The organism is Bacteroidota bacterium (assembly GCA_016706865.1).
Taxonomy (GTDB): Bacteria; Bacteroidota; Bacteroidia; order Chitinophagales; family BACL12; genus UBA7236.
The window spans coordinates 288357-346027 of record JADJIS010000003.1; the positions used below are offsets into that span (position 1 = coordinate 288357).

A 57671-nucleotide genomic window follows, 5' to 3' on the forward strand; every position below is an offset into this window, starting at 1 on the left:
TTCAATCCCTCTGTTAGTGAAGATGTTTATGTATTCCGGTGAATATTTTTTCTTAACTGTTTTATAGAGGGTTTGCAATTCATCATAAGTGATGTTGCCTAATTTTCCTTTTGGTTCATTCAAAGTAACTATTGCAACACGATTTTTTGAACCGATTTGCTGAACACCTATTACAGGTTGCTTTTCTGTTTCAGAAAATAATTTGTCTGCTGAAAGATTTATTGTGTTGTCAATAATGTAGTCATAGGAAAGGAGGAATGATTCTTCAATAAATCTTTTTCCTAATGACCAATTAAAATCACCAGTGCCTTTTGAAAGATCAATCTTAATAATTGAATCACCTAAATGATAGTATTTGAAAGAACCTCCTCCTTGCCATTTTTGATTCTTTGTGATTCCGCTATCATCGGAACCACTTAAAACTTTTTTTAGACGAGGGATTATCAAAGTGTCTGCATGTTTACCAATTTCAACACCTACCCATTTTCTTTTCATTTTATGAGCAGTTGCGAATGTTGTTCCTGAACCGCCAAAAACATCAAGAACAAAATCACCTTCATTTGAACCAAAAGTCAAAATTCTTTCGATAATTGCCTCCGGCTTCTGACCACCTTCAAACTCCGACCTTTCCTTGCTCATTGGGTTGATAACCTTAATATCGGTCCATAAATTTGAAATTGGTTGACCTTGGTAGTCGTCAAGAAAAACCCTTCTATTAGGTCTGCCTTTATTATTCCAGTGTAAACGGTCAGTCTTATCCATCTTAATGAGATTCTCCTTTGACATCATCCAACCATATTCAGGGGTGTAACCCTTATATTCATAGCGAAGCGTTTCTCTCATCCCCAATTTTGCATTTCTCTCAATAGGAGCTAGCATGTACTTTTTGCCTTTCAGTTCATTTGTAAATCTTTCTGCAATGTATTCCTGTGTGTTTTCATCATCAAGAGAATAGATTTGATTAAATTCTGTTCCGGGGGTGATGCTATACCATAAAATATAATCTGTCACATTATTTAAGCGATTGTTCGGGTTTGCACTACCGCCACGCCTTTTCCAAACTATATCATTGATAAAATTCTCCTGACCAAAAATTTCGTCTAAAAGGACTTTCAACCTAAAAACTTCCTTATTGTCAATCTGAACAAAGACAAAGCCATCACTCCTCATTAGTTGCTTTATCAGAATAAAGCGGTCACGGATGAGAGTTAGCCACTCAGAATGACCTAAGTTGTCATCATAATGTTCAAACGCTGAACCAGTGTTGTATGGAACATCAAGGTATGCACACTTAATTCGTTCAGCTTCAGGTTTGTTTGCAAAAATCTTTTTTAAAGCGTTTAACCCAAGAAGGTTGTCACCTTTGATTAAAATATTTTCAACAGTAGCATCTTCCTTTTTTGATTCTTCAATTTGTAAAACTTGTTCTGTGCCTGGTATTGTTCCTTGTTTATCTTTTGAAACTGCTTTAAATACTTTTTGAAGTATTAGAGGACGGGCTTCCTTAATTCTAATGTCATTGCTGTTTACCCAGAACGGTTCAAGCCCTCTGCCTTCATCATCAATAATTTCATAAAACAAAGCATCATCTTTGTTTACCCAATTCATTTTAGGGGCTGGGATGTCATTTTCAGAATGAATGGTGTCCCCTTCTTTTTGGAGTAAAACGGAAAACTGTTTGTTATACCAATCTAAGGATAGTGAGCCGGTGTATGTTTTTGCCATAATATATTTTCAGTTTGATTTCTTGAACCTGCACACACACTCCGGGTTGTTACAGGTATGTTCAAGGTTGTTGTTTCTAATGTCGTTTGCTGCTAAAATGATTTTGTTTTTTATTCCTTCAAGGTCATTTGCTGTGAGTTCGTTTTTGTAACCTTCGTTAGTGTCAAGGTTGTATATCTGTAAAAAGTCAGCATTTTCACCGGTCAAAGCACGATAACCTAAGGCGTAAAGCTGCAACTGGTCAATGGTTGCGTTGTATGCCTGTGAATCTTCGGTTGATTTGAAATCAACAATTGTTTTTTCAAAAGTGCCATCAAAATTTTTCTTTTTGATTAAATCCATTTTGCCACTTACTAAAATGCCATCTCCTAAGTCAAGTTGTATTTGCTTTTCTGCAAATTCAATTTGATTGAACTCCGGTGAGTTTTTATCATAGTAAATGTTTACTGCTGTGTCTGCCTTTGTTGTCATGTCAGCAGTTATCTTTTCAGTTGCATAAGGAAAATTTGTGTGCCTATTTAAAAGTGTTTCTAATTCTGCCTTTGTAATTTGGTTTCCGTCAAGATATTCTCGGTGCAATTCCATTAGTGTATTGTGAATAGCAGAACCGTAACCCATTCTTGCACCCAATGGAGTTTGAAAACCATAAAAAGTATAAAATTTAAAACTGTATGGACAATCAAAAAATGATTTGAGCAACGAGAATGTGAGTGAAATATTTGACAAGTCCAAAAACGGTTTTGGTGTGCCATGTTCTCTTTCTGAATAATTACGATTGGGTGAAATAATTACATAGTCAGAAGCTCTTACTTCATTTCCAAAAATTGATTCATTCCCTTGCTGCCTTCCATCGGGGGCGCGGCTCATTAGAAGGAATTTTTTTGCTCTGGTGATTGCTACATACATTAATCTTCTTTCATCTTCCGGTCTTGGAAAATATCTTTCAACACCTCTGATTAAAGTTCTTTCAATGAAATGCCAAACTTGTTTTCCTGATGGTTGTTTTGATGGCAAATAATTTTTATTCAGGCCGGGAATAAACACTACAGGAAACTCCAAACCTTTAGCTTGGTAGATAGTCATTATCTGAACTGCGTTTGGTGTTTTGTAAGTGTTGTTTTGCCAGCCTTCGGGATAGTAATCTCCGGCTGAGTAAATTAAGAAACTGAGAAACGTTGAAAGTTTTCTGTCGGGTGGATATGTGAAGTAAATAGTTTCAAAATCATTTATGATTTGACTGAACATTCCAAGGTTGTAAAAAATTATTTCTTCGTTGCTGAACCCTGTTACTTCTGCTGCTTCATCAGAAAAAAGGTCTTCACGGATTCCTGCTTTGTCAAGGAATGTTTGAAAGATTACCTGTATGTTGAATCTTTCGTAGTAAGTGTTTTTGTTGGGCTTGTTCTTATCAAGAAAAGCAATGGCATCGTTTAGTTTTTCCTCTGTTATATTATCGCTGAGTGAAAGCCAATGATGTTTCAATGTTTCTTTGTCAAGCTGTGCATTGAGATACATAAAGATTGCCTTTGATGCACCTACTTCATGCCGTTGGAATAAATTATTTACACCTGAAACAATGAAAGGAATTTGTGCTGCTTGCAGCGCTTCAATTATTGCATCTGCTTTTTTCCATTTACGGACAAGTATTACAAAGTCAGAGTAATCAAGTCCCCGGTGTTCTAATTCGGGTTTGTCCTGAAATAGTGTTCCTCTTAAATTGCGAATTGAATTTACAATGTTTTCATTTTCTTCTTCAACTGTAGTGAACTGGTTGTAAAGTATATCGCCTTTCTCATAGGTTTGAAAACCCTTTGCAACCATTTGTTTAGGAAGCCTTACTGTATTGTTGGTGATGACTTTTAAGGCGACATCAACAATTGCTTTTGAACTTCGGAAGTTATCGTTCAAGATAACTTCTTTTACATTTTCATAACGGTCTTTGAAGTGCTGTATGTAATCAATATCACTACCACGCCACTGAAAAATTGTTTGGTCATCATCACCAACAACACAAGTGTTTGCACCTAATTCATACAATTCTCTTACCAGTGCTTCTTGTATTGGGTTTACATCCTGATACTCGTCAACTATTAAGTAACCAATGTTGCTCAAAATTTTATTACGAAAGGCATTATCATTTTTGATGTAATGAAATGCCTTTGTCATTATCATTGTAAAGTCAAGGTAGCAGCTTTGTTGAAGTGTTTTTTCATACTGTTCTAATGCAGTGAAAAGGTTTGCCGGAACATCTTCACGATTATGAAAATCTGCTTCACGAAGTATGCCCATTAACTGTATGAAATGCCCGGTGTCTTTGAACCGCTCCATGTCAAGGGCTTTCATTCCAATTGTTGAAAATTTTCTTTCAACAAAAAGTTTCAACTTGATTTCATCAAGAACAGAAAATTTTTGAAACTCGTATTTGTAATCCTGTAAAACGTTCAAGCACCAAGCATGAATTGTTCCGATATACATTTCTGCAAGTCCTTTCAAATCGGGTAATTGCTCACGGCAAAGTTTTAAGATTCTAGCCTGTAATTCACCTGCTGCTTTTTCGGTGTATGTGAATGCAATTACTTTTGAAGGTGGTGTGCCTTGTTTCAGTATGTTGATGATTCTTTCTGAAATAACCTGTGTCTTGCCTGAACCCGCGCATGCAATTATCAAAAGATTCTTTGAAATTGTATTTATTGCATCTATTTGCTCAACAGTATACTTCATATATCCCAATAAATAGGTTTATACCTCAGACATTTGACATGGCAAGGGTGATTTTTTGCTTTAAGGGAATAAAACAGGGTATCTGCGCAAGTAAAAGATACTATTGCACTACATTGGTCAAAAATATCATTTTTGGGGTAATAATCAGCCTTTCAGCTCAATTTTTTTTGGTTTTATTGGTATTTCGGTTTGATCTAGTAGACGCTGCATGCAATAGGATTAATATAATTCCGGCAGCGGCTAAGGCTAAAATGATTACTATTGTAGACTTTGAAGTTCCGATTTTGGCTGGTAAACTGATTTTTTGAGCAGCAGAAAGCGTTGCCGTAAGGTCTATAGCTTTATAAGATTCTATCATATTTCCGAAGGTTTAAGGTTTCCTGAGATATGGAATACCCATACTCAAAGCAAAAAATGCAGTTTAATTATCAGGTAATTTCAATTGGTGGGTGAGGTAATTGAAGTTATACCTTTTAGTCTTAGGAGTAAAATTAGTAAATTAGATATTTTTGTATCTACGTACAAAAGGGCTTAGGTTTAAAGATTTTGTCCGAGGTCACCTTGTGACAAGGCTCTTCGCTCTTGCTTCAGGGCAGTGATTTTTGGAATTGTTATTATTGAATTCGGCTTTAGTTTCAAAGTTTAAGAGTCCAAAAACCTTCAGCAATATAGCCAGTTATCATATATTTTCTATAAGGCGTGAAGTATGGTAAAATACTATCTATCTCCTGATAGATCATTCGGATTGACTCAATTTTGTTTTCTCGAGTTTCACTTAACAATTCTTCTAATTCAGGGGTAGCAAAAATAGCATCAAAAAATTCATCTAAATTAGCATCCTCGTCCGCTACTGTTTCAACAACCTGATCACTTTCATTACTTTTGGGTAAAAACGATAATAAAATAAACTGCAAACGAGGAAAAGCCATAGTCGCAACATAGTGGCCAATTCCATCCTCGTTTGTTGCATTGAGGCTTGAATAGCTAAATAAAAACCTATGATTGTCTGATTTGTAAAATGCTTTAACACCTTTTATAATATGAATTTTATTATTCTCATTTTGTTTATTGTTTATTGCACCTTAATAATTCTGTTTAATTTGTTGTATGCTTTTCACAGCATTCCGCAATTATTCCCATTTTGTAAATGGTTTTGTAAACGTCATTTCCGGCACTTCAACAACTGATGCCATTAACAATCTTAAATATTTAATAGATTCGTAATCTGTTAAAAAGCTGGATTTTTCCTCCGGTTTTAAATTGAGTGAAAGGGTATTGTTAAATTCAGGGCTGTGTTTTAGCATGTTTTCGAGATAGCCTATGGTGATTAGGATGTTGTGGGCGTGTTTTTTGGGATACACTCTCATTAAAATAATATTTTTATTTATAAATTAATGATTTTTTTTAAGGATATGATAATATACAACAAGTATAATAAGAATTATTGCATATGGAAACATTTGGCTTAAAGTTGAAATTTGATTCGTGACAACTTTTTCAATTGTTTTGATAGTCACATATGCAAAAATAGAGGATACAAATAGTATTTTGGAAACGTTCATTGCTCTTGTTGAAGAGTCATGATCAATAAGCTTTGAATTGCCGTCCAGTAAAATAATTCGCCCATTGGTTTTATAATAGGTATAAAAACTAAATATTATAAAAATTGGTAAAATATTAAGAAAAATATGTTCAACATATTCTAATATCATTGTATCTTTTAAAGTGCTATTTTCAGTTCTTTCCAAAATTAATGTCTTTTGCACAGGTGCAATTCCAATTATTTCATTGGTATCTTTTGTTTCATTCAATTTGGTGTAAAAACTAATGTGAAAAATATCTAATAAAATGTTATATGTCGCAAAAATTGTTGCGAAAGTAAGTGTTGTGTAAAAAAAGAGTAAAATGACTTTGTCAACAATTCGCCTTTCAATTTTTGTAGTAATATACAACCAACTTTTATGTAATGCATATTTTATTCCATAATTATCTACATAAGATTTGAATGAATCAAAGATATTATCATTATTAGCTGTGCTTTCTAAATCTAATTGAAATATTTCCTTGATTTTGGCAAGTATTTCTACGCCAAAACTTTCATCTACGCCATGTCTCATTTTAGAAATAAATGGAACATGGAATTCATCGGCTTTATCCATATATTCATCTGTACCACTGACAATAATAAAATGTTTTCCTTTTTCTGCTGGAAGAGATTTTAAATATTTGAAATATTCTAACCCTATTTCATCACGATCGTCTTTAAGCGAAGCATCGATTATAAATAAATCTATGTTATCGTATGAATTCGTTACCTCTGCAAATTTTTTTATCTGTAACAATTCAACCATTTCATTGTAATTAAATTTATTATCTATGGGTTTGATTTCAGGATAAATTTGGACATGTTTAGGAATTTTATTCATTAGTATGCGGACTATTGCATTGTAATGAAGCTGATTATCTTCGGCTATTAAAATGTTTATCATATATTTAAATATAATGTTATTGAAAAAATGTTATTAGTAATTTTCTTTTCTAATTTATTCATTGTAAGTTTTCGTAATAATTTATTACACATTTCAATTCCTTCGCCAATTTGATGTTCATAATTTACAAAAGCAGGGTTTATTAGGTTGCTTAGGGTAATTGAATTAGTATCCTCGTTATATATTACATTTATAGATTTATTACCTTGTCTGGGGCAATATTTTTTGATATTTATTATTAATTCTGGAAGTATTACTTCTAATACACTTGGGTGTATTTTTAAAAATTTAAAGTTACATTGTTTCAGGTTTATTTCTTTAAAATCAATTATTTGTTTTCCAAGATATACTGTCTCCATGAGCAAAGCTATTAGTTTTATGAAATTTTGTTTATTAAGCTCGTGCAACTTGTCAGTGTTTTTAACTTTCATCGCTTTTAATTGTCCATTTATCGCATCGGAAACAATATTATAGAGTAGTATATCATCTTGAGTGTAATTTTTTGAACTTATTGCTTTAAAGATTTCTTTTTGTGCAAAAATGTAATCTGCTAAACCGTGTCTAAGTGTTTTTTGAAAAGACAGAATTTTTTTAGATGCAATTAAATCGTAGAAGGCATCATTATCGAATTGTTTTTGAAAGTAGTCAATAAGGTCATTTTTGACTAGCAGGATTAATCTTATTTTTTCATTGCTTACAAATTCAATAAAATTATTCATTGTTGGATTAGTATTAGTAGTTACCAACAATACGGATTGGCCTTGTATATTTGTTTCAGAGTTGTAATTTTTTTCTAATTTAAGTTGGCTAAAGCGCACTAAAATAAACATACTTGAAGTTTCTAATTCTTTTATACCGCTACTAGTTTCTAAATTATAAAAATCCTTTCTTATTAAATTCGAAAAATTAACGATTTTTTTAGTAGTTTTATTTGATGTATAGTAAACATTACTAAATGATTGAAAAATTCCATTTTCATTTCGAATGCCTGCGATAAATGATTGTTCTATGTTCGATTCATCTTTAATTCCAATTAAAAAATTATAAATCAAACCGTTTTTGTCCAGTTTTGAATTTTCAAAATCATCATTTGAATTTGTTGAATTTAAAGAAAAAATGTTTTCTGCATATGCTTCTTTGGATTCGGTATTGGAATATTTTATAAAAAAATTATAATTAATATTATTTTTTATATACTCGAGATCTATTATTCTTATCAATAGGTCTAAGATATCTTTGATCTCCCTATTTAAATCTTTTTCTGATTTTACCTGTGATTTATTTAAGCCTATATTAAGTTTTTTCTTTTCTAACTCTGCAATTAGAATTAACATTGAGCAAACAGAGTCTCTAACTTTACTTATATTATTTCTTAAATAATATTTTGTTCTTGTATTGTATCTTGAAAGATTAAGTAGTTTTCTAATATTTAAAATTGCAGGATCATTGCGAGTGTTTTTAAATAGAAGGTCTCGTAGACTATCAAAATTTAAAAAAAGTTTATTTTTATTTGTATCGAAACCAAAAATTTTGCATTTATATTTATACCAATTTACTAATTCAGTTAGGATTAACGTGTTTTCTGATTTTAATGATCCTGTGAAATGAAAATAAGGACTTGCAAACATATCTTTAAAAGATATTTCAGGAGTATCAGGGTTTATAATTTCTTTAGGTAAATATAGTTGAGAATTGATTAGCTGTTCCAATTTTAGTGATTTACTATAAGATTTGCTAATTAATTCTTTATAAGATAATAATAGGAATAGGTTGAATGTTGTTGCTTGTTTAACTTTTTGGTTTAATATTAATTTGCAATTGCTGTAATATTCTGCATTAATTTTATTCGCATTAAAATTTGAAATTAAATTTCGAGCTACTGTATAATAGTTTCGTCTGATATCTATTTTTACGGGGTTGGTAAATTGCGTTTTAATAAACATGAAAAATTTATCAGATAACAAATAATTAGAATTTAAATCTACCAGTCGCTTTACATAAAATTTTAATTGGCGGAGATCTGAAAATGAAATTGAGCTGTTTCGGTTAATTGAGTCTAAAATAGTATCTAATTTATGTACGCAGTATTGAAAAATTGAATTATAAATTTTGAAGTAATGTTTAAATGGATGCCTACATAGCAATTTAATAAAAATATCTACAATAATATTCATTTCAGATTCCACATCCCTATATTTAGAATTTATGTCTGAAGGTTTGACAATAAATAAAAATATTTGACTACCCGCTTTAGTTATTACAGTTTTTATAATCGAATCAATAAATTCAATTGATCCTTCTATGTTTGTTTGTTCTTTTCTATGAATCCAATATTCTTTGTTTGTTAATTCATTATTTAATTCATGGGTAAGAAATAGCTTTAGAAGATTATACTTTTCTTTTGTGAAGTAATTATTATATAAGTTAAATGTGTTGATATCTATTAATAGATCTTTATTCTTGAAATAAAGGAAAATAATATTTTCTACTTGGTTCTCGAATCCAATTTCAGGTAATGAAATTGGATTGAATTTATGCATTTTAGTGTAGGTATAATGTTTTAGAGAATCAAGGCTGATTGTATTTATTAAATATGTATAGAAATTAATTTTTTCTTTTATGGGATTACCAAGATGAGTTGCTGCGATTATTGGGACATTTAAACGGAAAAAACTCAAATAAAGATCCTCTGGAGCATGAGCAGACCCAGCAAATGTTAATGACTTGAGTATTTCAGTTTTACTAGAAGTCGATGTCCGATCAATTAATGATAGTACTAAATCAAAGCTTTTAATAATACTATCCTTATTTTTTGTGGTTTCAATACTGTTTTTATATAGATAAAGATAATCGTTTAAAAGTTTAAAATTTTTCCCTCCAGATATAACATCTTCATAGTAAATAATATAATTATTGGGTTCATTTATTAGATCTAAATGTAGTGTAAAAAAGTTATCAATAAATTCTTCGTTAGGAATATATTTTAATATATTAACTTGCTTAGTATGGAATATATCTAGATTAATTAAGTCTTCAAGAAAACGAGAATTGTGCTTATTATCAATTGTGATAAAGGTAATGCAGCTCGCTTCAGGGTTACTATAAATGAAGTTTTTAATTTTCAGGGAAAAAAAATCTAGTATTTTTATTTTATTTTTTTCATAAAATACATTTCCACGTATATAGGAGATATAACTTGTATTTCTTACCTTAATATGGCCATATAAGTGAATATTATATAAATTGGTATCATTTGAACTAAAAGCATCAAAAAAGTCAACATTTAATTCTGTCACTTTGAAATTTGGGAATTCAAATATAACATTTGGTGATTCATAATTATCACTTGTTGGTAATAGAGGTTTTTCGTAATCAGAAGAGTTTTTCAAGGGAAAGCACAATGGGCATTCTTCTGGTAGGAAAAGGTTGGAATATATGGTAACTAATGGATAAGCACTGTATGATGTTGATTGATTGCTAAATATTATTGAATCTGAATTAATAATTTTCCAGTTAAATGCATGATATATTTTTTGAAAGTTCTCATTAGTGTGTATTTTATTAAAGTGAATTTTTATTGGTTTAGCAGTGTATTGTAATTCAGATTCTAAAATTAAGAATATATTAATAAATCTAAAATCAATCGATATATTTTTATAATCATTTAATGTCTTAATTTTATCTAAGATAAATTTTCGTAATTTTATGTATGTTGAAAAAGTGCAAGCTATTGGTAAAATAATTACAATATTGTTTTTTAATTGCGGTAAATATTGCCATGCAAAAGAATTTTCTGATTTTTCTAGAATCGCGTAATTAAATTTGCCTAAATCATTTATTGTTTTATTTAATAAAATACTTGTATAACTTCGGAATCCTAATAAAGTTGTAGATTCTGGCAAGTTAAAACTTTCAATTTTTTTTATCAATAACTTACTTAAGTTACTGCAATTTTCTAAATTTTCAAAATATTTTTTTATATAATAATACTGATTACTATGTAAATTTGGTCCATTTTCAAAATGAGTATTCAATAGTTTAGAACCTCCTTTTGAAAATTCTAAATTTATGTCCTCCATGATTTTTGCGTGTATTCCGTGAAGCATTGTATGTTTTTGGATATAAACTTAGATAAAATTAAACCAGTTTTGAAAAAAAAGGATTAATAAATTATACAAAATTTTATACTGCTCGACAATAGCTCGACTAGAAAAACAAAAACCCTTGCTAAGCAAGGGTTTTGTAGATATTAAGCGGAGCGGACGGGACTCGAACCCGCGACCTCCTGCGTGACAGGCAGGCATTCTAACCAACTGAACTACCACTCCGTATTGGTTATTTTTAAGAGAGTGCAAATATAGGTGCTTTAAGTGGATATGAGAAGTATTGGGGAATAAAAATTGTGAAAACCGACTGAAAGTGGCTCTGTGTATGAATTTCAGGAATGGAAAAATATTTTTTAATATAAATTTCCGGAAAGTAAGCATTGATTTAGTGTGGGAAGATTGCGGTCAACATCCGGTCATTACCCTGCATATCCTGTAAGATCCGAATTTCTACAAAACCATACGATTTAACAATTTCTTCGATGGTTTCTGCTTTGTTATGCGGTATCTCAAAATAGAGTTTCCCGCCTGGCTTCAATTTTTTAGCCGCAAAATGAGAAATTTCCCGGTAAAACACCAATGGATCCGCATGTTCCGCAAAAAGTGCGGACATGGGTTCAAACATTAAAACGTTGTTTTCCATCGTTTTTTTGTCCTCAGGATCAATATAAGGGGGGTTGCTGACAATTATGTCGAATTGAGGTAATTGGGCTTCCCAAGGTTCCTGGTTGAGCATATCGGCTTCGAGGAGGGTTAGATGGGCATTGTACAAAGCAGCGTTGGTTCTTGTCACTTCCAAGGCTCCGGTTGATTTATCGAGAGCAAAAACTTCAGAATTTGGGATCTCCAGCTTTAAAGTGAGTGCAATACATCCACTTCCACAGCCAATATCCAGGATAGTTGGGTTGGAAGAGGTATTTTCCTTTAGGATCAATTCTACTAATTCCTCTGTTTCGGGTCTGTGTATTAATGTAGAAGGATCAACCTTTAATTTCCTTCCATAAAACCAGGCCAAACCTAAAACATACTGCACGGGTTCGTGGGTTAATAAACGCTTGGAAGCTGTTTCCCACCAGTGCAATTGTGCTATATCCAGGGTTGGATTTGAGCGGACTAAAGGTTTGCCAAAATGTTCTTCGGCGAGGTATTGTGCGATGTTATTGGCTTCCCGAGCACCGTAAATTGGCGTTAGTTGTTGTGATAATTGCTTGATCAAATCGTTTAGCATTGTTGTAAAGGTAAAAAGGAACGCGGATGCCAGATAGTGATGGAAAGGATTTAATCTGCCCTGATCTGTCGCGATAAAAATCAAGTCCAATAAAATTTGTACAAAACACAACCTAAGATGTAAAATGCATGTTTTGATTGGTTATCAATACAAATAATATTTTTTTTTACAATACGTTAAAGTTTAATATATTTGATTATAATTTAATATATAAAAATAAAAATTATGAAAATGGAAATCAAAGAAAATCCAATGTTACAAAATTTGCCACCGCAATTAAAAATTGCTCAGGAAGCAATTAACAATCCTGAAGTACAGGAAATGATTAAAAAATTAGCACAATTTAATCTTGGAGTGTTTATGCCGCATCAACATAATCAAACTACCGGTGATTTTGAACTGCTGGAAGATGGCATGATGCAAATGGAAAACGATCTTGAAGTTAGTTTTGTGCCGATCAACAATACCGATCCCAACACATTTCTACCGGTTGGATGGGTATGGAAGTTTGACGGGCTAAATGAATCTGCTGCGTGTACATTTGGTTGTCATAATGTAATATCTCCCACTACTGGTGCAGCAGTGCATATCAAGCAACATAAATAACAATTTACGCCATTTTATAAAAATTACCTATAAATGCCAACTACAGTTTTAATTGTAGTTGGCATTTTTATTTAATATTAATGGAACGCGGATTAAACGGTTTTGATCTGTTTAATCTGTTTAATCTGGAAACCTACATTTTTTGGGGAGCAGAGATCAATGAATTTTTATTTTTAGGCATTCAAAGGGTCTTTTATACTTTTAATAATCAAAATCCAGCTCCGAGTAATTAATTACAGTTACATCAGTTTTGCCACCTTTTGTTTGACCAAAAGGTGGCGCCAAAAGTCAAGGGCTACATCATGCGGCTGTGTGTCCCTAATGCTTGCCAACCGGAGCGAAAAACGAATAAAAAATAAGTTCTATGCTTAAAATATAAAGTTTTCAAAAAGGTGGCGCTGATTTTCGCTCAAATTCTGCTATCATTGGAGCACTTACAATGCTGTGGCGGTGCATAAGGGACATTAAAGCCACCTGCTGATGCCCGCTGTCAGCTCCGTAAACTTTTATGGAAGATCAATAATCCCTATTGTAGATGGAGTGTTTAGTTATGACCGAAATCAAACCAAATTAATTAACACGGACTTCTATTATGAAGTATCTAACTCCCCAACTTTTAATACTGACCCGTTTAATCCCTTAATCCGTTTACCTTTTTATCTTTGCGCATTGGAAAAGTACATGCAATATTGCTTAGGTTTAGCATCAAGAGGATCGGGATTTGTGGCACCGAATCCCATGGTGGGTGCTTTGGTGGTTGCTGAAGGCAGTATAATAGGGGAGGGTTGGCATCAGGAATTTGGCGCGGCGCATGCGGAAGTTAATGCGCTGAATAACGTTAAACCGGAAAATGTACATTTGCTTTCGGAAGCTACTTTGTTCGTTACACTCGAGCCATGTAACCATTTTGGAAAAACACCTCCATGCACCGAAAAAATTATTAATAGCGGAATTAAAAAAGTGGTGGTTGGCACCTTAGATCCTAATCCGCTCGTTTCCGGTAAAGGTATTGCGAGATTAAAAGAAAATGGCATAGAGGTAATAGTTGGTTTACTCGAAAAAGATTGTCGCGACCTCAACAAATTCTTTTTCTGTTTTCACGAAAAAAAACGTCCTTATATTACCCTAAAATGGGCGCAGAGCAGTGATGGATTTATTGCAGGGGAAAATAATACTCCTGTGCATTTTACGAACTCCTATTCCGATCATCTGGTGCAAAAAATGCGGGCGGTACATATGGCAATATTTGTTGGTGGGAGAACGGTATTATCAGATGATCCCAAACTGACAAACAGATCGGGAAGTGGTAAAAATCCATTGAGAATTTCTCTGGATACACAAAATGATTTCCCCCCAAATTTTTCTATTTTTAATTCTGAAGCGGAAAGTATTATTTTTAATTTTGAGAAAAATGAGATAAGAGGGAATGTTGAATTTATTAAAATTGAAAGGGGAGAAAATACTTTCGGGCAAATAATGAATTTTTTATTTGAAAAAAAGATAAACAGTATTCTTGTGGAAGGCGGATCAAACACTATTGATCAATTGATCAAATCAAATTTGTGGGATGAAATGAAAATATTTAATACACCAAAAATATTATCCGCAGGGATTATTGCTCCTGCCCCAGCCGGCAAGGAGATCAGCACAGAAAAAATATATGATAATACCTTAATTACACGACATAACGCATGATCTATCTTCTGCTCAGCATATTTACCAGCACTTGCATATTTATTATGTTCAAACTGATAGCAAAAAATCAGGTGAATATTTTGCAGGCAATTGTGGTTAATTATACGGTCTGTGTAATTATTGGATTATTTGTGCAGGGAAATGTTCCCCCACTAAATGAAATTATTTATAACCAATGGTTTACACACGCATTAATGATCGGAGGATTATTTATCAGTGTGTTTTATTTAACTGCACTTACGGTAAAATATTCGGGAGTTGCAGTTGCTTCCATAGCAAATAAATTATCCTTGATAATACCGGTTATTGCTGCTTATTTTTTATACCAGGATAACTTTACTTTATTAAAAATATTGGGAATAATAATTGCATTGCTGGCTGTTGTATTAGCGGCCTATAAAAAAGAGAGTGAACATCACAAACACAATTTTCAATATTATTTTTATCCTGCACTTGTTTTGCTGGGAGGTGGGGTTATTGATACTTTCACAAAATGGAATGAGGAATATTTTTTAAAGGATACAGAATTTGATCTTTTTTTGATCTTTGTTTTCGGAACTGCTGCTGCAATTGGATGGCTGGTTTTATCTTACAGGTATTTTTATCTCAAAGAAAAATTAAATGTAAAAAGTTTAGGACACGGAATAGCCCTTGGGATACCCAATTATGGTTCCATGGCTTTTTTATTGGCTGCCCTGAACGTAGAAGGTTGGCAAAGTTCGGTGGTGTTCCCAATAAATAACATAGCAGTAGTTGCAGCATCCTGTTTAATTGCGACCTTTGTATTCAAAGAAAAATTAACTAAAACAAATATAGTTGGTATTTTTTTGGCGATTGTGGCAATTGTTTTAATAATTGACAATTGATAATTGATAATTGACAATGGTCGACGGCATGATGATTATCCTTCGGGGGGAATTGAGAATTGAGAATGGAGAATGGAGAATGTGGTGAAAATTGATAATTAACAATTGATAATTGACAATTTGGGATTAACGAAAGTTGAAAATTTTATTTCCTGACTAATGACTCCTGACTATTGACTATTGACTAATGACTCTTGACTAATGACGATTGAAATGAACAAACTAAAAACTAAAGACTTTGTAGATTCAAAAAACTACCCAATGTATTTGGCGGCAATATTATTTGGGTTTGCAGCTATATTTATGGGGATCACATTTTTAATTACTGGTGAACTCAAGAGTTTATGGACAGTATTTGGGATAGAACTGTTGCTGTATATGCTGCTCAATGCTTTCAGCTGCCTTATAGTTACAAAAATCGGATTATATTTACGGAAAACAATTCTCTTTTATGTGCTTAATCTTTTGCTGGTAATTGTGTTGATCTATCTCTATTCCGGAAAAAGTTTAATGGATTACAGAGATGGATTTCCGGCATTTGAAGCACTGGTATTTTGTTTTTTTTCGTCACTGATATTAATATCTTTAATTCGGTCGGTGGTGAATTTTTTTAAAGAGGAAGAATAACTAAAGATAAAATTTTGTTATGCCAATAAAAATATTTGTTACAGGCGGCACCTTCGACAAAGAGTACGATGAAATAAAAGGTCAGCTGTATTTTAATGAAACACATTTACCTGAAATTCTTAGGTTGGGAAGATGTACATTAGAGATCGATATACAAACATTAATGATGATCGATAGTTTACATATGTCGCCCCAGGATAGAGAATGTGTTGTAAATGAATGTAAGGGTTGCGAAAATAAACAGATCATCATCACCCACGGAACCGATACCATTGTGGAAACTGCGCAGATGATCGCAGAAGCAGAAATTCCAAAAACAATTATACTCACCGGTGCAATGATACCCTACAAATTTGGCAGCTCCGACGGATTATTTAATATGGGTTGCGCACTCGCATTTGTGCAGACCTTAGCCAACGGCGTTTATATAACCATGAACGGCCGTTATTTTGTTTGGAACAACGTTCGCAAAAATCGCGAAGAAGGGTTTTTTGAGGAGATTAGTTAAAAAAGGGTTGGCAAGGTTTGCAGGGTTTAGTGTGGAGAAAAAATCGAGCGACCTGAGGGTCTCGCTCTTAGCGAGGCTCTCAGTAATGGTAATATCCCTAATTCCACCGGAACCGCAGCGTCTCACCATTTATTTAAACTTGAAATTTAATTACACAATCAGAAAATTCGTTTAATGATATTTTGATTTAACCGGGTGAAGACACTGCGGGGACAACAAGCGAGCTGAGGGTCTCGCTCTTAGCGAGGCTCTCAGTAGTGGTAAAATACCTAATTCCGCCGGAACCGCAGCGTCTCACCATTTATTTAAATTTTTTAATTTATTTCGCAATAAAACTCAGTTATTATTTTAAGCTTAGTTTTTAACCGTGTGAAGACACTGCGGGGGCAACAAACAAGCTGAGGGTCTCGCTCTTAGCGAGGCTCTCACTAGGGGTAAACTCAAAAAACCATCATATCCAAAATAATAGCACAAAAAAAGGCCGAAATTGCTTCCGACCTTTTAAATTTCATTAACCACAATTAATCAATCACACCTGTTAGGTACAACACCGCTGCAGTGGCAACTATAATTACTAATCCCCAAATGAGAATTTTATTTAATGCTTTATATTTTGCAAGACTTGTTACTACGTGACGGTGTTTGAATAAACGTTCTAATGCATTTTCGGTGCGCATGAAACTGGTTTCATTTTTAACGATATAATCATAAGCTCCGGAACGCATACATTCCACAGCAACATCAATTTTATCCTGACCTGATATCATGATCACATCTACATCGTCATATTTTCTTTTAATATGTTCGAGTGTTTGAATTCCGTTTCTTGCGCTTTTATTTACCGCATCAAGGTGGTAATCTAAAATTACGATGGATGGATTTTTATCCATATTATCGTTACATTCTTCCCCTGTACTGTATTTGTAAATATCAAATGTTGGGTATTTGGTTCTGAGATGATCCTCCATCATTTGAGCATGCATAGGTTCATCATCAACAATAAAAACAACTTCTTTTTTCATAATGTATTATAGATTTTTGGTCTGCAATATTAAGATATTTTTTGAACAACATCCTGTAACTCGGCAAAGGCTTCATTACAGCCTTCTTCCACAACAGCTATCAGCATTTCGATGTGCTGAGGATTTTTCGATTCACCGGCATATTCTTCAATGCGCACTATGTTTTCTTTCAGTGAATCTATACCCATATAGGCAAGTTGCGGTTTAAGAGAATGGGCCGTTGTTTTAAGATTATTCCAATCCTGATTTGCATGTTGCTCCTTCATAGTTTGAATACTTGCCGGGGCAAGCTGCAAAAACATATTGATATACCGTATCATTTTACCGGTATCATTTTTTGTAAAATTCTCCAAAAATGCTAAATTGATCCGCTTATAATTTTCCATGCTCTCTATTTTATTTTTGATTGATCATTTTCGAAATTTTTTCCAATAATTCATCTACGGAAAATGGTTTCCCAACAAATTCATTCATCCCGCTTTCAAAACATTTATCCACTTCTGCTTTTATCACACTGGCAGTCATGGCAATAATGGGAATTGCATTTATTTTATTATCGTGACTGCTTCTGATAAGTTTAGTTGCCTCATGTCCATCCATTTCGGGCATCTGAATATCCATTAAAACAATGTCATATGCATTTGTGTTCAACATGTCCACTGCTTCTTTACCAGTTTTTGCAATATCAACCCTTACGTTTTCAATAGCACTTTCCAAAGTATCCACAGCAACCATCTGATTAAATTCATTATCCTCTGCCAATAAGATCCGCAAACCTTTTAAATTATTTTTAATTGTTGGTTCTTCTTTAGTTTCTATTTCCGATACAGGAATATTTTTTTCTATCTGATATTTAATTTTAAAACTGAATACAGAACCTTTTCCCGGTTCACTTTCCACATGAATTGTTCCGCCCTGCAATTCCACCAATTTTTTACAAATAGCAAGTCCTAATCCCGAACCGCCAAATTTACGTGTTGTGCTGCTGGTTTCCTGGGTAAACATATCGAAAATATAATCCAGTTTGTCTTTGGCAATACCTATACCTGTATCTTCCACACTAAACATTAATTCAATATTATTGGATTGTTCACTTACCCTGGTAACCCGAATTGTAACACCTCCTTTTTCGGTAAATTTAATTGCATTACCCACCAAATTCAATAGTATCTGACTTAACCTGTATGGATCGCCCGAAATGGTATTTGGAATAGATTCTTCAACGACATAATTTAGTGCTAAATGTTTTTCATCCGCATTTACTTTTATGGTATCTATTACTGATAAAATTTCGTTGCGTAGATCGAAAGGGATGCGTTCAAAATTTATTTTACCGGCTTCTATTTTCGAAAGATCAAGTATGTCGTTTATGATCACCAATAAATTATCGGAAGCATGTTTAATTGCATTCAAATATTTTAATTGATCGCTGCGCGGATCTTTTTCCAATAATAATCTGGTAACTCCCAATATTGCGTTCATTGGTGTTCTGATCTCGTGGCTCATGTTTGCAAGAAATTGTTCCTTCACCCTTTCCGAATATTCCGCACGTTCTTTTTGTGCTTCCAATTCTTTTGTTTTCTCCCGAACACGTTCTCTTAACAAACGCTGATCAACGGCTGCATCGCGAATTCTTTTGCGAATGATATAATAAATAAATGCTGCAATTCCGATCACAGAAATACTGTATATCCACCATGTTTGCCATGATGGAGGTTCTACAATAAGCTGCGTATTAATTAAGGGTATTTTTAGTTGTTGCATATTTTAATATCTTTTGTCGGAGGTCTTCCGGTTCGAATGGTTTGGAAATAAAATCATCCATTCCACTTTCGTAACATTTATCCACCTCGCTTTTAATTACGCTGGCAGTCATTGCCACTATAGGTGTTTTGCTTTTAGGAATATTGGAAAGTTTGCGAATAGTTTTTGCCGCTTCATATCCATCCATAACCGGCATCTGAACATCCATTAGAATGATATCATAATGATCGGCGTTGAGTTTGTCGAGTGCTATTTGTCCATTTTCAGCAACCTCCACCTTTGCATCCTTAAACATACTTTCTATGCTGTCGATAGCCACCATTTGGTTGAACATATTATCCTCCACCAACAAAATTCTAAAATTATTTAATTCTGTTCCGGAAATAATAGTTAATTCTTCTTCCTTTTCCATTTGTGATGCATCAGCAATTTCGAAAGGAATGGTAACTGTAAAAACCGATCCCTTACCCGGTTCGCTGCTTACATTAATTTCACCATTGTAAAGTGCGGTGAGATTTTTACTGATACTCAATCCCAAACCTGTACCGCCAAATTTGCGTGTAGTAGCTTTATCAGCCTGTGAAAAATTTTCAAAAATACTATCCAGTTTATCTGCAGGAATTCCAACTCCGGTATCTTCAATGGCAAAGGCGATTGTTGCAATATTATTTTGAGAGGAAATTAATTTGCATTTTAAAAATACATGTCCTTCATCCGTAAATTTAATTGCATTACCTGTTAAATTAATTAATATCTGATTTAAACGCACCGGATCACCTATTATATATTCCGGAACATCATCAGCAATAGTAATATCAAAACCTATATTTTTTTCCTCCGATTTAAATTTCATGATCTCCTTAAAATTAAATAACTGACTTCTGATATTAAATGTAATTTGTTCCAGTTCCATTTTTCCGGCCTGAATTTTTGAAAGATCGAGGATATCATTGATTATATATAATAAATTATCGGAGGACTGTTTAATTGCATTCAGATATTTTAATTGAGTTGCCAAGGGATCTTTATCCAACAACAAACGCGTCATACCTAAAATTGCATTCATGGGAGTTCGAATTTCATGACTCATATTCGCAAGGAATTCTTCTTTCGCTTTCTCAGAACGTTCAGCTCTTTCTGCTGATTCCACTGCTTTTACTTTTTGTTGTTCGAGTTCCGTGGTGCGAAGAGTAACTGTTTCTTCCAATTGATTTGCTCTTTTGCGCAATTGCCGGTTGCGTAAATAATTAAGTAGAAATAATAATGAAAGAATTAAAATTCCACATGTGATCTGAAATAATAAGGTGGCCCAAAAAGGTTTTTTTTATGAGAAATGAATAGGAGATAGGTTCGCTCCAAACTCCATCCGCATTTTGTGCTTTTACTAAAAATGTGTAAGAACCCGGTTTTAAATTGGAATAGGTCATGAACGCGGTATTTCCAATATTTGTCCAGGTTTCTTCTGCACCTTCCAACATAACGGAATATTTGATTTTTTCATGCACAGAAAAAAATATTGCACTGAAGTCGAAGGTTAAAGTATTTTGATCGTAGGGCAGATGTAAATTCACGGGAAGATTATACCAACCTGAGGTGGTATCTGAATATGGTCCCCAATCTGCAGTTTCGTAAAATAGACGGATATTTCGAAGTTCCACTAGCGGTTGGGTTTTACCTATTATATCCTCCTGCGGATTATAACGAAATAAACCACTCACAGTGCCAAACCAAACGCGATTGTTTACATCACAATAAATAGCTTTTTTATTATTCTTAATTCCGGTGAATCCGTCAAAAGCATCAAAATGTTTTGTTGTTATAGTGGTGTCCGCATTAAATATTAATTGATCAACACCATCATTTAATCCAACCCATAAATTTCCGTTATTATCAAAGGTGATGGAAAAAACATTATTGGAGGTCAAAACATCATTATCGGTAAAAAAAGAGAAATCCTCTCCATTAAAACTACATATACCGGCATCGGGACTTCCAAACCAAAGCAATCCGTTTTTGTCTTCGGTAATACAGGAAATGTTATTATTGATCAATCCATTGTCGAAATAGGTGTAATTCTCGAAGGTATTTCCATCGTATTTAATTACACCCTGATCTTCAGTCCCGATCCAGATATTACCATTGGAATCCATTACCAATTCTGTAATTAAATTGGTGGAAAGTGAATCATTTATAGAGTAGTGTATTATTCCTGTTTTGGATTTAATATAAACTCCATTATTATTGGTGCCTATCCAGATATTTTTATTTCGGTCGACTGTAATGGCAGTTATCTGACTTTGATCGGGAATTTCCTGTATTCGAAAATGGCTGAATTTTCCATCATATTGAATAAAATTATTATTCTCATCTGCTGCTATTAGAAAGTTCGAGTTGTTGGAATAAATACAATTAATTTGTGAAGTGGATTTAAATCCGGGAATATTTATTATCTCATCATTAAAATTATTTCCTACAACAGTTGTTTTAATTTTCTTTAATCCTTCAGACGTGCCAAGTATTATTGTATCATCAATATGTTTTACATCAGTTATATAAATATTTTGAAGCGATGGTAAATTATTAAAGTTTGAAAATGCTCCGTCGTAAAACATGTATAGTCCGTTAAAATCCGTGCCTATCCAAATATTTCCTTCGCGATCCTGCATTAAACAGGATGCGGAAACTTCATTGTTTTCTCCATTTAAAATAAATTGTGTTTTGTGATCAAGAGCATCTTCTTTTTCCACAAATTCTTTTTGATGGTATAGATACCACTGTATGTAGCGATCCATTTATTGCCATTTCTATCAACAATAGATTGATAGGCTTTAGGTCCTCCGGCTCTGAAAAAATTTTGAATTCCGCTTGAGTATCGGGTATCTGTATTTTCTACAATGCTATCACCTTGAAGTTTATATAATTGAGGAAAACTATATAATAAAATTGTTCCTGAACTATCGCTGAAAATTTTATCAATATTTTTTATTGATGATTTATTGTATTGAATAAATTCATACCCATTAAATTTAGTTACTCCATTTTTTTGCGTGCCTATCCAGATATTTCCAGCTTTGTCCTCAAATAAACAATTAATGGCATTGTCTCCAACCCCTGATTGTTTATTATAATTAACAAAAGTTTTCCCATCAAAACGCGATATACCACCATCTTTTGTTCCTATCCAGATATAACCTCTGGAATCTTGTAATATACAAGTTACAGAAATGCCTGCTAACCCGTCGTTAATGCGATAATTTTTTAAATGGAATTGTTGGGAAAAGGATAATGACGCAGAAAAAAGTATTCCCAATAAGATGCATAAGCGGGATAGAAAGGAGGAGGATGGTTTATGCATTATTTATTATGAATGGCTGTTTTTTTCGTGTTTTGCGTGGAGTGCAACAAAAATAATCAAATTGATGGTAAAGGGGTAGGGGAAATAGGAAATGGGACATAGGACACAGGACATAGGACATAGGACATAGGACACGAAGCAGTTGTCAGAAGTCATTAGTCAGGAGTAAAAAGTTTTAGCTGACGTGGTTCAAACTCATTACCTGCCTGACGCTGACGCAGTCGGCAGGCTGCTCATTACTCATCCTCCGCAACCTGCAACGGATTCACGATTCACGATTGCCGATTCACGCCTCACGTCCGCCCAATTGCCACCCTCGGTTTTCTTCCCTCCTTTCAATTTCTTTAATTGCCCGATCAGCGCGTTTACGAGCAATGCTTTTTTAAGGTTGAACCATTTTTGACCGAATAGTTTGCGCATAATATCGTCTAATCTGCGTTGAATAATTAGGTTATAAGCACCTCTCAATAAAATTGGAAATGAAGATGCTCTTGTTCTTACACTTAATCCATATCCGCCCTCAGCATATTCAATGTGGTGCCAATAACCCGAAGGCATGAATAGTGTATCGCCATATTCCAGAATCCCGGTCATTCCCTTTACATATTTTAATCCGGGATATGTTTCAAAATCGGGTTTTTCAATATCTACAGTGGAATGAACATTAAATGGAAGTTTATATAAAAGATCGGATTGATCGGGTGCGAATAATATAACGCGTTTTTTACCTTCAAACTGAGTTAGAAAAACATTACTCATATCAATATCCTGATGCATACGTGTAACCGAATTCTTCGGACCAAAAAACATAAAGGGAAGTTTTATATATCCCTTTGTGATGGAAGGATAACTGAAATCTTTCAGTAATTCCGGCTTATATTTAAATATTGGAAATAAAAATAATCGCAGATCTGTCGGTTCTCTTTCAATTAAATCGAGATAATCGCTGAATTTCATTTTAACAGTGGGAACCGATAAAGTTTGGCTGGGATCAGCTTTTGAGCTGCTATAGAGGCCCACCTCTGTGTCCAGCCATTATGGTTTTAAAAAAATCGTAATTCCATTTTGAGTAGGCAGGAAATTGTTTCCATAAGCCCCGCAGAATTACAGGTTGTTGTGGTTTTAAATAATTTAATTCAAATTCTTTTTGCGTAATCTTTTCTCCGTCAACAATAGGGATAGTTCCTGTTACATCGATTTTCATAGCCGGTGAATTTATAGGTTACAAAATTAAGAGGCTGTTTTTTAGTGTCTGGTTGTTTTAGATGAAATTAATAATTAAATGATATTATAGATTTATTACAAACTCAAAATTTCTATTTCTGTTCTACGATTATTTGCTCTTCCGGTTTCACTGGTGTTTATATCTATTGGTTTTGTTTCGCCAAAACCTTTGTTTGTGATCGATCTGCACTTATGCCATGTTCAATTAGGTAATTCTTCACGCTTAACGACCTGTCGAGCGATAATTTTAAATTATCAGATTCCATCCCAATATTATCGGTATGTCCATTTACCCTGATCTTCATTGTAGGATTTTTTTGACATCATTTCCACAACTTTATTTAATTCCGTTTGTGAAACAGATAATAATCCTGCAGACGCAGTTTCAAAGAAAATATTTTTAAGAGTGAGAATTTCTCCGGCATTTATTGGTTGTAATTCCACATTAATGATATAGGGCTTATTTGGAATGGCAGTTAATAAACTAAAGTTCTCCGAATGAAATAAATAACCTTCTCTTTGCACAAATAAACTGTATTCTTTACCGATAGGGAGCACTATAAGAAATTCGCCTGACTTTGGGTCAGAAATGGAGGTTGCTATCATGGTTCCTGTCTGCAGATCTACTAATTGAACATTTGCTTTTAATGGGAGCCTTGTAGTTTTATCCGTAACAATTGCCTTCACCCAGGTTACAGGATCGGCCTGAACATCGGCGGGTAATTCAAAGGAATAAATGTCGAGTTCGCCTAATTTTTTTCCTCTGTCGCTGGAAAAATAAGCAGTTGTTCCATTTGCCGAAACAGATAAACTGATCTCTCTGTTCTTAGTATTTATTGGATAACCAAGATTAACGGGTTTTGACCAATCACCATTTTCATCGCGTTTGGAATAAAATATATCAGAGCCACCCATACCCGGATGACCTTCACTGGAAAAATATAATGTTTATGCCCATCGGGATGAATGAATGGGCATTGTTCGGAATAAGGTGTATTTATAGTTTTACCAAGATTTACCGGTTCTTCCCAATATCCGTCGTCGCCAATGCTTGCCATCCAGAGGTCATAACTTCCAACGGTTCCGGAACGGGCACTGCTAAAAAATAAATTGCGTCCATCAGCAGAAACGGAGGGTTGTGATTCCCAATCGCCGGAATTAATAATGGTGCCACAGTTTTCCGGATTTGACCATACATTTCCAATTTTAATGGAATAATAAAGGTCACAACTTCCATATCCATTTTCATCATCATCGCAGGAAGTATAAAACAGATAACGTCCATCTGCAGAAATATTCTGAGCCCCTTGATTTAATTTGTTATTGATAGGAGCTCCCATGTTTTCGGCAGGTGTCCATGCTCCATCCCTAAAATAAGAGATATAAAAATCTTCCTGGTCTACATTGGGATTTCGAGGGTCGGTAACGGGAGGAACTACGGGAATTCTTCTCGTCATAACAAATGCCCGATCCATCAACCGATAACGAAGGAAAATATTCCGGGAATTCGCTGTTAATAGCATCTCCCATATTTACAGGATTAAAATCCACCGGATTTAAAACTGCTGCTTTTGCAAAGGTGAAATTTGTTTTTAATCTGTTTGCTTTAATACGTGGATCGCCTGTTACTTCCGGATTAGAGAGAAAAAGTATAATATGTTCCAGTGCTTCATCATACATTCCCATATTTCCTTCTGCTCCGGCAAGTTTAGTATAAACCCAAACTTCTCCATCAGGATCCAGATCAACGGCATGTGTATAAGATTCCACAGCCATGGAATCATTTTTTTAAATTCCTATAAGCATCCCCAAGATAAATCCAGGCGGTAACAAAATTCGGTTCCTCAATTGTTGCATTGGTAAAACTTTCTACAGCTTTGTCGAGGTATTTCGCCATGGCCCGTTGAACACCTTCATCAAGGTATTTCTGAGCTTTTTGCTGGCATTCGCCTGCGTAACTGGTTGAGCAAAGGTTATTGATCCGATTATGATCAGAAGGGTTGTAAATGTGATTCTTTTCATCTGCATATAGAAACGTAAAGATGGGGTATAGATTATATATCAGCAAAAATTGTTCTTGATTTTAATAGGGGTAGGGGTAGGGGATATGGGATACGGGACACGGGACTGACACAGGACATTGGAAAAGGAAATAGGAAAACAAACGGTGGGATTTAGAATTTTTTTCAGATGATAGTGAGGCTCTCGCTTTCAGCGAGGGTCTCACTAATGGCAGAAGAGAGTATCAGAATCAGGTATCAAGTATCAGGAAAAACGGAAACGGATGGGAAAAAATTTGTATAATATATTTAAAAAATTTGATTAACCAACAAAAAACAGGGGGTGAGGAGGCTCTCGCTCCCAGCGAGGGTCTCACTAATGGCACATACCAAAAAATTTCGCAAGAAATTTAAACACCTTTCTCCTTTCTCCTCTCTTCTCCCTTGAAAAGAAAAAAGGAAAAAAGTAAAGTAAGACCTTTTTAAATCTTACCCAACTTCCTTCCTTTTTTCTTCCTTAGAACCTTCCCTTCGATTCTTCGAATCTTCTCCCTTCGAATCTTAGCTTACTTATTCATTACATCTTCCGCATTCTTTTTATGATCCTCTTTTTTATACATATCAACTGCAACTGCAGAAGCTACGAATACTGAGGAATAAGACCGAATGCAATACCGACAAATAATGCGAATGCAAAACCCTGAATATTTTCATTTCCGAAAATTAATAAAACAACAATTGACATTAATGTTGTTAAGGAAGTGATCATTGTTCTGCTTAAGGTTTGGTTAATTGCGGAGTTGAATATTTCGGGAATAGTTCCGGATTTACTTTCTCTTAAATATTCACGAATCCTGTCGAATACCACCACGGTATCGTTAATGGAATATCCAATAACTGTTAGAATGGCGGCGATAAATGTTTCATTTAATTCCAGCGAGAATGGCATTATATTTTTAAGTATAGAAAACATTGCAAGCACCATAAATGCATCGTGCAATAATGAAAGTAATGCTCCTACACCGAATTGCCATTTGCGGAATCGAATTACAATATAAATAAATATAGCGCCGAGTGCAAGTAAAATCGCCTTCAAAGCAGATCGCTGAATATCGTCGGCTATTGTAGGCTCTACCTTCATCTGGCTTTCTTTAAAATTTGAATCCCAGGTATTGAAATCTACATTGGTATACAATCCGGATAATTGTTTAAATAATTCCTGACTTACAAGACTATCCGTTGACGGATCAGGATTATCGATCATATAACCTGTAGTGATCTTTAATTTATCGCTGCTGCTGAATGTTTTAACCTGCACACCCGGATCGAAATCAGACAATTCATTTCTTACCTTATCTGCATCAATAGGTTGTTCAAATCGCACAGTATAACTTCTTCCACCTTTAAAATCAACTCCTAAATTCCATCCGGAAGTAAACATTACAATTAAACCAATTACGGTGATCGAAATAGAGAAAATATATCCCTTGCGGCGATTGCCCATGAAATTGTAATTGATATTTTTAAAGGCACCTTTTGTAAAGTTTGTGAAGTATTTGATTGGTTTACCATTTTTAACCATCCAGTCTAAAATTAAACGGGTGATTAAAATAGAACAGAACATGGAAGCAATAATACCAATCATCAACACAACTGCAAATCCTTTAACAGGACCTGTTCCGAAGTTCACAAGTATTAATGCAATAATGAGTGTTGTTAAATTGGAGTCAATAATTGCGGAATAGGAACCGCTGTAACCATCGGCAATTGCCTTGACCATACTTTTTCCTTTCGCTAATTCCTCCCTGATACGTTCATAAATGATTACGTTGGCATCCACTGCCATACCCATTGTTAAAACCAATCCCGCAATACCAGGTAAGGTTAATGTTGCACCAATGGATGCGAGCACTCCAAAAATGAAAAATATATTCGCAAACAAAGCAAGATCGGCAACCATACCCGCGGTGGAATAATAAAATACCATGAACACGATTACAAGTATTAAACCGAGTAACAACGAAATGATACCAATGCGAATAGCTTCAGCACCAAGTGATGGTCCAACAATATCTTCCTGAACAATTCTGGATGGAACCGGTAATTTACCTACTTCCAAAATATTAGAAAGGTCAATGGATTCTTCCGTAGTAAAATCACCCGAAATTTGTGAACGTCCGCCAGGGATTGGTTCATTTACACGGGGAGCTGAATATACTCTGTTATCTAAGGTAATTGCTATAAATTGACCAACATTTGCTGTGGTAATATCTTTCCATTTTCTTGCCCCATCGGGTTTCATCGACATACTGATCTGAATCTTTCCACTCATTGGGTCTCTGTCTGGTGACGCACTTTTTACTACAGCACCATCCAATAATGGTTGATCACTATCAGGGTCAGATTTTATTGCATAAAGATCATAAGCCTTTGTTGTTTCATTTGGCTTAGAGGATAACATGAAAATAATATTTGGTGGAAACTGTGCCAACACTTCTTCCGTCTTCAAATATTTCATCAATTGGAAAGTATCCGCTTCGGCAACCGTTCCAATAATAGGGGATCCGGCATCCTGAGCAAGTGTTAGTATGTCTACAAGAGGACCACCTGTTTCTTCATCATTTACTGCAGAAGTATCCTCTTCATTTAAAGTATCATTGGCAGCTAAAAAATTATTATCAGTAATAGTGTCGTTGCTGGCAACATTTGATGTGTCATCAACAACAGGAATAATAGTGGCAGCAGTATCCGTATCATTACCTTCTTCCTGAGAAAGTAATACATTATTTGCTTGATTAATGGAACCACCGATCTCGCCATAAGACCAAACTAACCAGAATTGAAGATTTGCAGTTGATTGCAAAAGTTCTCTTGCACGTTTAGGATTATCTACGCCCGGCAACTCCACCATAATTCTACCGGTGCTTTTTTGCAAGGTTACGTAAGGTTGCGAAACGCCAAATCTGTCGATACGTTCTTTTAATTTTGTATAGGTAGATTCAACACCTTCGTCGGCAGTAGTTTTTAACCAGCCAATTACTTCCGAGTTAGTGGAAGTTCTTGGTAATTCATCAACATTTGCGGTGTTGCTGAATAAAGTGATAAGTTGGGCATTAGGATTGGATTCCAGGTAATATTCACCAAACAATTCAATAAGGTCACCATCGCCTTTGGCTTCCTGACTGCGTGCTTTGTCTAACGCAGCTAAAAACTTTGTGTCCTTAGGGTTGGATGCCAATTGTTTTACAAGATCATACTTAGATACTTCCAAAACCACACTCATACCTCCTTGAAGGTCAAGTCCAAGATTCAGGGCTCTCTTTTTTACATCTTCATAACTGTATTTTGCAATACCAATATTGTAAACGGTTTTATCGGCATTTTGAGAAAAGTATTCACTCTTCTTATCCGATAATGCGATTTTGCGTTCTTCACCTTTTAGAGATGGGTCTATGCCTTGCTCTGCATAGTTTTCAGCTTTTTTTCCTTCACGGTTTGCTACCCAAGTAAATGATAACTGGTATAAACACACCAGTAACATCGCACCAAAAAAGAACTGAACGAGACCTTTTGATTGCATATAGATTTTGTGTTAGTGTTTGATTTTAATAATGTTATGAACCTTTTTTAAAAGAGGTGCAAATATAGGTGGTTGGATTGAAGTTTCGAAGATTTGTTGCCCTTTTTACTGAATATAAGCTCTGCAATTACTCTAAAAGCCAAAATAATGCATAAAACCTACAAAATTGACAGTCGATATAGGAAATGAGATCATCCTAAAAAAATTGCCACCGCTTTCGGGTGGCAATTTTTTTTATCGATATTTCTTTTATTCTGCCTTGATAAGTTCCAGGGAACCGATAATATTTTGCTGTTTTAAAAGATTAACATGATATACTCCCGCCGGTAAATTTTTACCGAAATTATGTGTTATATGATCACCACTAACCTCTAAAGTTTCCATGATTCTTCCTGTGATATCTGTTACAGTAAGCATATCAGCCCCGGAAATTCCTTCAACATTAATTGTTACAGAATTCATAAAAGGGTTGGGGAAAGCTGTTATAAGTTTACTGATATTTTCATCCTCAATTGCATTACATAATTCAGCGGTTACATAACTTGCAACGGTCGATTCATCGGAGCCTAACATATTTGTTGCAACAAGGGTTACAGCATAAGTTCCGGGAGTAGAATACAAAACTGTTGGGTTTTGCTCTGTTGAAGTGGAAGGAGTTCCTCCGTCGAAAGTCCATGACCATGAGCTTGCGCCTACTGAATTATCATCAAAAATCACTGTAAGAGGAGCACAACCAGAGGTAACATTTGAACTAAATGCTGCAGTTGGCGCTGATGTTACATCATCATTAACAAAAAATAAATCAACCCCAGCTTCAACTAGATGGCCGGTTGCTGCTTGATCAGCAGTTCTGAAACGAACCGTCATTGTTGAAGTGATAGCAATATAATCCGCCATCGAAATTTCAACAGGCACCCATTCGCTCATTTCGGTTGAAGTTCCATTTATTGCATCAACCAATACATCACTAACACCGTTATTAATGAAAATTCTTAAAGTATCGTTAGGAGATCCTGCACCACCTCCGTTAAAAAACCAACGTGAGTATGTAAGTTTAGGATTGAGATATGAACTCAGATCCATAACCGGTGAAGTTAAAATAGCAGTTCCTTCATCCACATCATCTTCCCCTGCTCCGCCAAATTCGGAATTACCGGTTATATATGCATCATCACCAAAGTCGCCTGTTTCATCTAATTCAGGATTTGATTGGAAGGGACCGGAATTTGTGCCAAATGGCTCATCTTTTCCCAAACACCAACATCGGATGTTCCGGACACGATCCAGTCGTTTTGGAAAATAAAATCGTCGTAAAAACCTGATGCCAGGGTCATAGAATATACTCCACCAGGAATTACATCCACATCCGCATCATCAGTTACATGACCCCATTTCCCTGAAAACATAGTATAAGAATCTTCATACACCGATGGAAGAGTATAATTTCCTGAGCCGTCGGTCACAGTTTGAAAAGTATAAGCCGGACTTCTGAATAATACATCCGCATTTGCTATACCAACTCCGGAAACCATATCAGTGATCTGACCGCTAATTGCAAAAGTTACAAGAGGGTCTAGTTCTGCATTAACTATTGTAACTACACCGTTTGATAAATTTACAGAAGGAATTGTGAGATCAGCATATCCTGTTTTCGAAAAAGTAATATCATATAAACCCGATGCAAAAATACCTGTGTGATAATCTCCGGTTAAATTAGTTGTTGCATCTACAACACCTACTGCGGTAAAACTAACTTCCGCTCCAAAAATGGGTGCACCTGTTTCTAAATCGGTAACTAAACCTTCCAAATAACATGCAGAAACATAGGTAGGTCCCAAAATAAATAATCCTTCCTCCATGTCGCTTGCTATAATATTTCCTGAAGGAAGATAAGGCCATGAACCCCAGCATCCGTTAAACCCATCGCCGGAAAGGGGAGAGGTGTCATAATTTCCTGTTTTTATCATGTTATCAGGATAATGAGCATCGGTAATGATAACTCCATCGCGATAATATGCAGTAACTAAAAAATCACCCACAACCATTGTATTATGTGGGATTGAACTCGTACCCGGATTTGCTCTGAACTGGCCGAGTTCCTTAATATCTGTAAGATCAGATACATCATAGGAAGCTACAGTAGCATTGGTAACTTCATCGGTGGAGAAAAGATATTTGTTATCGTCGGTTAACCAAACATTATGGGTAAATTCGTAAGGAGTTATTTGAGTTGCCAAAAGATCGGGAGAGGTTTTATCTGAGATATCCCAAACAGAGAACTGTCCTTCATAAATATTACCAGCCCAAAGCGTATCGCCTCTCACAAACCCGTCGTGAATGTACCAATCCTCAACTTCTCCTAAATAGGTTGGGTTCATTGGATCCGTATTTGCATCGAACATCTGGTCACCGCCGTTTCCGAGATTTGAGCCGAAAACGTGCACAACCCCATTCTCATCAGCAAAAACAGTATGGCCGGTTTCTAAACCAACACCACAATCGGTATAATTGAAATCAATTGTAAAAGGAAGTCCTGAAAGATCGATACATAATAATCCGCCGCCGTTTTCAGTAACAACATAAGCATAATTGCTCCAGGTGCGCACTTCGCGCCAGATACTATTATTTCCATCTACAAATTGTACTTCATTTGGCGAAGCAGGATCGGTTACATCAACAATGGAAGTTCCGTTGTAGGTGCCCACAATTGCATATTCCTTACCCGTACCGCTTGCCCAGCCTGTAAGATTTGAAAGTTGATCGCCACCATAATCAAGGTGACCGAGTAATTCTACATTTAACTGTGCTTTAACCTGAAAACCAAAAGATAAAAACAGAATTGTAAGAGGAGTAAAAATTTTAAGTTTCATTTAGAATGATTTATTGTAGTTCAAAGGTAATTAAATTTTATTGTGGACACTTTATTGCTATCAACAAATGGACTATAAAGATGGATTTGCTGAAAATTGGGTGTTTAATTGCAAATAAATGACTGAGTCGGAGAAATTTTACGATTACAATTCTGCCAAGTATTCTTTCATGGGAGTCCAGTAAAAATCTTGCCAACCCTTGGCCAGAGCTTCATATTGATCGGGTGGTACATTGGTTTGCATAAACTCCAATTGAGTGCTGTTCTTTTTGATAACTGAAAATGAAAAGGTAATAATGGTTATATGCCCATCAGGCAAATCGGCACACCACCATTCCTGCACTATCTTTTTTCCTTTTTCCAACAAAATATTTTTGCCAGTAATATAGTTATCCCAGGCAGAAAATTTCCCTCCGATACGATTGGTAATTTTGGCTTCCGCTCCTGTAAAAGCGGCATGTTTTTTTTCCTGCATGAGCATATCGTATAATACTTCCGGTGAGGTATCAAATGTTACTTTTTGACTGATAGTTTTGTTTTTCATTTTGTAAAATTATTAATGTATTTGGCTTTTTAATGTGATTTAACTTAAGGTTTATTTCAGCGATTTAGTTGAAGTAGCAGAAATTTAAAAAGATTAAACTTTTCTGTCCTAGTAACATTCCTATAACATTTTATTTTAACAAGTATTAACTTTTTGAAAATACATGCACTATAAAATTAGGAATAATTTTAACACAAAATATATTTTATGATTAAAATTATACGATTAGGATTAATTCTTTTAATCTGGAATTCCCTGGGTAATAAATTATCCGCGCAACTTACACTACCACCAAGCGGCGATAATCAAAAATCAATTGTGACCCAATATATGGGGATGGTTGGAATTACCATCAATTATTCGTCGCCGGATGTACATGGACTTAATGGCGAAGACAGAACCGGACATATTTGGGGTGAATTAGTGCCTTATGGTTTATCGAATCAGCAATTCGGATTATCAACCGATGCAAATCCTTCCCCTTGGCGTGGAGGTGCGAATGAAAATACAACTATTAATTTCACACATGATATTCTTGTAGAGGGAAAAAAATTAAAGGCAGGTATTTATGGATTACATTTTATTCCTGGCGCCGAAGAATGGACAGTGATATTTTCATCTAATTCCACTTCGTGGGGAAGTTTTTTTTATGAGGTTAAAGATGATGTTTTACGTGTAAAGGTTAAACCCGAAAAAAATAATTATCATGAATGGCTTAACTATGAATTTATCGACAGGCAACCATCAAGTTGTATTGTTGCAATGGAATGGGAAAATTTAAAAGTGCCAGTAAAATTTTCTGTGGAAGATATTGTTGAATTATATATCAACACCATGCGCAACGAATTAAAAGGAGAAACAGGTTTTGATTATATGGCATGGGTGAATGCTGCAAATTATTGTGTGCAAAATAACAGAAATCTCAATGAAGCATTAACCTGGGCGAATTATGCAATTGAGGAACCCTTTTTCGGAAGGAAAAATTTTACCAGTTATTCATGTAAGGCCGGAGTATTAAGGGCTTTAGGAAAAGTTGCACAGAGTGATAGCATTATGTTGGTTGCCATTAATGATCCAACCGCATCTATGATGGACATTCATTATTATGCAAGAGGATTGCAGGTGCAGAAAAGAAATAAGGAAGCACTGGAAATATTTTTGATCAATTATAAAAAATATCCTAAAGATTATGTTACGAATCTCGGACTAGCAAGAGGATATTCTGCAAATGGTGATTATTCCAATGCCCTTAAATATGCAAAATCAGGTTTGGCATTGGATCCAAATCCTCAGGTAAAACAAACATTGGAGGATGCTATTAAAAAATTGGAGATGAAACAGGATTTTAATTAAGTGCTAAATATTAATTATGTAGTTTGTAAAATCAAATAAACGAGTTATATAATTCAATTATGAGTATTAATTTTTGTTTTTGGATTGTGGTGTTAGAAAGTTATATTAAAATAAAAAAGCTGTTCGCAATCGAACAGCTTTTTTATTTTAATATATGAATTTTATTTCATTTTTACCAGTACCTCATATTCTACTTGTATGTTATTTTGCGAAAGCTGCAATAAATAAACACCAACAGGAAGGTCAGAAATATCCACTTGATCTCCAACTTTAATTACACTTGATTTTTGAAATGCACCGGCAGCGGAGTAGACATCAATTTTTACATCTTCTTCTGTATTAAACTCGGGATTTTCGTTTAATAAAGTAAAATAGGTGGAGGATGGATTTGGATAAATTTTAAACATGTCTTCTGGTGCACCTAAACGCATATAAGGTTCCACATCAATTATAAAATATCCGATTGAATTAGCTGGAACTTTTACACATACTCCATCTGTAACACCCCAGCCTCCTGAACAGGTACCGGTATTCGTTTCGGAAGAAGTGGAAGTAATTTCAAAGCGGTTAAGATAGCTGTCGCTACAAGTATTATAAAAATTATTAATATCAAATATACTGCATTTGCCCGAAGAGGAATATAATTGATCGGCTTTTATGTAATAAATACTAATAGGGTTATCGTTTAGGGAAACATTAAGATCGCCATAAAACTCAGTCACCTCATTCGGATCCAAATAATATGTTTGTGTAGTAGGACGAACATTAGTGTATGCTACCAATATTTTATTTTCGCTCGGCATAATAAATACAGTTGGAGGCAAATTTGGGTTGCCGCTGTACATAGTTGTGGTTGTTTTTAGATACTGATAATCACCATTAAATATTTCTTTGACAAGGGTCATATCGTGATAGGTAATTCTGGGTGCATAATGGTTGTCCACGATTGCTGTTGTGCAAAGTGGCACTACACCTAATTCAAGCTGGTCCTGTTTATCTGTTGGTGTCATAAAATCGGTGGGTACGCCTCCCAGGAAATTCTGTTGGGTATTATAGGTAAAAAAATTGTCCCTTGCAGCTCCAATAAAGTTCATTTTTACGTTTTTTAGAATCCATTCTTGTGTTACTTATGCCTGCAAAAAACTATTTGCAACAACACCTATATAAGGTTTTATGTCTTCAAATTCATCAGAAAGATCTGTACTTACCGAAGATTCTGTTACCCATTGTTCTTTAACCTCCGGACCGTCATCTGTTGCCAGAAAATGCAAATAATTTGCATGGTCTTCCTGTGCATCTTCAATGTTGGTTTTTATATCTTGATGAAAGTTACCTGGTAAATTACCTAAGCCGATAAGACCGTAGTATGCGCATTCAAGCCTTTCATCCATATCTTCATAGTCCCAAACACCATCAGTATAGGGTACAATATCCACATCAAAGTCGTAATCTCCGTCTAAACAATTATCATCCGGTGGTAAAATAATATCCATATAGTTTAATCCCGCATAAGATGATCCTTTAGGGCTAATATAGTTATGAATAATTACCGCATCAAAGGCATAATGCTCTTCAATTTCCTCGGAATAATATGTTGCCAAATCAATATTCCATTGCGGATATGGACAGGGTTCGGACAGAAATTCAGCTTCATAATCATCGCGTGGGTCATCATTAATAAAAATGAATTCATCGCAGGCACGATGTGGGGTAGCAGGTAACCCTATTTTAATATCTTCGGTACTTTCAGTTATCTTTAGCCTTGAGATAAAATTATGATCCATCTCTACATCATCCGGCATTACATATTCCAGTTCAGAAGTTGACCACCCGGTTAAACCGGAATATTCACCACCATTTATATAATCCCAGTAATGTTCAAAATCATTTACGAGTGATACTTCATCAGGAGCACTTGTAGTAAAACCGATCGTACTAGCAAAAAACGGTGCATAAACTTCATTTCCTAATTCCACACCCACCACATGTACATCATATATTGTATTGTCGAGTAAATAACTAATTACTTGTACAACATCATCAGCAGTCTGATTTAATATATCAGCACAATAAATAACATCTACCACATGACCGGGATTATCGTCTTCAATTTTTTTTATCAAAAGGATAAAATCATTGATATATAAGTCCGGCATTTCTTCGTATGTCAAAATACCTGGGTCAAAATTTACCTGATCGTGCCAGAGGCGGTATTTGTCGGTGAAATCTTTTACAGCCTCCAAGGTCATCCACTCATCACAATCGTCACAACCGGCCGGAACCCCATAAATGTCTGTTTCAAGGGTTGTGAGTAAGGTAGGCATATCCATTGGCGGGTCTAAAACATCGCCTGTCCCATCAGTCATATCATAATATCGAATCATACTTTCAATATCATATCCGTAACCACCATTTAGGTTGCCGTAATTGTCGTCAAGTGGATCACTGGTATAATTGGAACCAAGCGGTTGCATAAAGGTACTGGATTGACCTGCCGGGAATCGCAAAACATTTGGTTTTAACGCGCTTAATAGATCAAATGGTGTTGGGTCCTCCCCGTAAGCTAATTCAAATTCGGGTTCATAGGCATGTCCAGGTAAAAAGATGTTACCCACATTAAAACCATAAAACCCTTGTTGAATTGGAGCCGCATTATCAGAAAATTCAATTAAAATATGTGGCTGGTTATCGGTAAATTCCCATAACAACATTTCTATGCTGTCCTGAGTAGCAGAGGTATCTTCAAAAAGTACATAAACCAAACTTTCGCCGTCCAAATAAGTTTCTATAGTGTCGCCTTCAGTAAACATCGGAATTGTATCCGGAGAACAATAGCTGGAACCTGAATCGGATAGAAAAATTGCAAAATTTTCTGATTTACCATAAATATTGCAAGTCAACAATGGAATCATTAAAAGAAGGAAACGATAAAGTTGGCCTTTAATTAATAACAACGTGTTAAAAAATGATGTGATTTTCATAAAAATACATTTTAGAAGTGAGAATAATAAAATATGATACTGATGGTTTTAGCCTTATAGTATTCGGGTAACTATATTATAATCTTATGCAGATTTAGGCATAACTTTTCACAAATGCAAAAAAACTATTACTTTTATTAAAAATCACAGGTAATTTTCACCATGAATAGGTTTTTCGCCTTAATTCTGATTTTCTTCGTTGACACTGATTCCGGTATAGCTCAAGCTCCCGAAATTATGTGGCAGCGGAATTACGGAGGTACAAACGGTGATATTGGATCTAAAATAATTGAAACTGCAGATAAAGGGTATATTGTTTTTGGTCAGGCAGCCTCAATAGATTTTGATGTAACTGAAAACAAAGGAATTTATGACTATTGGATATTTAAGTTAGATTCTAATCTAAATATTGAGTGGCAAAAAACCATCGGAGGGTCGGCGCTTGAATATTGCAAATCCGGCGTAATTACCACTGATAGTTCCTATTTAATTTTAGGTTATACGGTATCATCGGATGGGGATATTTCCAACCCAATAGGTGAAAACGATATTTGGATGGTAAAGATTTCACAGGCAGGAGAGCTTATATGGGATCGTTCTTATGGTGGAATAGGTGGAGAATATGGAGAATGCATCATTAATACACTCGATGGTGGTTTTATAATGGTAGGTGCAACCGCAGGATCAGAAGATCATGATGTAAGCGGTAATCACGGGAGTATGGATTTTTGGGTAGTTAAGCTGGATGCTGAAGCAAATATACAATGGCAAAAATGTTATGGTGGTTCTGATTATGATTATGGATATTCTATAACTCAAACTTCTGACGGAGAATATATAGTAGCGGGTAAATCCGAATCCGATGACGGAGATGTTGCAGAAAATAAAGGATTTGCCGATTTTTGGGTGATAAAGATTGATTCTGTTGGCACTATAGAATGGGAAAGAACTTATGGAGGAACTCTTTTTGATGTAGCCTACTCAATAAAAGCCACAGGAGATGGAGGATGCATTGTTGTCGGTCAAACTGATTCCAACAATGGAGATGTGTCGGGATTTCATGGTGGACCGACTGATTGGTGGTCTCTGAAATTAAATAATTTAGGCGGAATTGAATGGCAGTTAGCTTTAGGGGGGTCAGGGCCCGAGGAGGCCGATATTGTCGTAAATGTTATTGATTCAGGATACGTTATTGCCGGTTTTACTGGTTCCAATAACATGGATGTTAGTGGCCAGCATGGAGATGGTGATTTTTGGGTTTTGAAAATAAACAAAACCGGTAATTTGATATGGCAAAAGGCTCTCGGTTGTTCAGAGACAGATAAAGCTTTTGATTTAATTATAACATCGGATAGCAATGTTATTGTCATAGGGCATAATGGAGGTATAAATGACGGTGATGTAATTGGAAATCATGGTGCTTATGATGTATGGATCGTAAAACTCGGCTATTGTAATACGGTTTTTTATGCAGATGCAGACGGGGATGGTTTCGGTAATATTGATATGGATTCAATTGCCTGCAATACGCCAATGGGTTTTGTTGCTGACAGTAGTGATTGTGATGATACAAATAATTTGATCTTTCCAACTGCAACAGATATTTGTAATGCCATTGACGATAACTGCAATGGATTAATAGATGAAGATGCAACAGCTTTTCATTGGTTTATGGATACAGATAATGATGGATATGGTAATGTGTTAAATGATTCTGTTTCCTGTTTTATTTTGAGCGGTTTTGTGTTGGATAGTACCGATTGTGATGATACCAATTTTTTTATAAATGCTGCAGCAACGGAAATATGTAATTCAATTGATGATAATTGTAATATAGATATTGATGAGGGTTTAATTTTTTATACTTTTTTTGTTGATGCGGATGGGGATGGATTTGGTAATGCGGATGTGTATTTAATTTCTTGTTTTGAGGAAGTTTCAGGCTATGTTTTGGATTCTACTGATTGTAATGATGGAAATAATAACATGTATCCCGGAGCAGAAGAACTTTGTAATTATCTGGATGATGATTGTGATGGAATTGTGGATGATAATTTAATCTATATGCATTCGTTTGAAGATGCCGATAGCGATAATTACGGCAATATTGCAGCGGATTCACTTAGTTGCGAATTACCGGAAGGTTTTGTAATAAATAATACAGATTGTGATGATACCAATCCTGATATTTATCCCGGAGCTGAAGAAATTTTAAATGGTGCGGATGATGATTGTAATGGATCTATTGATGAAGGTTTGCAAACAAATAATATTCTATTATCGCAATTAAATATTTATCCGAATCCGGCAAGTGAGATGTTATTTATCGAATATTCCGGTAACGAACAATGTTCTATTGAGATCGTAAATGTTACAGGAAGTATTATTTATTCCGATGCTAAACTTTTAAATCCTCAAACGATCAATATCAGTAAATTTGCAAGTGGAGCCTATGTTATAAAGCTACAAACTGCAAGTGGTGAAGCATCTGTTGTGTTTGTGAAGAATTAATTTTACGCCTTTGTAAAAATGCCTCTCTAAGGCAAATTCACAAAGGCGTAAATTATTTAATTATTTAAATTTATTTCCCTGCTATCTTCAAATTTTGAAATGTTTGGTCTTTTAATGAACTCAGCGCTTTAAGATAAGCTTCATCATTTGAATTCACTACGATCCAATACGCTTCAAAATTAAATAGGTCGCGGGCAATTACTGCTTTTATTACTGTTGCAAGTTTATCCTCACACAATTTAAAATCTGCCTCATTTTTCACAACACTATCAGCCGCGGCATAATCAAAAAATTGTTGCCATAATTTTTCTGTCAAAACAAATTCTTTGTTGAATTCCATTGCACTTGCATATTCTTTGGTAAGAGCGTTTCGGTTATCGTTTACATAAGTCAATGAAAATTGATTTACAATTCCTTTTCCAACAACTTCAGCATAATAATCGGTAGCCCAAGTTGTATCCAAAGCGATATAAATATCAGGCATAATTCCACCACCACCATATACAACACGTTTACCGCTTGTATAAAATGTGAGAGAATCGGGATAATGATAAACGGAATCTCCAAGCAATTCGCCATCGCGATATCGTTCACCTAATTCACTATGGTATGCTTCTAATCCATCCTCATACGATTTTTGAATACATCTTCCGGAAGGAGTATAATATCGGGAAACGGTAAGTCTCATTGCAGAGCCATCAGGTAAATTAAATGAACGCTGAACCAGTCCTTTACCAAAACTTCTCCTTCCAATTACCAAAGCGCGATCCCAATCCTGCAAGGCACCTGTTACGATCTCACTCGCAGATGCAGATCCTTCGTCAATTAACACAATAACCTTTCCCTTTAACATAGTTCCGTCGCCAACCGAATTTGCATCCTGACGGGGATAGGCTTTTCCTTCTGTATAAACGATAAGTCGGTTTGCAGGAAGAAACTCGTTTGCCATATCAATCGCTGCATTCAGATATCCTCCGCCATTTCCGCGAAGATCAAGAATAAGGTTTTGCATACCCTGCGCCTGTAACTCCTTGAGTGCCAATTTGAACTCTTCTGTGGTAGTTGCGGCAAATTTACTCACACGGATGTAACCAGTTTCAGGTTCAGCCATATATTTCGCATCAACACTATATAATGGTATTACATCTCTGGTAATTTTAAACTCAAGTGTCTTTTTGGCACCTTTTCGGTCGATAAACACTGTTACATCGGTTCCCTTTTTGCCGCGTAACCGATCGGTTACACCTTTATTTGACATCCCAATACCGGCCACTTCTTCCTCATTTATCCTAACTATCTTATCTCCAGCCATAAGTCCAACCTTTTCGCTTGGTCCGCCGGAAATAACCCCAACTACGATGATAGTGTCGTTCAAAAGGTTGAATTGAATTCCAACGCCTTCAAAATTGCCCTCCAAAGGCTCGTTGGCTTCCTTAAGTTCATCCTCGGTAAAGTAAACAGAATGCGGGTCCAGCTTGGTCAGCACCTCCACTATGGCGTCCTCAACCAATTTACCTGCATCCACATCATCCATATAACGATCGTCAACTATGGACAGAAAACGCTCGAACTTTTCCATTGCCTCCGCCTCGGTCAACTCCTGTGGCGTTTCAGATTTCATAATGGTTTGTTGTGCATAAACACATTGAAAACCAATAACTATCAGTGCAAACAGCGAAATATTTATTTTATTCATAATTTAAGGGTGTTCTTTTGATATTTAAGTTCAAATTTAATTTGATTTTTTCTATTAACGATGAAAATGTTCAAATAGGTTCAATTTAACAAAACTTAACCTTCCTGTGGTATTGTGTTCAGGCGAATTATATACACATCAATCTTGCCACAATTTATCATTTTCAATATATTTGAAAAAGAAAAAAGCCATTTATTCTAAGGATATAAAATTATTCTAAACTGAATTTCACGTTCTTTTCTCATAGGATTACTTTTTTTTAGATTTCCATAATTCACTTCCGTAATTTTGTTGCGGAATAAAAATCCACTTCCTATTTTGTTCAACTATCGCAAAAACAGCCACACTCACGCGATTTATTACATGATCTCCTCTACATTTCTGTTTGCATTAATGAATGTAATGGTAAAAATGCTGGAAGGAATCCCATCACATGAAATTGTTTTATTCCGGTCGGTTATTACGCTTCTGATTACTTTGTATTTAATGCGGCGCAAGAATATTGCTCCCTTAGGAAAAAGTCATCGCCTGATCATGGTAGGCAGGGGAGTGGCAGGTTCTATAGCTTTATTGATATTTTTTTATACCATAAAACATTTACCTCTTGCAACGGCAGTAACCGTAGCTTATTTATCACCAATTTTCACCATTATTTTTTCTTCTGTTTTATTGCGCGAACATGTAAATTGGAAACAATGGATGTTCTTCGCCATTTCTTTCACGGGAATTGTTTTTATAAATGGCATTGAATTAAATGAAGATACCTCCATAGTTTTATTGGGTGTATTGGGAGCTTCATGTTCTGGTCTTGCCTATAATGCACTTCGAAAAACTGCGGGATTTGTAGACCCGCTGGTTGTTGTTTTTTATTTACCACTAATAACTATTCCTGTGATCACTCCGTTTTGTGTGCAACATTGGGTAACACCACATGGATGGGAATGGATATTACTGCTTGGTGTGGGAATTGTAACTCAATTTGCCCAATTGAATATGACAAAGGCATACCAAATGGAAAAGGCAGGAGCAATTGCAAACTGGGCGTATCTGGGAGTTGTTTTTGCTTTGATATTCGGATATTTGATCTTTGAAGAACACTACGATATGGCTGCTATATTCGGAATGTTGATTGTGGTGGCAGGAATAATCGCCAATTTTTTATATGTGAACAGAGTTACATCTGCGAAAAGGTTTAAGGCGTATTTCAGAGGGTTTCCGGGATTGTGATTATCGTGATTCGTGATTCGTGAATCGTGAATCCGGTTTGCAAAACTGGGAGAAATAATAAATCCGCCAGTGGTCGGACAGGTATCAATCAAAAAATAAATAATATCAATCGGATATACATCTTTAAACTTTCAGCTCCGAATCCACAGAGTTCGCTGCGCGTAACTCTAAAGGGACACTCATGTGATGTAGGACCCAGAACCCAGAACCGAAACATTTAGTGATCGACGCAGGAGATCTACTACATGTCAGAACTCAGAACTCAGAACTCAGAACTCAGAACACAGAACCCAGAACCCAGAACTCAGAACCCAGAACTCAGAACATAGAACTCAGAACATAGAACTCAGAACCCAGAACTCAGAACAAAGAACTAAACAGAATTAATATTCAAACACCCCGTAATCGCTTTTAATAGTAACACTTTTTTTCTGAGCAGTTTCTACGTATCCAATTATTTGTGCATCAATTTTAAATTGTTTTGAAATTGCAATAATTTCTTCTGCAGTTTTTTCGTCGGTGTAAAATTCGAGGCGATGTCCCATATTAAATACGCGAAACATTTCTTTCCAGTCTGTTTTTGATTCTTCCTGAATTATTTTAAATAATGGCGGAATAGGTAATAAATTATTTTTGATGATATGCACATCATCGATAAAATGCAAGACTTTAGTTTGTCCGCCACCACTGCAATGAATTATACCTGAAATATTTTTTCTATACTGATCTAAAATTGTTTTTAATATTGGTAAATAAGTTCGGGTGGGAGAGAGCACTAATTTTCCTATATCTGTATTTGTTTTTCCAATGGATATTTCGTCGGTAACAAGTTTACTTCCTGTATAAACCACCTCATCAGGAATGGCAGGATTAAAACTCTCGGGATATTTCTCCGCATATATTTTTGAAAAAACATCATGGCGTGCACTTGTTAGTCCATTGCTTCCCATTCCTCCGTTATATTCCTGCTCATAGGTTGCTTTTCCATAACTCGCTAGTGCAACAATTACATTTCCCGGTTTTATATCATTAATAATGAGTTCACTTTTTTTTATTCTTCCAAAAGCAGTAATTCCAACATCAATTGTTCTTACAATATCGCCAACATCTGCTGTTTCACCACCTGCATGATGAATATTTACCCCATTTTCCTGCATGGTTTGCAAAAAATCCATGGTTCCATTTATAACTGCTCCTATCACTACACCCGGAATAACACTTTTATTTCTTCCTATGGTGGAAGAGATTATGATATTATCTGTAATTCCAACACAGGCCATGTCGTCTAAATTCATCACAAGAGAATCCTGTGCTATGCCTTTCCAAACATTAAGATCACCTGTTTCTTTCCAGTAAATATAAGCCAGTGCTGTTTTTGTGCCTGCGGTATCTGCATGCATCACATTGCAAAACTCTGCATCTCCTCCAATAAAATCAGGTAGTATCTTACAAAAAGCCTTTGGAAACAATCCTTTATCTAAATGTTGAATTGCTTTGTGCACTTCCTCCTTTTGAGAAGAAACTCCTCTTAAACCATATTTATCCTGATCCATGCCGCAAAATTACGGAAATGCCGCCATCACTCGATTTGTTAGGTAAAAATTAATTAACAATTAATTAATCAAATTGATGGTGCCCTATCATTTTTACGCAAGTATTTTAGCCAAAGTTTAATTTTGCCCTATATTCCAATAATCTAGGGTATGTCGAAAAGTAAAATAAAAGGGTTGAAACTGAAGTATATTAACCGGGATCTGAGCTGGTTATCGTTTAATGAGCGCGTTTTACAAGAGGCTGAGGACAATCGTGTGTCACTTAATGAGCGAATCCGGTTTTTGGGAATATTTTCCAATAACCAGGACGAATTGTTCAGGGTGCGTGTTGCAGTTCTCCGCCGAATGGTGAAAATGGAAAAATCGTCGTTAAAACTTTTTGATAGCAATCCTGCCAAGATCCTCAATCAAATTCAGAAAAAAGTGCTCGTGTTAAAGAACAGGTTTGACAACGCCTATCTTAAAATTCTTGAGGAACTAAAAAAGCATAAAATATTCATTTTAAATGAACGCGAGGTAAATAGTCAGCAAGGGGAAATTATACGCCATTACTTTAATGAAAAGGTTCATCAAAGGCTGTTTCCAATAATGTTGGATAATGTAAAAAAGGTTCCTTTACTCAATGATAAAACCATTTATCTTGCTGTAAGGATGATCAAAAAAGATAAACCCAATGCAACCAGATATTCATTAATTGAAGTTCCTGATGGAGAGCCATCCCGTTTTTTTGTTTTGCCTGATGATGGGGAAAAACAATTCATTATTTTGTTGGATGATATTATAAGATATAATCTCGATTCCATTTATTATATTTTTAATTACGATAAGATTGAAGCGTATACTATCAAAATAACCCGTGATGCGGAATTGGATTTTCATCCCGACCTATCACAAAGTGTTTTAGAGATCATACAAAAAAGTGTAAAACGAAGAACAAAAGGAGAAACAACACGATTTATTTATGATGCAGAAATGCCCGAGGATATGTTGCAGTTCTTTGCTAAAAAAATGAAGTTACAGCGCAACGATGCAATTATTCCCGGTGCACGTTATCACAACTTTAAAGATTTTATAAATTTTCCCGATCTGAACAGAGTGGATCTTCGTTATGAAAAATTGCCTCCTGTACATCATCCTTTATTAAATACAAATTCCAGTATAACCAGTGTATTGCGTCAGCGGGATATTTTGTTGCATTTTCCATATCAGAGTTTTCATCATATAATTGACCTGCTTCGCGAAGTGGCAATTAATCCGAATGTAACCAGTATTAGTATGACACTGTACCGTGTTGCAAAAAACTCAAGTGTTGTTATGAGTTTGATCAATGCTGCAAGAAATGGAAAACAAGTTACCGTTATCATGGAACTGCAGGCACGATTTGATGAAGAGAATAATATATTCTGGGCAAATAAATTGCAAGAGGAGGGAGTAACAGTTTTATTTGGAGTGAATAACCTTAAGGTGCATGCAAAATTGTGTCTAATTACACATTTACACGAAGGAAAAAATGTGCACTATTCCATTATTGGAACAGGTAATTTTAATGAAAATACAGCGCGAGTATATACAGATTTTTTCTTGCTGACCTCAAAACCGGAGATCACCAAAGAGGTGAAAAAGATATTTGAATTTTTTAATAATCGTTTTGAGATGAGTAAATATAAAAATCTTATGTTGGCTCCTATCAATATGCGATTAAAATTAAAACAGCTAATTAGCAGAGAAATAAAAAATGCAAAAGAGGGAAAACCGGCGAGTTTATTTTTTAAGATAAATAATTTAGTTGACAAGGAGATAATTAAAAAATTGTATGAGGCAAGTGTTGCCGGTGTGGAGATTAGATTAATTGTAAGAGGCATATGTTCTTTGGTGCCCGGTGTTCCGGGATTAAGTGAAAACATTGAGGCAATAAGTATTCTGGATCGTTTTCTGGAACACCCTCGGGTATTTTGTTTTCAAAATAACGGCAAAGAAGAAATTTATATCGGATCAGCCGATCTTATGGAACGAAATATAGATTTTCGTATTGAAGTGTTAAGTAATATATTGGATAAGGATGTGCGCAAACAACTTAAAGAAATTTTAGAAATACAGTGGAGAGATAATGTTAAAGCACGCACCCTTACACACGGTCATTTAAATGAATATATTCTGCCGGAAAAAGGGGAAGAATCTGTTCAAAGTCAGAATGCAATTTATTCCTATTTTAAAAGTTTATACGAAAACAGGGCTATAAAATAAAAGCAATAAAAAATACCAACTAATTAAGGATGAAATTTGCAGCAATTGATATAGGAAGTAATGCGATACGATTATTGATCGAGAATGTTTATGAAACACAAAAGGGACCTGTTTTTCATAAGGACTCCATGATAAGAATTCCGGTTCGTTTAGGAGAGGATGCATTTTTAGATGGTGTAATTTCTGAAGAAAAAGTTGAAATGGTGGTCAAAACAATGATCGCAATGAAACATATTATTGATGTTCATAAAGTAATTGATTATAAAGTTGTGGCCACCTCTGCAATGCGTGAAGCTAAAAACAGTGCAGAAATTATTGAACGTGTAAAAAGTGCCACAGGAATGCAAATTCAGGTTATAACGGGCGATTCAGAAGGAAAAACGATCATGGAATTGCCCTTGGAACAAGCAGGAATGGAACCGAATGAATATTATTTATATATTGATGTAGGTGGCGGAAGTACAGAACTTGCATTGTTGGGTCAGGGTAAATTAATTGCAAACAGATCATTTAATATTGGAACATTGAGAATATTAAATGATCAGGTTACGGAAAATGATTGGAGGGAAATTCCCGAATGGATAAAAAAACACAAGAACTTTAATTTTGAATTAAGTGCTATTGGAGTGGGAGGAAATATTAACCATATTATGAAACACTACGGAAAATCCGGTAAAATATATTTGAGTATTTCCATTCTTAAACGCGTAATGATGTATATGGATGAATTGAGTATGGGAGAACGTGTTCGCGACCTCGGATTAAAACCCGATCGCGCCGACGTGATCGTTCCGGCACTAAAAATTTATATCAATGTGATGAAATGGGCGGGAATTGAAAAGATCTTTGTCCCTAAACAAGGATTAAGTGATGGATTGATCACCGAATTATATCACGACTGGAAAAATAAGATCTCAGTAGCAACTCCTGAATAATAATAATTATTTAATTTTGATCTCTCCTGATCTGTAAAGGTCTAGTATTTGCTCCAGTATAAATTTGATTTTTTTTACCGGCAGATCCTTATGTATATCGAAAAGCATAATTTTCATACGAGCTCTTTCTTCTAAAATAAGATCTGGATGCTCTATTCTTTTTCCTTCTACAATACCAATATATGGTATATCTGAATCCTTTTTCACCCATAGGTAACAAAACATTTTTCCTTTGTATAAAAAAAATGGCATTCCATATTTCCAGGCTGGTGTAATGGCATCATCCATACTTAAAATAATATCACGCAAGGCCAATAAACAATGGCGCAAGTTTTCTTCTTTAGATAGATAATAATTGTCTAGATATTGCATTTGTTCGGACTGAAAAATTCTTTTCTACACAGCAAAAATCTCCTTTAATTTGTTTTCTCTGAATTTAAATATTTTTTTTACCTGAGCATCAACATATAATTTTTCTGCAATCCATCCAAAAACACTTTTTCCCACATCGTAATGCAAAATATCGGTCATTAAAGTGCCTGTTGTTGCTGGCTTGAAATGATGTTCATGGTGCCAGATTCTATAAGGGCCTTTGCGCTGCTCATCTACAAAATAATGTGGTTCATTAATATGCGTTATCTCAGTCACCCAATCAAGCGGAATATTCAGGATGGGCGTTATTTTGTATGTTATGAGCAATCCCTCATACATTTTTTCCGGCACTGTTGAAGTGATCTTAAAAATCATCTCCTCCGGTGTTATCTTATTTAAATTATTAGGGGAAGAAAAAAAATCCCATGCTTCCTGGAGCGTGATAGGTAATAAAATTTCGCTGCGTAAGGTTTTCATTTATGTAATAGATATGAAGCTATAGTAACAAAATTAATGTCTTTATGTTCAGCGGCACCATCTTAGTTGATCATCCAACATAACCACCAACTCTGTTATAAAGATTTTGTGGTTCCCATTTCCTTTTTTCTCCTAAAACCATTCGTTTTAGAATTCGCTGAGGGGTAAATTGTAAATCTATTAGAAATTTGATCGCTTCAAGATTATCAACCGGCAATGTTGCAATTTCATTATCTAAAAGCCTTGTTTGCATTAAGGCTATACCGGCAACGGAATTATCTGCAATAATGAGGCCCTCACCAAATGTTGGAAGATAAAATCCCTGCAGTCTATCTTCGTCGTAATATACTTTTGCCGAGCCAAAATGTTCCTGAAGTCTGAAAAATCTGTCCTCTCCGCTCATCTGTTTATCAAGTTCACGAATAACTTCTTTGTGTTTTTCTTTTATTCCGATTATTTTTTCTGAAATATCTAATTCGAAATCAGCATCGGGTTGTTTATAAATAATGTAATCAGTATCCTCGATAAATCCTTGTTTTTTATACACCGGAAATCCCAGATCGGTAGCGAGTAGGTGCACACTTAAACAATTTTTGGTGGCAACTATATCTAATAGTTCCTTGGTGATCATATTTCCAAGTCCTTTGTTTCTATGATCAGGATGAACTATTATATGTGCAAGCCATGCAGCATCGTTATGAATAATAGCTGATCCGGTTCCCACAAGTTTACCATTAAAAACGAGTTTAACGGGGAAACAAAAGTCGGAAATTAAATAATATATAAAATGAGGAGATATATCTTTCCAATCCGGAGGATTAATGGATGGAATCCGGGAAAGGTCTTCCGTTGTGAATTCTTCAACGATATAATTTTCCAATTTTAGTGCTTTTTAATTATTTTCTATTAGATCGATCCATTCGAGGACTACTTTTTCCAATTTCGTTTTTTTATTTTTAATATCATCCATGGAATAAAATCTTGCTTCGCGTCTGTCCTTCCATTTGCCTTCCAACAGATCTCCGCTATCGTTTATCATTGCTCCATTATAAAAAATAAAAATGATCTGGATAAATTTTTCCTGATGAAGGTTGAAGGCCGCCATATCCTTAATATAATAATAACTCGGAGCATTCCATTTTATGCGTTCAGCAATTTTGCTGCTAGCATTTTTTATGATAATACGCAATTCCTCTATTTCTTGTTTCAATGGATGCTCACTCGCCTGCATTAAACTATCAGGGGATTCCATTTTTGAAACTACTGTTTTTTTGGGTGACATGCAGAAGTTATAATTAGATGAAAATTATGATTCTAAAACCTTTTTTAAATTTACAAGACTTACCATCATATCGTTACCCAACATTTTTGGAAGGTCCATTATTAACAACATGAAATTAGATGGATATTTCATGGAACTTTTAAATCCCCATTTTACCTTTGTTTGTCCATCGGCAATTGTTTCGGCGGACATATAACCATGTGCTTTGCCTTCAAAGGGTTTGAGAAAATGTAATAAAAATTCGATTTTTTCTCCTTCATTTACTTTTGTGATAGTCTGTATTCCGTGACCCACTTTTTTATTTTCACTTTCCCATTGGTATACAAATCCGGCAGTACCATCTGTGCCGGTATAGGTTCTTTTAGAATTTGGGTCCATCATCACCCAAACACTGTATTGATCCTGATTTTTAATATGTTTGATATAATCAAAAACAGCATTTTTGTCTTTATTGATCAGGATCTCTTTTTCAACCGTGTAATCTTTTTTGACAAATAATGCGATAATTAAAGGGATTGCAATTATTGCTACTATGGCAATTAAAATGATGATTGCTATATTCATATATAATGGGTTTGTGTAGGTTTTATATTATGCTTTAAAAAGGTGCATTCCCTTCGGAGAATAAAATTAATACTTGTAACAAACTTAGCCAATTTTTTGGAGGTTATCAATCTAATTTAAAGCTTACAGGAAGTGTAAACCAAACTTCCACATTTTTGCCATTTTGTTTTCCTGGTGTCCAGGCAGGCATTTCATTAATTACCCGCATGGCTTCGAAATCGATAAGTGGGTAAATTGGATTTATTGTTTTGATATTATGAATTTTCCCGGTTTCATCTACTGAAAATTTAACAATGGTCTTACCCTGTATACTATTATCTCTGGCATCACGAGGATATTTAATTTTTGTAGAAAGATATTTATAAAGTGCGGAGACACCACCTTTATACTCGGGAAATTCCTCTTGCAATTTAACTTGTTCCATAATGCTGTCAATATCGGAATCTGTAGAATGTTTAACAGTAGAAATTGTATCTCCGTCTGCATTGAAACTGTATTCGAATTTTAAATTTCCGGTATTGCTGAAAGTATAGGTTTTACTTAAGAATCCATTACTGTATAGTTTTTTTTCATTAATTATACCACTTTCATTGTAATTGTAGGAGGTATCAGTTAATATTCCATTTTCGTAATGATCAAGGTTGTGTAATTTACCATCCTCATAATAATATCGGGAAACACCGTTTTTTACATTGTTTTTAAAATAGGTTTCCAGCGATAATTTGCCGTTTTTATAAAAGATCATTTCTGATTCCATTTCCCCCTTTTTATTATAAGGAGTTATGGAATATAAAGTGCCGTCTTCATTAAAGATCAAGGTGGTATCCATTTTCAGCCCCTTTTCCAGATCGCTGTATTGATATTTATGAATCAATTTGCCGTTTTTTAATTCCACACGAATTTTAACGGCACCCTCAGGATATTTTTTGGCACATTCAACAGTTGCCTTGTATTGATAATCACTAACGGTGGTCAATGCAAAATCTGCATTAAAATAATAGGTAATAATATATTGGGCAGGCATGCAGGTGTATGAAAAAACCAATAAGACAATTAATGTTTTTTTCATATCAACTGCTTAATTCAATCCCCTGAAATCCACTGGCACCACCTTACTTATTCCCATTTCAGGCATAGTAACACCATAAATAATATCCACTTCCGCCATGGTGCGTTTATTATGTGTAACAATAATGAATTGAGATTTATCAGCGAATTTTCTGATGGTATTATTGAACTTCATGATATTATTGTCATCCAACGGTGCATCTACCTCATCCAGAATACAAAACGGAGCCGGTTTTAATAAATATAATGCGAACAATAAACTCATTCCCGTTAATGTTTTTTCACCACCGCTCAATTGATCAATTACCTGTGGTTTTTTTCCTTTTGGTTTTGCTATAATTTCAATTTGTGCCTCGAGCGGATCATAATCATCTTTTAAAATAAGATCACAATCATCCTCCTCATTAAATAAGGAGCGGAATACCATTTTGAAATTATCTCTGATCTGTATAAATGCATCATCAAATTTCTTGCGTGCAGTTTCGTCAATTTCCTGTATAGTAGTTAATAAAGATGCTTTTGCACTTAACAGATCATCGCGTTGTGCTTTAATAAAATCGTAACGCGTTTTCATTTCCTCATAAGCTTGAATCGCCATTGGATTCACATCTCCATAATTCTCCAATCGTTTTTTGGCAGCATCTACTTTTTCCTGCAATTCCTCTAAGGTGACATCCACCGGAGGCTCGTTATCCAGAATACTGTCGAGCTCAACCTGAAACTCAACCCACAACCTTTCTTTTGTTGCCGCTAATTGCACTTTTAGATCATTCAAGCGGTCTTTAATACTTCCTAAGGTATTTTCACTTCCGTCTTTTTTCTTCTGAAGCGCTTTTATTTTATCTTCTGTTTCAGCAACCTCACCGCGACTTCCGTAATAAGTAGCTTCTTCGCGACTGAGCAATTGTTCCATCACCACTTTTTCATCGTACATTTTTAATAATGCAGTCTGAATATCTTCTATCTTTTTATGTGTATCTGTAATTTCCTCAATTACTTCATCCAATTGTTTTTTGCTGCTTGTAACAGTTAATATTGCCTCATCTCTACGCGCTTTTTTATAATTGAGATCCTGTTCAACACTTTGGAATTTATTGAGTTGCTGATGGTATTTAATATTTTCCTGATTGTACTGATTGGAATGCACATTTAATTTTTCGGCAACCTCTCTGTAGGCTATCTCCATTTCAAGCAGGTCTTTCTGACGTTCCTCCTTTAATGCGAGTTGTTTTTCATGCGCCTCATTTAATTTTATACTTTCATCATCTGTCTCCTGAATCTGGCGATTAAATGTTACGCGTTTTTCTTCCATTTGATGCAGCAACTGCTCAATGGATTCAATACGCGCTTTAGCAGTCATTAATTGCTGAACAACCTTATTTAATTCCTCACGACCTTGCTGAATATCTTTATCGTGTGATGATTGTTGAAGTTCCGATAAGCGGGTTTGTTTTTCTTTTAAAATTGCACTGATGGCAGTATCTTCTTCCTGGAATTTTTTGATCTCTGCTTCTAATGTTTCCAGCGTTTTTTCACGGCCAATTCTTTTTCCTTTGAACAAGCCTACAGATCCACCGGTAATTGTTTTACCTGACTTTGCAAATTTTCCCGATTTATGTAATAAATTGATATCCGGATATTCTGAAGATAATTTGGCGGAAAGCGTTTCAAAATCCTCATCCCCATTTAATATATATACATTACCCAATAAATGATTTGCAAGAGCAGTATATTTATCATTTACATTTACCACATCAAGTGCAGAAATTACTCCGGGAATATTTTTTGCGGAAGAACCATTTTTAAACTCCGAAAGAAGGAAAAAATTCGCACGTCCTTTTTCTTTTGTCGCTAATTCGTTAATGGCTCCAAGTGCATGTGCCATATTCGGAACAATATAATAATTCAGCCAAGGGTCGAGAAAACTCTCCAGCGCAGTTTTATATTCATCCTTACAACTCACCACATCCGATAGGAGTGGAGCATCTTTCATACTCGCCACATTCTTCTTCAAAAATTTGATGGATTCAGGAAATCCTTCAAAACTTTCGAACATATTTTTTGTGAGGTTGTATTCATTTTTCTTGGCATCGTAACTACGGCGAACATTAATTAATTCGTTGCGCGTTTTTTCTATGTCTTTTTGGATGGATGTTATATCCTGTTTAAGGGTATTTTCATCTTTTACAAGATTATCTACAACCAACTGAGCAGCAATTTTATTCTCTTCGTGAGATATCAATTCTTCACGCAGTGGTTCCAGTTTACTGCCATGAGTGCCTTTATCCGATTCGATATTACCTAATTCGCGATGGTAATTTTCCAATCGCACTTTGTTGATGGCGATCTTTTTATCTATATCGTATAATTCGCGTTCCGCTGCTTTAAAAATATTTTGTGTGCCTTCTAATTTTTCTCTTGCAACATCATGTTCATTCTTTACTTTCTCCAGATCTTCAAGATATTTTTGAAGCGATTGTTTAATTGCATTCAGTTTTTCAACTTCCTCAGCCAGGCGTTGTTCCAGATTTGCAATATCACCTTCTGTAGATTGAATATAATTTTCTGCATCGGTAATGGATTTTATCAGACTTATTTGTTTTTCATCCAAAAATTTGATGCGTTCTTTGCTGATATTGCCTTCATTTTCTTTTGTATGGATCTCGTTGGTAACTAAATTGAGATCTTTCTGCAATTTACTCAGTGCTTGTTCTTTATCGATGAGTGCAGTTTTTTTATCTGCAATACTCGCCTCCAAAGCATTTATCTCTGATTCAATTTGCAGTTTAGTATCACTTTCGAATGTTTGCTGATTGCTTAACTGCTTATAAATATCTTTATGCGATTGTAAGGTTAATACAGCGAGATCGATGCTGTTTAATTTATAATCAGCCTTTAATTTTTGATGGCGTTGTGCGCGTTTTGCTTGTTTTTCAAGTTCTTTTAAATTGTTTTCTATTTCAAATAAAAGATCTTCCACACGATCGAGATCGAGTTGGGTTGCACTTAATTTATTGAGTGTTTCTTTTTTGCGCGCTTTATATTTTGAGATCCCTGCGGCCTGTTCAAATAATCTTCTTCTGGAATTATCCTTATCGTGAAGAATATCATCCAACATACCCAATTCTATAATGGAATAAGAATCCGTGCTGATACCGGTATCTAAAAAGAGACTATGAATATCCTTTAATCGGCAGGTAACACCATTAATACGGTATTCACTTTCGCCGGTTTTAAAGTAATGTCTGGAAACGGTAACCGTAGAAAACTCCGTTGCGAGCAGGTTTCGGGTATTTTCAAAAGTGAGGCTCACCTCTGCCATCCCCGACGATTTACGGTTCTTGGTCCCGTTAAAAATGAGGTTTTCCATTCTCTCTGTTCTTAGTGCAGTAGGCTTTTGTTCCCCCAACACCCAGCGGATGGCATCCACAACGTTTGACTTACCGCAGCCGTTAGGGCCAACAACGCCGGTGATGTTCTCATTAAAATGGAGCACAGTCTTATCTGCAAAACTCTTGAATCCCTTAATTTCCAGTGTACTTAGTTTCATAATCTTATCCTGAGATACAAAGTAAACGAACGCATTCGCCATCCTCAAAAATGCGCCGAAATTAAAATCAACAATCGTGGATAACTTATGTTTGAAGGAATGAAAGAATTAAGGAATGAAGGAATGAAAGAAGGAAGGAATGAAAGAAGGAAGGAATGAATGCCCTCGACCTACCAGGTTTTTTTTTAACCTGTTAGGTCTGAGGGAAGGGGGAGGAGAATTAAAAATGAAGGAATGAAGGAATGAATTCCCTCAACCTACAAGGTTTTTTTTAACCTGGTAGGTCTGAGGGAAGGGGGAATTAAAATTAAGAATGAAAGAATGAAGCAATGAACGCCTTCAACCTGCCAGGTTTCGGCCACCTCTACCTCACAGGTTTGAGAAACCATTGCGTTCTTTGGAGGAATGAAAATTTCAGCAACCCTTACAAAAATGAATCGTTAACTTAGACAAATTCCGAAATAATCATAATAATTTCGGAATCAAATCCGAAAATATTATGATTATTTCGGATTATATTCCGATAAAGAATTTCAATTAACTAAAATGGAAATTGGTTACCACCTGATAGTAAGGTTCTCCTCCAAATCCGCAGCATTCCTCACCGGTATAATTGATTTTTTATTTGTGTGAGTAGACACTGTAGGGACACTTTTTAGACCGATGATTTTCCTCCGAACCCACAAGAGTCCCTCACGGGTTTAATTGATTTTTTATTTGTGTGAGTAGACACTGTGTGGACACTTTTACGGGTGGTAAAATTTGCTATCAACTCAGAATCCCCTTTTTTAACCTTACCACAACCTTTCTTCCTTCCCTTTATTTCCTTCCACTCCTTCCTTCCTTAAACCTTCGAATCTTCTCCCTTCGAATCTTTTATTATCTTTGTGCTATGCCCGATTTTGTAGGAACCATATTGATGTTGCTGTTTTGGATATTCATTGTGAATGGGATAGCCAAATTCTTTAAAAAAGCTGTTGGTAACGCCAATAAGGATAAAACTACACCACAGGCTAAGCCACAACAAAAGAACACTACTTTTCAGGACATCTTTAAGGAATTACAGAAAAAGGCTGAGGAAGCCAGGGCAAAACAAAACATGCCTCCTTATGCCAAACCGGAGGTGAAAGAAGTTTCTTACGAAAAAACCAATCGTCCGCCGCAGCAGGAAGTGTATACAACTAAGGAAGCTATTCCGGAAAAAGCAAAAAGATCAGATATAGAATTTGATAAATTTGTTGAGGAACAACGCAAAAAAGAGCACGACGCAGAACAACGCAACTTATATAAAAAGGCTTATCGTATCACTACCGACGATGAGCAGGATGTAATTCCATTTGAAATAGATCTTAAAAATGCAATTATTGGTGCTATGATACTGGAGCGTCCTTATTCATAAAGGAACTGCACTGTGCTTCTGGTTTGTTGTTCGAGTACTACCTTTTTATTTTCTGTAAGTTTTAACAAGATATGCGCATTGTAATGCCGAACGGTGAGTAATTCAAGATCGTCATTTTCCTTTAATGCAACATCGCTGTAAAATTCTTTTAATTCATTAATTACCGGTTCAATAATATATTTATTATGATCAACAACTATGGACACCGATTGTGCTGCGATCTGTATAACATTTATCTTCAATTTGTGTTTCATGAAAATGGAATAAATATTTGCCATTTGCATTTCACCAACAAACGAGGTAAGTGATGGAACAATGGAAATCAGAGTCTGATTTTTTTTATACATTACAACAGGGGGATAATCAATATATTTATCATTTGTTTGAATAACAGTTCCCTGTAAATCGGGATCGAGAAATGATTTTACGTAAAGCGGAATTAATTTCTGCTGTAAAGGCTGAATTGTTTTCGGATGTATTACTGATGCTCCGTAATAGGTCATTTCTATCGCCTCATAATAAGTGAGTTCCGGAACTTTAATTGCATCGGGAAATAATTTCGGATCGGCATTTAATACACCGGGAACATCCTTCCATATCCATAAACCTTCAGCATCTAAAATATGTGCGAAAATTGCACCTGTATAATCTGAACCTTCTCTTCCTAAAGTAGTGGTAAAATCAAAATTAGATCGGCCCAAAAAACCTTGTGTTACAATATGCGAATCTATTAATTTTTCCGGAATGGAATTAATTATCTGTGCAGAAGTTATTTCCCAGTCGACAGACGCAGCTCTCCAGCTATCATCCGTTTTAATCAGATCACGAACATCCACCCATTCATTTATCAGAGAAACTGAATTTAAATAGGTACTTAAAATAGAGGAGGAGATGAGTTCACCAATACTCACTATCTGATCGTAATAAAGAGGAAAACTTAAATGTTTATTTGCCTCTGAATTTTGAATGATGAGGTCGATAAAATATTCCAGTTTCACCCGAATATTAAGATCGTTAATAATAGTTTGATGGTAATCGCGCAACGATTCTATTTCTTTGGAAATATCTTCCCCATCAAAACATTTTTGAGTTATAACCTCCAAGGCATTTGTCATTTTGCCCATTGCCGAAACAATGATCACAATATTTTCTTCCGGAAAGCGCCGTATAATAGAGGCTACATTTCTCACCGATTCGGCATCTTTAACTGATGCACCGCCAAATTTGAAGATCTTCATTTGCGCAAAGATAAGGAAAGGACGTAGGACATATGACATAGGACATATGACATAGGACATATGACATAGGACATATGACATATGACAAAGGACATATGACATAGGACATAGGATATAGAACTCGACAAAGGACATTGGAAATAGGAAGTAGGAAATAGGAAATAGGAAAACATTGACATAGGAAGAAGGTAGTAGATCTAAGAAAACAAAATGCAGACAATTGATAGTTTTGCAAAAATTTCAGATGATAGTGAGGCTCTCGCTCCCAGCGAGGGTCTCACTAACGGTACAG

Annotated in this window: 49 protein-coding genes and 1 tRNA gene (1 of these 50 only partly in view); 12 read left to right on the forward strand and 38 right to left on the reverse strand. The window is 35.1% G+C overall.

Annotated features, from left to right (window positions below):
• The 9 genes from IPI31_10825 to prmC all read right to left on the reverse strand — a co-directional run.
• On the reverse strand, positions 1-1725 hold the 5' portion of the coding sequence (locus tag IPI31_10825; protein MBK7568303.1) for a site-specific DNA-methyltransferase. 78 nt of this gene lie to the left of the window's left edge; the window shows 1725 of its 1803 coding nt (coding positions 1-1725); its start codon is at positions 1723-1725; its stop codon lies off the left edge, out of view.
• Positions 1726-1734: 9 nt separating this feature from the next.
• Entirely contained in the window at positions 1735-4446 is a 2712-nt protein-coding gene (locus tag IPI31_10830; GenBank protein MBK7568304.1) for an ATP-dependent helicase, read from the reverse strand.
• A gap of 157 nt (positions 4447-4603) precedes the next feature.
• Positions 4604-4804 carry a hypothetical protein gene (locus tag IPI31_10835; GenBank protein MBK7568305.1) on the reverse strand — a complete coding sequence of 67 codons (201 nt, stop codon included), beginning with the start codon at positions 4802-4804 and terminating at the stop codon, positions 4604-4606.
• A 277-nt stretch (positions 4805-5081) separates the two neighbouring features.
• A complete protein-coding gene (locus IPI31_10840; protein MBK7568306.1) occupies positions 5082-5375 on the reverse strand; it encodes a hypothetical protein in 294 nt (97 codons plus the stop codon).
• Positions 5376-5576: 201 nt separating this feature from the next.
• A complete protein-coding gene (locus IPI31_10845) occupies positions 5577-5813 on the reverse strand; it encodes a hypothetical protein (GenBank protein ID MBK7568307.1) in 237 nt (78 codons plus the stop codon).
• A gap of 24 nt (positions 5814-5837) precedes the next feature.
• Positions 5838-6935, reverse strand: coding sequence for a hypothetical protein (locus IPI31_10850; protein MBK7568308.1), 1098 nt, complete (start codon positions 6933-6935; stop codon positions 5838-5840).
• Positions 6932-11041 (reverse strand): hypothetical protein, encoded by a 4110-nt coding sequence (locus IPI31_10855; GenBank protein MBK7568309.1) that lies wholly within the window; start codon positions 11039-11041, stop codon positions 6932-6934. The genes IPI31_10850 and IPI31_10855 overlap by 4 nt, the downstream gene beginning before the upstream one ends.
• A 148-nt stretch (positions 11042-11189) precedes the next feature.
• Positions 11190-11263: transfer RNA gene (locus tag IPI31_10860), tRNA-Asp, on the reverse strand.
• Between the two features lie 163 nt (positions 11264-11426).
• Positions 11427-12359 carry a peptide chain release factor N(5)-glutamine methyltransferase gene (gene prmC, locus IPI31_10865; GenBank protein MBK7568310.1) on the reverse strand — a complete coding sequence of 311 codons (933 nt, stop codon included), beginning with the start codon at positions 12357-12359 and terminating at the stop codon, positions 11427-11429.
• A gap of 135 nt (positions 12360-12494) precedes the next feature.
• Here prmC and IPI31_10870 point away from each other — a divergent pair, with 135 nt between their 5' ends.
• The 6 genes from IPI31_10870 (at position 12495) to IPI31_10895 (ending at position 16571) form a co-directional block, all read left to right on the forward strand.
• A complete protein-coding gene (locus tag IPI31_10870) occupies positions 12495-12875 on the forward strand; it encodes a hypothetical protein (GenBank protein ID MBK7568311.1) in 381 nt (126 codons plus the stop codon).
• Between the two features lie 80 nt (positions 12876-12955).
• Positions 12956-13108, forward strand: coding sequence for a hypothetical protein (locus tag IPI31_10875; protein ID MBK7568312.1), 153 nt, complete (start codon positions 12956-12958; stop codon positions 13106-13108).
• 448 nt (positions 13109-13556) lie between these two features.
• Positions 13557-14570, forward strand: coding sequence for a bifunctional diaminohydroxyphosphoribosylaminopyrimidine deaminase/5-amino-6-(5-phosphoribosylamino)uracil reductase RibD (gene ribD / locus IPI31_10880; GenBank protein ID MBK7568313.1), 1014 nt, complete (start codon positions 13557-13559; stop codon positions 14568-14570).
• Entirely contained in the window at positions 14567-15436 is an 870-nt protein-coding gene (locus tag IPI31_10885; GenBank protein MBK7568314.1) for an EamA family transporter, read from the forward strand. Before ribD ends, IPI31_10885 begins: the two co-directional genes overlap by 4 nt.
• Positions 15437-15649: 213 nt before the next feature.
• A complete protein-coding gene (locus tag IPI31_10890; GenBank protein ID MBK7568315.1) occupies positions 15650-16063 on the forward strand; it encodes a hypothetical protein in 414 nt (137 codons plus the stop codon).
• Between the two features lie 19 nt (positions 16064-16082).
• On the forward strand, positions 16083-16571 hold the full coding sequence (locus IPI31_10895) for an asparaginase (protein ID MBK7568316.1): 489 nt from the start codon (positions 16083-16085) through the stop codon (positions 16569-16571).
• Positions 16572-17092: 521 nt separating this feature from the next.
• Here IPI31_10895 and IPI31_10900 read toward each other — a convergent pair.
• The 17 genes from IPI31_10900 to IPI31_10980 form a co-directional block, all read right to left on the reverse strand.
• A complete protein-coding gene (locus tag IPI31_10900; GenBank protein ID MBK7568317.1) occupies positions 17093-17593 on the reverse strand; it encodes a response regulator in 501 nt (166 codons plus the stop codon).
• 29 nt (positions 17594-17622) lie between these two features.
• On the reverse strand, positions 17623-17979 hold the full coding sequence (locus IPI31_10905) for an Hpt domain-containing protein (protein ID MBK7568318.1): 357 nt from the start codon (positions 17977-17979) through the stop codon (positions 17623-17625).
• Positions 17980-17989: 10 nt separating this feature from the next.
• On the reverse strand, positions 17990-19357 hold the full coding sequence (locus IPI31_10910; protein MBK7568319.1) for a response regulator: 1368 nt from the start codon (positions 19355-19357) through the stop codon (positions 17990-17992).
• Positions 19329-20585: a response regulator gene (locus IPI31_10915; protein ID MBK7568320.1), complete on the reverse strand. Its 1257-nt coding sequence runs from the start codon at positions 20583-20585 to the stop codon at positions 19329-19331. Before IPI31_10915 ends, IPI31_10910 begins: the two co-directional genes overlap by 29 nt.
• Before the next feature lie 19 nt (positions 20586-20604).
• Complete coding sequence (locus IPI31_10920; protein MBK7568321.1) at positions 20605-22149, reverse strand: hypothetical protein; 1545 nt, start codon at positions 22147-22149, stop codon at positions 20605-20607.
• Complete coding sequence (locus IPI31_10925; protein ID MBK7568322.1) at positions 22059-22712, reverse strand: hypothetical protein; 654 nt, start codon at positions 22710-22712, stop codon at positions 22059-22061. Before IPI31_10925 ends, IPI31_10920 begins: the two co-directional genes overlap by 91 nt.
• Positions 22713-22952: 240 nt before the next feature.
• A complete protein-coding gene (locus tag IPI31_10930) occupies positions 22953-23669 on the reverse strand; it encodes a cupin-like domain-containing protein (GenBank protein MBK7568323.1) in 717 nt (238 codons plus the stop codon).
• Positions 23670-23718: 49 nt separating this feature from the next.
• Positions 23719-23916 (reverse strand): hypothetical protein, encoded by a 198-nt coding sequence (locus IPI31_10935; protein ID MBK7568324.1) that lies wholly within the window; start codon positions 23914-23916, stop codon positions 23719-23721.
• A 163-nt stretch (positions 23917-24079) separates the two neighbouring features.
• Positions 24080-24241, reverse strand: coding sequence for an OmpA family protein (locus IPI31_10940; protein ID MBK7568325.1), 162 nt, complete (start codon positions 24239-24241; stop codon positions 24080-24082).
• A complete protein-coding gene (locus IPI31_10945) occupies positions 24210-24851 on the reverse strand; it encodes a PD40 domain-containing protein (GenBank protein ID MBK7568326.1) in 642 nt (213 codons plus the stop codon). Before IPI31_10945 ends, IPI31_10940 begins: the two co-directional genes overlap by 32 nt.
• Complete coding sequence (locus tag IPI31_10950) at positions 24770-25393, reverse strand: PD40 domain-containing protein (GenBank protein ID MBK7568327.1); 624 nt, start codon at positions 25391-25393, stop codon at positions 24770-24772. Before IPI31_10950 ends, IPI31_10945 begins: the two co-directional genes overlap by 82 nt.
• Positions 25305-25712 carry a hypothetical protein gene (locus tag IPI31_10955; protein MBK7568328.1) on the reverse strand — a complete coding sequence of 136 codons (408 nt, stop codon included), beginning with the start codon at positions 25710-25712 and terminating at the stop codon, positions 25305-25307. The genes IPI31_10950 and IPI31_10955 overlap by 89 nt, the downstream gene beginning before the upstream one ends.
• Positions 25713-25716: 4 nt before the next feature.
• The gene (locus IPI31_10960; protein ID MBK7568329.1) at positions 25717-26004 is read right to left on the reverse strand and encodes a hypothetical protein; all 288 of its coding nucleotides are present in this window, start codon (positions 26002-26004) and stop codon (positions 25717-25719) included.
• Between the two features lie 572 nt (positions 26005-26576).
• Positions 26577-29516, reverse strand: a complete 2940-nt coding sequence (gene secDF / locus IPI31_10965; GenBank protein ID MBK7568330.1) for a protein translocase subunit SecDF — start codon at positions 29514-29516, stop codon at positions 26577-26579.
• 249 nt (positions 29517-29765) lie between these two features.
• Positions 29766-30770 carry a PKD domain-containing protein gene (locus IPI31_10970; protein ID MBK7568331.1) on the reverse strand — a complete coding sequence of 335 codons (1005 nt, stop codon included), beginning with the start codon at positions 30768-30770 and terminating at the stop codon, positions 29766-29768.
• Entirely contained in the window at positions 30710-32386 is a 1677-nt protein-coding gene (locus IPI31_10975) for a choice-of-anchor B family protein (GenBank protein MBK7568332.1), read from the reverse strand. Before IPI31_10975 ends, IPI31_10970 begins: the two co-directional genes overlap by 61 nt.
• A gap of 144 nt (positions 32387-32530) precedes the next feature.
• The gene (locus IPI31_10980; GenBank protein ID MBK7568333.1) at positions 32531-32929 is read right to left on the reverse strand and encodes an SRPBCC domain-containing protein; all 399 of its coding nucleotides are present in this window, start codon (positions 32927-32929) and stop codon (positions 32531-32533) included.
• Positions 32930-33136: 207 nt separating this feature from the next.
• Between IPI31_10980 and IPI31_10985 the strand changes: the two genes are divergently transcribed.
• Positions 33137-34282 (forward strand): DUF2911 domain-containing protein, encoded by a 1146-nt coding sequence (locus tag IPI31_10985; protein MBK7568334.1) that lies wholly within the window; start codon positions 33137-33139, stop codon positions 34280-34282.
• A 161-nt stretch (positions 34283-34443) separates the two neighbouring features.
• Here IPI31_10985 and IPI31_10990 read toward each other — a convergent pair whose 3' ends face one another.
• The gene (locus IPI31_10990) at positions 34444-35376 is read right to left on the reverse strand and encodes a T9SS type A sorting domain-containing protein (GenBank protein MBK7568335.1); all 933 of its coding nucleotides are present in this window, start codon (positions 35374-35376) and stop codon (positions 34444-34446) included.
• Between the two features lie 33 nt (positions 35377-35409).
• Entirely contained in the window at positions 35410-37263 is a 1854-nt protein-coding gene (locus IPI31_10995; protein MBK7568336.1) for a hypothetical protein, read from the reverse strand.
• A gap of 162 nt (positions 37264-37425) precedes the next feature.
• Between IPI31_10995 and IPI31_11000 the strand changes: the two genes are divergently transcribed.
• On the forward strand, positions 37426-39774 hold the full coding sequence (locus IPI31_11000) for a T9SS type A sorting domain-containing protein (protein MBK7568337.1): 2349 nt from the start codon (positions 37426-37428) through the stop codon (positions 39772-39774).
• A 70-nt stretch (positions 39775-39844) separates the two neighbouring features.
• Here IPI31_11000 and IPI31_11005 read toward each other — a convergent pair whose 3' ends face one another.
• On the reverse strand, positions 39845-41470 hold the full coding sequence (locus IPI31_11005) for a S41 family peptidase (protein ID MBK7568338.1): 1626 nt from the start codon (positions 41468-41470) through the stop codon (positions 39845-39847).
• Between the two features lie 363 nt (positions 41471-41833).
• Here IPI31_11005 and IPI31_11010 point away from each other — a divergent pair, with 363 nt between their 5' ends.
• A complete protein-coding gene (locus tag IPI31_11010; GenBank protein ID MBK7568339.1) occupies positions 41834-42697 on the forward strand; it encodes a DMT family transporter in 864 nt (287 codons plus the stop codon).
• Between the two features lie 383 nt (positions 42698-43080).
• On the opposite strand, the gene IPI31_11015 is transcribed toward IPI31_11010, so the two are convergent.
• Positions 43081-44250: a phosphoribosylformylglycinamidine cyclo-ligase gene (locus tag IPI31_11015; GenBank protein MBK7568340.1), complete on the reverse strand. Its 1170-nt coding sequence runs from the start codon at positions 44248-44250 to the stop codon at positions 43081-43083.
• Between the two features lie 150 nt (positions 44251-44400).
• Between IPI31_11015 and ppk1 the strand changes: the two genes are divergently transcribed.
• Positions 44401-46494, forward strand: coding sequence for a polyphosphate kinase 1 (gene ppk1, locus IPI31_11020; protein MBK7568341.1), 2094 nt, complete (start codon positions 44401-44403; stop codon positions 46492-46494).
• A gap of 29 nt (positions 46495-46523) precedes the next feature.
• Positions 46524-47429 (forward strand): exopolyphosphatase, encoded by a 906-nt coding sequence (locus IPI31_11025; GenBank protein ID MBK7568342.1) that lies wholly within the window; start codon positions 46524-46526, stop codon positions 47427-47429.
• A 6-nt stretch (positions 47430-47435) separates the two neighbouring features.
• On the opposite strand, the gene IPI31_11030 is transcribed toward IPI31_11025, so the two are convergent.
• The 7 genes from IPI31_11030 to smc all read right to left on the reverse strand — a co-directional run bounded on the left by IPI31_11030 (position 47436) and on the right by smc (position 54742).
• The gene (locus tag IPI31_11030; protein ID MBK7568343.1) at positions 47436-47801 is read right to left on the reverse strand and encodes a DUF1801 domain-containing protein; all 366 of its coding nucleotides are present in this window, start codon (positions 47799-47801) and stop codon (positions 47436-47438) included.
• Positions 47802-47825: 24 nt separating this feature from the next.
• Positions 47826-48278 (reverse strand): SRPBCC family protein, encoded by a 453-nt coding sequence (locus tag IPI31_11035; protein MBK7568344.1) that lies wholly within the window; start codon positions 48276-48278, stop codon positions 47826-47828.
• A 70-nt stretch (positions 48279-48348) separates the two neighbouring features.
• Complete coding sequence (locus IPI31_11040) at positions 48349-49158, reverse strand: GNAT family N-acetyltransferase (GenBank protein MBK7568345.1); 810 nt, start codon at positions 49156-49158, stop codon at positions 48349-48351.
• A 12-nt stretch (positions 49159-49170) separates the two neighbouring features.
• Positions 49171-49560, reverse strand: coding sequence for a DUF1801 domain-containing protein (locus IPI31_11045; protein MBK7568346.1), 390 nt, complete (start codon positions 49558-49560; stop codon positions 49171-49173).
• 24 nt (positions 49561-49584) lie between these two features.
• Entirely contained in the window at positions 49585-50124 is a 540-nt protein-coding gene (locus tag IPI31_11050) for an SRPBCC family protein (GenBank protein ID MBK7568347.1), read from the reverse strand.
• A 106-nt stretch (positions 50125-50230) separates the two neighbouring features.
• Positions 50231-51193 (reverse strand): TonB family protein, encoded by a 963-nt coding sequence (locus IPI31_11055; GenBank protein ID MBK7568348.1) that lies wholly within the window; start codon positions 51191-51193, stop codon positions 50231-50233.
• A 9-nt stretch (positions 51194-51202) separates the two neighbouring features.
• The gene (gene smc, locus IPI31_11060; GenBank protein ID MBK7568349.1) at positions 51203-54742 is read right to left on the reverse strand and encodes a chromosome segregation protein SMC; all 3540 of its coding nucleotides are present in this window, start codon (positions 54740-54742) and stop codon (positions 51203-51205) included.
• Positions 54743-55634: 892 nt separating this feature from the next.
• On the opposite strand from smc, the gene IPI31_11065 reads away from it, so the two are divergent.
• Entirely contained in the window at positions 55635-56141 is a 507-nt protein-coding gene (locus IPI31_11065; protein MBK7568350.1) for a hypothetical protein, read from the forward strand.
• Here IPI31_11065 and IPI31_11070 read toward each other — a convergent pair.
• Positions 56132-57379, reverse strand: coding sequence for an aspartate kinase (locus tag IPI31_11070; GenBank protein MBK7568351.1), 1248 nt, complete (start codon positions 57377-57379; stop codon positions 56132-56134). The genes IPI31_11065 and IPI31_11070 overlap by 10 nt on opposite strands.
• Positions 57380-57671 lie beyond the last annotated feature (292 nt).

Excerpts from the sequence above, each read along its gene's own strand:
- IPI31_10980 (MBK7568333.1), bottom strand. The coding sequence starts at position 32,929 with ATGAAAAACAAAACTATCAGTCAAAAAGTAACATTTGATACCTCACCG.
- IPI31_11015 (MBK7568340.1), bottom strand. The coding sequence starts at position 44,250 with ATGGATCAGGATAAATATGGTTTAAGAGGAGTTTCTTCTCAAAAGGAG.
- smc (MBK7568349.1), bottom strand. The coding sequence starts at position 54,742 with ATGAAACTAAGTACACTGGAAATTAAGGGATTCAAGAGTTTTGCAGAT.
- IPI31_11000 (MBK7568337.1), top strand. The coding sequence starts at position 37,426 with ATGAATAGGTTTTTCGCCTTAATTCTGATTTTCTTCGTTGACACTGAT.
- IPI31_10875 (MBK7568312.1), top strand. The coding sequence starts at position 12,956 with ATGGAACGCGGATTAAACGGTTTTGATCTGTTTAATCTGTTTAATCTG.
- IPI31_10840 (MBK7568306.1), bottom strand. The coding sequence starts at position 5,375 with ATGGCTTTTCCTCGTTTGCAGTTTATTTTATTATCGTTTTTACCCAAA.
- IPI31_10935 (MBK7568324.1), bottom strand. The coding sequence starts at position 23,916 with ATGAAAATCGATGTAACAGGAACTATCCCTATTGTTGACGGAGAAAAG.
- IPI31_11055 (MBK7568348.1), bottom strand. The coding sequence starts at position 51,193 with ATGAAAAAAACATTAATTGTCTTATTGGTTTTTTCATACACCTGCATG.
- IPI31_10920 (MBK7568321.1), bottom strand. The coding sequence starts at position 22,149 with ATGGATCGCTACATACAGTGGTATCTATACCATCAAAAAGAATTTGTG.
- IPI31_10835 (MBK7568305.1), bottom strand. The coding sequence starts at position 4,804 with ATGATAGAATCTTATAAAGCTATAGACCTTACGGCAACGCTTTCTGCT.
- IPI31_11030 (MBK7568343.1), bottom strand. The coding sequence starts at position 47,801 with ATGCAATATCTAGACAATTATTATCTATCTAAAGAAGAAAACTTGCGC.
- IPI31_10925 (MBK7568322.1), bottom strand. The coding sequence starts at position 22,712 with ATGCATAAACCATCCTCCTCCTTTCTATCCCGCTTATGCATCTTATTG.
- IPI31_10930 (MBK7568323.1), bottom strand. The coding sequence starts at position 23,669 with ATGAAATTCAGCGATTATCTCGATTTAATTGAAAGAGAACCGACAGAT.
- IPI31_10855 (MBK7568309.1), bottom strand. The coding sequence starts at position 11,041 with ATGCTTCACGGAATACACGCAAAAATCATGGAGGACATAAATTTAGAA.
- IPI31_10830 (MBK7568304.1), bottom strand. The coding sequence starts at position 4,446 with ATGAAGTATACTGTTGAGCAAATAGATGCAATAAATACAATTTCAAAG.
- IPI31_10895 (MBK7568316.1), top strand. The coding sequence starts at position 16,083 with ATGCCAATAAAAATATTTGTTACAGGCGGCACCTTCGACAAAGAGTAC.
- IPI31_11010 (MBK7568339.1), top strand. The coding sequence starts at position 41,834 with ATGATCTCCTCTACATTTCTGTTTGCATTAATGAATGTAATGGTAAAA.
- IPI31_10990 (MBK7568335.1), bottom strand. The coding sequence starts at position 35,376 with ATGAACTTTATTGGAGCTGCAAGGGACAATTTTTTTACCTATAATACC.
- IPI31_11035 (MBK7568344.1), bottom strand. The coding sequence starts at position 48,278 with ATGAAAACCTTACGCAGCGAAATTTTATTACCTATCACGCTCCAGGAA.
- IPI31_10950 (MBK7568327.1), bottom strand. The coding sequence starts at position 25,393 with ATGACGAGAAGAATTCCCGTAGTTCCTCCCGTTACCGACCCTCGAAAT.
- IPI31_10955 (MBK7568328.1), bottom strand. The coding sequence starts at position 25,712 with ATGGCTGTGGAATCTTATACACATGCCGTTGATCTGGATCCTGATGGA.
- IPI31_10910 (MBK7568319.1), bottom strand. The coding sequence starts at position 19,357 with ATGCAACAACTAAAAATACCCTTAATTAATACGCAGCTTATTGTAGAA.
- IPI31_11025 (MBK7568342.1), top strand. The coding sequence starts at position 46,524 with ATGAAATTTGCAGCAATTGATATAGGAAGTAATGCGATACGATTATTG.
- IPI31_10945 (MBK7568326.1), bottom strand. The coding sequence starts at position 24,851 with ATGGGTGGCTCTGATATATTTTATTCCAAACGCGATGAAAATGGTGAT.
- IPI31_10870 (MBK7568311.1), top strand. The coding sequence starts at position 12,495 with ATGAAAATGGAAATCAAAGAAAATCCAATGTTACAAAATTTGCCACCG.
- IPI31_10850 (MBK7568308.1), bottom strand. The coding sequence starts at position 6,935 with ATGATAAACATTTTAATAGCCGAAGATAATCAGCTTCATTACAATGCA.
- IPI31_10985 (MBK7568334.1), top strand. The coding sequence starts at position 33,137 with ATGATTAAAATTATACGATTAGGATTAATTCTTTTAATCTGGAATTCC.
- IPI31_11070 (MBK7568351.1), bottom strand. The coding sequence starts at position 57,379 with ATGAAGATCTTCAAATTTGGCGGTGCATCAGTTAAAGATGCCGAATCG.
- IPI31_11045 (MBK7568346.1), bottom strand. The coding sequence starts at position 49,560 with ATGTCACCCAAAAAAACAGTAGTTTCAAAAATGGAATCCCCTGATAGT.
- ppk1 (MBK7568341.1), top strand. The coding sequence starts at position 44,401 with ATGTCGAAAAGTAAAATAAAAGGGTTGAAACTGAAGTATATTAACCGG.
- IPI31_10905 (MBK7568318.1), bottom strand. The coding sequence starts at position 17,979 with ATGGAAAATTATAAGCGGATCAATTTAGCATTTTTGGAGAATTTTACA.
- IPI31_10890 (MBK7568315.1), top strand. The coding sequence starts at position 15,650 with ATGAACAAACTAAAAACTAAAGACTTTGTAGATTCAAAAAACTACCCA.
- IPI31_11065 (MBK7568350.1), top strand. The coding sequence starts at position 55,635 with ATGCCCGATTTTGTAGGAACCATATTGATGTTGCTGTTTTGGATATTC.
- ribD (MBK7568313.1), top strand. The coding sequence starts at position 13,557 with ATGCAATATTGCTTAGGTTTAGCATCAAGAGGATCGGGATTTGTGGCA.
- IPI31_11050 (MBK7568347.1), bottom strand. The coding sequence starts at position 50,124 with ATGAATATAGCAATCATCATTTTAATTGCCATAGTAGCAATAATTGCA.
- secDF (MBK7568330.1), bottom strand. The coding sequence starts at position 29,516 with ATGCAATCAAAAGGTCTCGTTCAGTTCTTTTTTGGTGCGATGTTACTG.
- IPI31_11005 (MBK7568338.1), bottom strand. The coding sequence starts at position 41,470 with ATGAATAAAATAAATATTTCGCTGTTTGCACTGATAGTTATTGGTTTT.
- IPI31_10900 (MBK7568317.1), bottom strand. The coding sequence starts at position 17,593 with ATGAAAAAAGAAGTTGTTTTTATTGTTGATGATGAACCTATGCATGCT.
- IPI31_10995 (MBK7568336.1), bottom strand. The coding sequence starts at position 37,263 with ATGAAAATCACATCATTTTTTAACACGTTGTTATTAATTAAAGGCCAA.
- IPI31_10885 (MBK7568314.1), top strand. The coding sequence starts at position 14,567 with ATGATCTATCTTCTGCTCAGCATATTTACCAGCACTTGCATATTTATT.
- IPI31_10940 (MBK7568325.1), bottom strand. The coding sequence starts at position 24,241 with ATGAAGATCAGGGTAAATGGACATACCGATAATATTGGGATGGAATCT.
- IPI31_10975 (MBK7568332.1), bottom strand. The coding sequence starts at position 32,386 with ATGAAACTTAAAATTTTTACTCCTCTTACAATTCTGTTTTTATCTTTT.
- IPI31_10845 (MBK7568307.1), bottom strand. The coding sequence starts at position 5,813 with ATGAGAGTGTATCCCAAAAAACACGCCCACAACATCCTAATCACCATA.